General features: G+C 51.0%; 60 protein-coding genes and 1 tRNA gene (2 of these 61 cut by a window edge). 27 read left to right on the top strand and 34 right to left on the bottom strand.

What is annotated here, in order from left to right:
- Window positions 1-302: the 5' end (the start) of an amino acid ABC transporter permease gene (locus ACP15Y_RS14890; RefSeq protein ID WP_424983901.1), read on the bottom strand. It extends 526 nt beyond the left edge of the window; the window shows 302 of its 828 coding nt (coding positions 1-302); its start codon is at window positions 300-302; its stop codon lies beyond the left edge, outside the window.
- 50 nt (window positions 303-352) lie between these two features.
- Window positions 353-1,150 (bottom strand): transporter substrate-binding domain-containing protein, encoded by a 798-nt coding sequence (locus ACP15Y_RS14895; RefSeq protein ID WP_424983902.1) that lies wholly within the window; start codon window positions 1,148-1,150, stop codon window positions 353-355.
- A 289-nt stretch (window positions 1,151-1,439) separates the two neighbouring features.
- Between ACP15Y_RS14895 and speA the strand changes: the two genes are divergently transcribed.
- The 7 genes from speA to ACP15Y_RS14930 all read left to right on the top strand — a co-directional run bounded on the left by speA (window position 1,440) and on the right by ACP15Y_RS14930 (window position 8,671).
- Entirely contained in the window at window positions 1,440-3,326 is a 1,887-nt protein-coding gene (gene speA, locus ACP15Y_RS14900; RefSeq protein WP_424983903.1) for a biosynthetic arginine decarboxylase, read from the top strand.
- Window positions 3,327-3,358: 32 nt separating this feature from the next.
- A complete protein-coding gene (locus ACP15Y_RS14905; protein WP_424983904.1) occupies window positions 3,359-4,570 on the top strand; it encodes a saccharopine dehydrogenase family protein in 1,212 nt (403 codons plus the stop codon).
- Window positions 4,571-4,618: 48 nt separating this feature from the next.
- Entirely contained in the window at window positions 4,619-5,788 is a 1,170-nt protein-coding gene (gene nspC / locus ACP15Y_RS14910) for a carboxynorspermidine decarboxylase (RefSeq protein ID WP_424983905.1), read from the top strand.
- Between the two features lie 6 nt (window positions 5,789-5,794).
- The gene (speB, locus tag ACP15Y_RS14915; RefSeq protein ID WP_424983906.1) at window positions 5,795-6,643 is read left to right on the top strand and encodes an agmatinase; all 849 of its coding nucleotides are present in this window, start codon (window positions 5,795-5,797) and stop codon (window positions 6,641-6,643) included.
- 457 nt (window positions 6,644-7,100) lie between these two features.
- Window positions 7,101-7,511 carry an MbcA/ParS/Xre antitoxin family protein gene (locus tag ACP15Y_RS14920; RefSeq protein WP_424983907.1) on the top strand — a complete coding sequence of 137 codons (411 nt, stop codon included), beginning with the start codon at window positions 7,101-7,103 and terminating at the stop codon, window positions 7,509-7,511.
- A 2-nt stretch (window positions 7,512-7,513) separates the two neighbouring features.
- Complete coding sequence (locus ACP15Y_RS14925) at window positions 7,514-8,203, top strand: RES family NAD+ phosphorylase (protein WP_424984024.1); 690 nt, start codon at window positions 7,514-7,516, stop codon at window positions 8,201-8,203.
- A 27-nt stretch (window positions 8,204-8,230) separates the two neighbouring features.
- Window positions 8,231-8,671 (top strand): DUF2267 domain-containing protein, encoded by a 441-nt coding sequence (locus tag ACP15Y_RS14930; RefSeq protein WP_424983908.1) that lies wholly within the window; start codon window positions 8,231-8,233, stop codon window positions 8,669-8,671.
- Here ACP15Y_RS14930 and ACP15Y_RS14935 read toward each other — a convergent pair.
- Together ACP15Y_RS14935 and lepA are read right to left on the bottom strand one after the other, a co-directional pair.
- Window positions 8,655-8,855: a hypothetical protein gene (locus ACP15Y_RS14935; RefSeq protein WP_424983909.1), complete on the bottom strand. Its 201-nt coding sequence runs from the start codon at window positions 8,853-8,855 to the stop codon at window positions 8,655-8,657. The two genes, ACP15Y_RS14930 and ACP15Y_RS14935, sit on opposite strands and share 17 nt — an antisense overlap.
- Window positions 8,855-10,657, bottom strand: coding sequence for a translation elongation factor 4 (lepA, locus tag ACP15Y_RS14940; RefSeq protein ID WP_424983910.1), 1,803 nt, complete (start codon window positions 10,655-10,657; stop codon window positions 8,855-8,857). The genes ACP15Y_RS14935 and lepA overlap by 1 nt, the downstream gene beginning before the upstream one ends.
- Window positions 10,658-10,994: 337 nt before the next feature.
- On the opposite strand from lepA, the gene ACP15Y_RS14945 reads away from it, so the two are divergent.
- The 5 genes from ACP15Y_RS14945 (at window position 10,995) to ACP15Y_RS14965 (ending at window position 15,428) form a co-directional block, all read left to right on the top strand.
- The gene (locus ACP15Y_RS14945; protein ID WP_424983911.1) at window positions 10,995-11,399 is read left to right on the top strand and encodes a cytochrome c; all 405 of its coding nucleotides are present in this window, start codon (window positions 10,995-10,997) and stop codon (window positions 11,397-11,399) included.
- A 38-nt stretch (window positions 11,400-11,437) separates the two neighbouring features.
- The gene (locus tag ACP15Y_RS14950; protein WP_424983912.1) at window positions 11,438-12,124 is read left to right on the top strand and encodes an extensin family protein; all 687 of its coding nucleotides are present in this window, start codon (window positions 11,438-11,440) and stop codon (window positions 12,122-12,124) included.
- A 97-nt stretch (window positions 12,125-12,221) separates the two neighbouring features.
- The gene (gene mbfA, locus ACP15Y_RS14955) at window positions 12,222-13,205 is read left to right on the top strand and encodes an iron exporter MbfA (protein ID WP_424983913.1); all 984 of its coding nucleotides are present in this window, start codon (window positions 12,222-12,224) and stop codon (window positions 13,203-13,205) included.
- Between the two features lie 33 nt (window positions 13,206-13,238).
- Complete coding sequence (locus tag ACP15Y_RS14960) at window positions 13,239-14,066, top strand: alpha/beta fold hydrolase (protein ID WP_424983914.1); 828 nt, start codon at window positions 13,239-13,241, stop codon at window positions 14,064-14,066.
- 129 nt (window positions 14,067-14,195) lie between these two features.
- A complete protein-coding gene (locus ACP15Y_RS14965) occupies window positions 14,196-15,428 on the top strand; it encodes a glycerophosphodiester phosphodiesterase family protein (RefSeq protein ID WP_424984026.1) in 1,233 nt (410 codons plus the stop codon).
- A gap of 34 nt (window positions 15,429-15,462) precedes the next feature.
- On the opposite strand, the gene ACP15Y_RS14970 is transcribed toward ACP15Y_RS14965, so the two are convergent.
- On the bottom strand, window positions 15,463-15,864 hold the full coding sequence (locus ACP15Y_RS14970; protein WP_424983915.1) for a hypothetical protein: 402 nt from the start codon (window positions 15,862-15,864) through the stop codon (window positions 15,463-15,465).
- Window positions 15,865-15,986: 122 nt separating this feature from the next.
- Here ACP15Y_RS14970 and ACP15Y_RS14975 point away from each other — a divergent pair, with 122 nt between their 5' ends.
- Entirely contained in the window at window positions 15,987-16,583 is a 597-nt protein-coding gene (locus ACP15Y_RS14975) for a TetR/AcrR family transcriptional regulator (protein ID WP_424983916.1), read from the top strand.
- On the opposite strand, the gene ACP15Y_RS14980 is transcribed toward ACP15Y_RS14975, so the two are convergent.
- A complete protein-coding gene (locus ACP15Y_RS14980; RefSeq protein ID WP_424983917.1) occupies window positions 16,584-17,081 on the bottom strand; it encodes a DUF2306 domain-containing protein in 498 nt (165 codons plus the stop codon). It lies immediately after the preceding gene.
- A 119-nt stretch (window positions 17,082-17,200) separates the two neighbouring features.
- Here ACP15Y_RS14980 and ACP15Y_RS14985 point away from each other — a divergent pair, with 119 nt between their 5' ends.
- A complete protein-coding gene (locus ACP15Y_RS14985; protein WP_424983918.1) occupies window positions 17,201-17,995 on the top strand; it encodes a LytTR family DNA-binding domain-containing protein in 795 nt (264 codons plus the stop codon).
- Between the two features lie 2 nt (window positions 17,996-17,997).
- On the opposite strand, the gene ACP15Y_RS14990 is transcribed toward ACP15Y_RS14985, so the two are convergent.
- Complete coding sequence (locus tag ACP15Y_RS14990) at window positions 17,998-19,014, bottom strand: rhodanese-related sulfurtransferase (RefSeq protein ID WP_424983919.1); 1,017 nt, start codon at window positions 19,012-19,014, stop codon at window positions 17,998-18,000.
- A 187-nt stretch (window positions 19,015-19,201) separates the two neighbouring features.
- Between ACP15Y_RS14990 and ACP15Y_RS14995 the strand changes: the two genes are divergently transcribed.
- Both ACP15Y_RS14995 and ACP15Y_RS15000 read left to right on the top strand, forming a co-directional pair.
- Window positions 19,202-20,239, top strand: coding sequence for an aldo/keto reductase (locus ACP15Y_RS14995; RefSeq protein WP_424983920.1), 1,038 nt, complete (start codon window positions 19,202-19,204; stop codon window positions 20,237-20,239).
- Between the two features lie 96 nt (window positions 20,240-20,335).
- Window positions 20,336-21,286, top strand: coding sequence for a hypothetical protein (locus ACP15Y_RS15000; protein ID WP_424983921.1), 951 nt, complete (start codon window positions 20,336-20,338; stop codon window positions 21,284-21,286).
- Here ACP15Y_RS15000 and ACP15Y_RS15005 read toward each other — a convergent pair.
- The 14 genes from ACP15Y_RS15005 to infC all read right to left on the bottom strand — a co-directional run bounded on the left by ACP15Y_RS15005 (window position 21,276) and on the right by infC (window position 34,441).
- Window positions 21,276-21,752, bottom strand: a complete 477-nt coding sequence (locus tag ACP15Y_RS15005; RefSeq protein WP_424983922.1) for a GNAT family N-acetyltransferase — start codon at window positions 21,750-21,752, stop codon at window positions 21,276-21,278. The two genes, ACP15Y_RS15000 and ACP15Y_RS15005, sit on opposite strands and share 11 nt — an antisense overlap.
- Complete coding sequence (locus ACP15Y_RS15010) at window positions 21,752-23,275, bottom strand: fumarate hydratase (protein WP_424983923.1); 1,524 nt, start codon at window positions 23,273-23,275, stop codon at window positions 21,752-21,754. Before ACP15Y_RS15010 ends, ACP15Y_RS15005 begins: the two co-directional genes overlap by 1 nt.
- Before the next feature lie 93 nt (window positions 23,276-23,368).
- The gene (locus ACP15Y_RS15015) at window positions 23,369-24,532 is read right to left on the bottom strand and encodes a hypothetical protein (RefSeq protein WP_424983924.1); all 1,164 of its coding nucleotides are present in this window, start codon (window positions 24,530-24,532) and stop codon (window positions 23,369-23,371) included.
- A 1-nt stretch (window position 24,533) separates the two neighbouring features.
- The gene (locus ACP15Y_RS15020) at window positions 24,534-25,730 is read right to left on the bottom strand and encodes a hypothetical protein (protein WP_424983925.1); all 1,197 of its coding nucleotides are present in this window, start codon (window positions 25,728-25,730) and stop codon (window positions 24,534-24,536) included.
- Window positions 25,730-26,941 carry a hypothetical protein gene (locus ACP15Y_RS15025; protein WP_424983927.1) on the bottom strand — a complete coding sequence of 404 codons (1,212 nt, stop codon included), beginning with the start codon at window positions 26,939-26,941 and terminating at the stop codon, window positions 25,730-25,732. Before ACP15Y_RS15025 ends, ACP15Y_RS15020 begins: the two co-directional genes overlap by 1 nt.
- Before the next feature lie 4 nt (window positions 26,942-26,945).
- Window positions 26,946-29,372 (bottom strand): phenylalanine--tRNA ligase subunit beta, encoded by a 2,427-nt coding sequence (gene pheT, locus ACP15Y_RS15030; RefSeq protein ID WP_424983928.1) that lies wholly within the window; start codon window positions 29,370-29,372, stop codon window positions 26,946-26,948.
- Between the two features lie 5 nt (window positions 29,373-29,377).
- Window positions 29,378-30,388 (bottom strand): ASCH domain-containing protein, encoded by a 1,011-nt coding sequence (locus ACP15Y_RS15035; protein WP_424984027.1) that lies wholly within the window; start codon window positions 30,386-30,388, stop codon window positions 29,378-29,380.
- 2 nt (window positions 30,389-30,390) lie between these two features.
- Window positions 30,391-31,494 carry a phenylalanine--tRNA ligase subunit alpha gene (gene pheS / locus ACP15Y_RS15040; protein WP_424983929.1) on the bottom strand — a complete coding sequence of 368 codons (1,104 nt, stop codon included), beginning with the start codon at window positions 31,492-31,494 and terminating at the stop codon, window positions 30,391-30,393.
- Between the two features lie 148 nt (window positions 31,495-31,642).
- A complete protein-coding gene (gene rplT, locus ACP15Y_RS15045) occupies window positions 31,643-32,044 on the bottom strand; it encodes a 50S ribosomal protein L20 (RefSeq protein WP_424983930.1) in 402 nt (133 codons plus the stop codon).
- A gap of 26 nt (window positions 32,045-32,070) precedes the next feature.
- Complete coding sequence (rpmI, locus tag ACP15Y_RS15050; protein ID WP_236112880.1) at window positions 32,071-32,268, bottom strand: 50S ribosomal protein L35; 198 nt, start codon at window positions 32,266-32,268, stop codon at window positions 32,071-32,073.
- Window positions 32,269-32,436: 168 nt separating this feature from the next.
- Window positions 32,437-32,772 (bottom strand): VOC family protein, encoded by a 336-nt coding sequence (locus ACP15Y_RS15055; RefSeq protein WP_424983932.1) that lies wholly within the window; start codon window positions 32,770-32,772, stop codon window positions 32,437-32,439.
- Window position 32,773: 1 nt separating this feature from the next.
- Complete coding sequence (locus ACP15Y_RS15060) at window positions 32,774-33,316, bottom strand: DUF4199 domain-containing protein (protein WP_424983933.1); 543 nt, start codon at window positions 33,314-33,316, stop codon at window positions 32,774-32,776.
- Window positions 33,317-33,400: 84 nt separating this feature from the next.
- Window positions 33,401-33,826: a response regulator transcription factor gene (locus tag ACP15Y_RS15065; protein ID WP_424983934.1), complete on the bottom strand. Its 426-nt coding sequence runs from the start codon at window positions 33,824-33,826 to the stop codon at window positions 33,401-33,403.
- 69 nt (window positions 33,827-33,895) lie between these two features.
- Entirely contained in the window at window positions 33,896-34,441 is a 546-nt protein-coding gene (infC, locus tag ACP15Y_RS15070) for a translation initiation factor IF-3 (RefSeq protein ID WP_424984028.1), read from the bottom strand.
- A 139-nt stretch (window positions 34,442-34,580) separates the two neighbouring features.
- Here infC and ACP15Y_RS15075 point away from each other — a divergent pair, with 139 nt between their 5' ends.
- Complete coding sequence (locus ACP15Y_RS15075) at window positions 34,581-35,354, top strand: alpha/beta hydrolase (protein WP_424983935.1); 774 nt, start codon at window positions 34,581-34,583, stop codon at window positions 35,352-35,354.
- Here ACP15Y_RS15075 and ACP15Y_RS15080 read toward each other — a convergent pair.
- Genes ACP15Y_RS15080 through ACP15Y_RS15090 form a run of 3 tightly spaced genes read right to left on the bottom strand, consistent with a single transcriptional unit; the run spans window position 35,329 to window position 37,994 of the window.
- Window positions 35,329-36,183, bottom strand: coding sequence for an SDR family oxidoreductase (locus ACP15Y_RS15080; RefSeq protein WP_424983936.1), 855 nt, complete (start codon window positions 36,181-36,183; stop codon window positions 35,329-35,331). The genes ACP15Y_RS15075 and ACP15Y_RS15080 overlap by 26 nt on opposite strands.
- Window positions 36,180-37,313, bottom strand: a complete 1,134-nt coding sequence (queG, locus tag ACP15Y_RS15085) for a tRNA epoxyqueuosine(34) reductase QueG (protein ID WP_424983937.1) — start codon at window positions 37,311-37,313, stop codon at window positions 36,180-36,182. The genes ACP15Y_RS15080 and queG overlap by 4 nt, the downstream gene beginning before the upstream one ends.
- A 3-nt stretch (window positions 37,314-37,316) precedes the next feature.
- Window positions 37,317-37,994: a glutathione S-transferase family protein gene (locus ACP15Y_RS15090; RefSeq protein ID WP_424983938.1), complete on the bottom strand. Its 678-nt coding sequence runs from the start codon at window positions 37,992-37,994 to the stop codon at window positions 37,317-37,319.
- A gap of 138 nt (window positions 37,995-38,132) precedes the next feature.
- Here ACP15Y_RS15090 and ACP15Y_RS15095 point away from each other — a divergent pair, with 138 nt between their 5' ends.
- Entirely contained in the window at window positions 38,133-38,942 is an 810-nt protein-coding gene (locus ACP15Y_RS15095) for an undecaprenyl-diphosphate phosphatase (RefSeq protein ID WP_424983939.1), read from the top strand.
- A gap of 42 nt (window positions 38,943-38,984) precedes the next feature.
- Here the strand turns inward: ACP15Y_RS15095 and ACP15Y_RS15100 are convergent, their stop codons facing one another.
- A complete protein-coding gene (locus ACP15Y_RS15100) occupies window positions 38,985-39,641 on the bottom strand; it encodes a glutathione S-transferase family protein (RefSeq protein ID WP_424983940.1) in 657 nt (218 codons plus the stop codon).
- Between the two features lie 96 nt (window positions 39,642-39,737).
- Between ACP15Y_RS15100 and ACP15Y_RS15105 the strand changes: the two genes are divergently transcribed.
- The gene (locus tag ACP15Y_RS15105; RefSeq protein ID WP_424983941.1) at window positions 39,738-40,166 is read left to right on the top strand and encodes a MarR family winged helix-turn-helix transcriptional regulator; all 429 of its coding nucleotides are present in this window, start codon (window positions 39,738-39,740) and stop codon (window positions 40,164-40,166) included.
- 3 nt (window positions 40,167-40,169) lie between these two features.
- On the opposite strand, the gene ACP15Y_RS15110 is transcribed toward ACP15Y_RS15105, so the two are convergent.
- A complete protein-coding gene (locus ACP15Y_RS15110) occupies window positions 40,170-41,150 on the bottom strand; it encodes a complex I NDUFA9 subunit family protein (protein ID WP_424983942.1) in 981 nt (326 codons plus the stop codon).
- Window positions 41,151-41,334: 184 nt separating this feature from the next.
- On the opposite strand from ACP15Y_RS15110, the gene ACP15Y_RS15115 reads away from it, so the two are divergent.
- From ACP15Y_RS15115 to ACP15Y_RS15130, 4 genes are all read left to right on the top strand, one after another.
- Window positions 41,335-41,421, top strand: a tRNA-Leu gene (locus tag ACP15Y_RS15115).
- 115 nt (window positions 41,422-41,536) lie between these two features.
- Entirely contained in the window at window positions 41,537-42,511 is a 975-nt protein-coding gene (locus ACP15Y_RS15120; protein WP_424983943.1) for a tripartite tricarboxylate transporter substrate binding protein, read from the top strand.
- Between the two features lie 123 nt (window positions 42,512-42,634).
- Window positions 42,635-43,093 (top strand): tripartite tricarboxylate transporter TctB family protein, encoded by a 459-nt coding sequence (locus ACP15Y_RS15125; RefSeq protein ID WP_424983944.1) that lies wholly within the window; start codon window positions 42,635-42,637, stop codon window positions 43,091-43,093.
- 4 nt (window positions 43,094-43,097) lie between these two features.
- A complete protein-coding gene (locus tag ACP15Y_RS15130) occupies window positions 43,098-44,636 on the top strand; it encodes a tripartite tricarboxylate transporter permease (protein WP_424983945.1) in 1,539 nt (512 codons plus the stop codon).
- 94 nt (window positions 44,637-44,730) lie between these two features.
- On the opposite strand, the gene ACP15Y_RS15135 is transcribed toward ACP15Y_RS15130, so the two are convergent.
- From ACP15Y_RS15135 to eutB, 7 genes are all read right to left on the bottom strand, one after another.
- Window positions 44,731-46,104 (bottom strand): aspartate aminotransferase family protein, encoded by a 1,374-nt coding sequence (locus tag ACP15Y_RS15135; protein ID WP_424983946.1) that lies wholly within the window; start codon window positions 46,102-46,104, stop codon window positions 44,731-44,733.
- Between the two features lie 17 nt (window positions 46,105-46,121).
- Complete coding sequence (locus tag ACP15Y_RS15140; protein WP_424983947.1) at window positions 46,122-46,856, bottom strand: NAD(P)H-dependent oxidoreductase; 735 nt, start codon at window positions 46,854-46,856, stop codon at window positions 46,122-46,124.
- A gap of 12 nt (window positions 46,857-46,868) precedes the next feature.
- Entirely contained in the window at window positions 46,869-48,365 is a 1,497-nt protein-coding gene (locus ACP15Y_RS15145; RefSeq protein ID WP_424983948.1) for an NAD-dependent succinate-semialdehyde dehydrogenase, read from the bottom strand.
- A 126-nt stretch (window positions 48,366-48,491) separates the two neighbouring features.
- Window positions 48,492-48,968: an Lrp/AsnC family transcriptional regulator gene (locus ACP15Y_RS15150; RefSeq protein WP_424983949.1), complete on the bottom strand. Its 477-nt coding sequence runs from the start codon at window positions 48,966-48,968 to the stop codon at window positions 48,492-48,494.
- Between the two features lie 20 nt (window positions 48,969-48,988).
- Entirely contained in the window at window positions 48,989-49,987 is a 999-nt protein-coding gene (locus ACP15Y_RS15155) for a cyclodeaminase (protein WP_424983950.1), read from the bottom strand.
- 10 nt (window positions 49,988-49,997) lie between these two features.
- Window positions 49,998-50,564, bottom strand: a complete 567-nt coding sequence (locus tag ACP15Y_RS15160) for a flavodoxin family protein (RefSeq protein ID WP_424983951.1) — start codon at window positions 50,562-50,564, stop codon at window positions 49,998-50,000.
- Window positions 50,551-51,555, bottom strand: a complete 1,005-nt coding sequence (eutB, locus tag ACP15Y_RS15165; protein WP_424983952.1) for a hydroxyectoine utilization dehydratase EutB — start codon at window positions 51,553-51,555, stop codon at window positions 50,551-50,553. The genes ACP15Y_RS15160 and eutB overlap by 14 nt, the downstream gene beginning before the upstream one ends.
- Window positions 51,556-51,729: 174 nt before the next feature.
- Here eutB and ACP15Y_RS15170 point away from each other — a divergent pair, with 174 nt between their 5' ends.
- From ACP15Y_RS15170 to ACP15Y_RS15185, 4 genes are all read left to right on the top strand, one after another.
- On the top strand, window positions 51,730-52,914 hold the full coding sequence (locus ACP15Y_RS15170) for a M24 family metallopeptidase (protein ID WP_424983953.1): 1,185 nt from the start codon (window positions 51,730-51,732) through the stop codon (window positions 52,912-52,914).
- A complete protein-coding gene (gene argE / locus ACP15Y_RS15175) occupies window positions 52,914-54,071 on the top strand; it encodes an acetylornithine deacetylase (protein WP_424983954.1) in 1,158 nt (385 codons plus the stop codon). Before ACP15Y_RS15170 ends, argE begins: the two co-directional genes overlap by 1 nt.
- 9 nt (window positions 54,072-54,080) lie before the next feature.
- Window positions 54,081-54,788, top strand: a complete 708-nt coding sequence (locus ACP15Y_RS15180; protein ID WP_424983955.1) for a GntR family transcriptional regulator — start codon at window positions 54,081-54,083, stop codon at window positions 54,786-54,788.
- A 197-nt stretch (window positions 54,789-54,985) separates the two neighbouring features.
- Entirely contained in the window at window positions 54,986-56,023 is a 1,038-nt protein-coding gene (locus ACP15Y_RS15185; RefSeq protein ID WP_424983956.1) for a Leu/Phe/Val dehydrogenase, read from the top strand.
- A gap of 48 nt (window positions 56,024-56,071) precedes the next feature.
- On the opposite strand, the gene mscL is transcribed toward ACP15Y_RS15185, so the two are convergent.
- Window positions 56,072-56,186, bottom strand: partial view of a large conductance mechanosensitive channel protein MscL gene (mscL, locus tag ACP15Y_RS15190; RefSeq protein ID WP_424983957.1) — the end only. 311 nt of this gene lie beyond the right edge of the window; only the last 115 of its 426 coding nucleotides appear in the window; its start codon lies off the right edge, out of view; it ends in the stop codon at window positions 56,072-56,074.

The following is a 56,186-nucleotide window of genomic DNA, read 5'->3' on the forward strand; positions in this document are numbered from 1 at the left end:
AACAACACCAGCATGGGGATGCCGCGCACAATTTCGATGTAGAAGGTCGCACATTCGCGCACCAATCGGATTGGCGACAGGCGCAAAATCGCCATCAACAGACCCAGCGCCACCGCCAAAGTGAACGCAATCACCGTGACATATATAGTGGTGGTGACCCCACGCATCAGTGCCCAGAAAATGGTTTGATAGCCCTGATCAGCAACAATGTTCCACATGACCAGCACAGCCAGCAAAATGGCGGCCAACAGCCAATAAGGTATTTGGAAGCCGCGTTGTGCGCGACGGTGCGGGGCGTGCATATATCAGGTCCGGGACAGGAAACGGGCGGGAAAGACCCGCCCGAATTGGTTTATTGATTTGCTTTATATTCGTAGAACCACTTCTGGTTCAACTTTTCTAACGTGCCATCTGCTTCCATGGATTGCAGCGCGGCGTTGACAGGTTCAACAAGATCGGAGCCTGGGGTGAAGATAAAGCCAAATTGCTCAGTGCCGAGCGCATCGCCCACCACTTTGAACGCCCCCGGATTGGCGCCGATATAGCCTTGGGCAGATGTGTTATCCATCAACACCGAATCCACGTCACCGCTTTTCAGCGCTTGAACGCTTGCACCAAAAGTTTCAAACAATTTCACGCGTGGGTTGGCTTCGTCACCGTCCAACACATCATAGATTGCCACGTAAAAGTTGGTGGTTCCGGCTTGAGCGCCAAACAATAAGTTTTCGTTCGAAGCAAACTCTGCTGAGTTGGCAAATCTGTCTTCATCAGCGCGCACCAACATGAATTGCTCGGATGTCATGTAAGGTTGAGAAAAATCAACTTGGGTCGCGCGTTCTTCGGTGATGGTGATGCCATCCATGCCGACATCAAATTGGCCGTCGCGCACGGCTTGGATCATGGTGTCCCAGCTTGAAAGCTGCCAATCCACTTTCGCATTCAACCGTTTTGCAATTTCATTAAACGCATCATATTCCCAGCCAATGCCTTGGCCCGTTTTGGGATCTACAAAGTTTAGCGGCGTATATGCATTTTCCGTCACCGCCACGATGGTCCGGCCCTGCAAATCTGGCAAATCTTCAGCCATTGCTGGCGCGATAGCTGCAACGCTGGCCACAACAAGGCCCAAAAGGGTAGATTTGATCGACATTTTAAAGCGCCTCCCGCATTCTATGTCTAATTTATAATTATAGTAGAACAGCTTATGCGGGTTCTGGTGAGTTGAAAAGAGGGGTCTTGAGTTAATGCCCCAAACTGTGTTGGGATAGCAGCTGACACGATATTGTCTTTTTCCGACAATAGGATGCACGTGAAAAAGCTATGTTGAGGCCAAAAATGAATTGACATTCTTGGGCCTGAGCCGCAAAGGGTTTTTTCGCCAAAAATTAGGCGAAGACCAAACACCTTCCATCCTTTCATTCAATTTGGAGTTATTTGAATTGGAAAAAAATCTGGGTGCCGAGATTTACGGCATAGATCGCTGGGGACATGAGATTTTAAGCGTTTTGCCAAATGGCGATGCTGGTCTCATTGATGTTTTGAACCGAGATGCCACACCGGTGAGTATCCCCTCGATTATCCAGGATTTGAGTGAACGGGGCATCACAGCGCCGGTTTTGCTGCGGGTAAACTCATTTTTGCAATCCAGCCTAATTGAATTGAATGAAGGGTTCCGCGCCGCTATCAATGATTATGAATATGAAGGCAATTATCGAGGTGTGTTCCCAGTTAAGGTAAACCAACAGGCCGAAGTTGTGCGCCGCATTGTGGAAACTGGACGGCAATATAATTATGGCCTGGAAGTTGGTTCCAAGCCCGAATTGCTGATCGCGTTGGCACAGAACCTGTCCAAAGAAGCTTTGCTGATTTGTAATGGCGTGAAGGATGAAGAGTTCATCCGCTTAGCCATTATGTCTCGCAAAATGGGCTTTAACACCATCATTGTATTGGAAAGCCCGAAAGAACTGGACCTTGTGTTCAATGTGGCGCGAGATCTTGGCGAAAAGCCTGCATTGGGCGTGCGCATTAAATTGACGCACCAGATCAAGGGCTATTGGGCCACCTCCTCCGGCGACCGTTCGAGCTTCGGCATCACCGTTGATAATGTGATTGACGTGGTGGACCGTTTGAAAGCCGAGGGCATGGAAGATTGCTTGGTGCTGCAACACTCGCACCTTGGTTCGCAAATTCCAGACATTATTGATGTGCGCCGCATCGTGAACGAAGCCTGCCGCTTCTATACCGAGTTAAAATCTCTCGGCTTGCCGCTGCGATATCTCGATTTGGGCGGCGGCCTGGGCATCGATTATACGGGCGAAAAGCAAGCCAATGAAAACTCGATCAATTATGGCCTTAAAGAATATTGCGAGGCGATTGTTGAAACGGTGAAATATGCCATGGATGACGCGAAGATCGAGCATCCGAGCATTGTGACCGAAAGCGGCCGCGGCGTGGTAGCGCTGTCCTCCATGCTGTTATTCGATATTTTGGACGTAACCCTTTATGACAGTAAAACGGCTCCAGAGATCAGCGATGATGACCATCATCTGATTAAAGATCTGATGGGGGTGACCGAATATCTGTCAGCCGAACGGCTGCAAGAAGCGGTAAACGATGCGATCTATTATCGCGACGAAATTCGCGCCTATTTCCGCCGCGGCACATTGGACATTCGCGCCATGGCGCGGGCGGAAAGCGTATTCCGTTATCTCGTGTCAAAGTTCAAGCAATTGGCCATCGACATTGATATCCCGCCACAGCTGGAAGAGCAGTTGGACGGGTTCGCGGATATTTATCATGGCAACTTCTCGCTGTTCCAAAGCTTGCCGGATGTGTGGGCAATTGATCAATTGCACCCCATCATGCCCGTTCAGCGATTAAATGAAGTGCCGGAGCGTCGCGCTGTTCTGTCAGACATCACGTGCGATTCTGACGGCAAGGTGGATCGCTTTGTGTTGGCTGATGGTGTGTCGAAAACCCTGCCCGTGCACGAAATCACCGATGAAGAGAATTACTATATCGGCGTGTTTTTCGTGGGCGCGTATCAGGAAACATTGGGCGATTTGCACAATTTGTTTGGTGACACCAATGTGGTGACGATTTCGCTGAAAGATAATGGCGATTTTGATTTGCTGCACGAAGTTGAAGGGGACACCATTGCCGAAGTGCTCAACTATGTAGAATATGACGCAACAGCGTGTCTTGCTGCGTTCCGCCAACGGGCGGACGAAGCGGTGAGCGAAAAAGAACTGACCATTTCTGAACGTCGCGAACTGATCGCGGCCTATAAAGACAGCCTTTCAGGCTACACATATTTCGAATCCTAAGATTGGCGTTTGAACAAAGAAGGACAAAATTGATGGGTAAAGTACTTGTCATCGGCGCCGGTGGCGTTGGCTCAGTTGCCGTGCACAAAATGGCGATGAACAGCGATATTTTTTCTGAAATCACTTTGGCCAGCCGCCGCAAATTCAAATGCGACGATATTGCCAAATCCATAAAAGAGCGTACGGGCGTTGATATTAAAACCGCTGAAGTGGACGCTATGGATGTGGACGCAACTGCGGCGTTGATCAAAGAAACTGGCGTAGAGTTGGTGGTGAATTTGGCCCTGCCTTATCAGGATCTGGCGATTATGGATGCGTGCTTGAAAGCAGGCGTCAATTATCTCGACACGGCCAATTATGAGCCAGAAGACGAAGCCAAGTTCGAATATAAATGGCAGTGGGCTTACCAAGAAAAATTCAAGCAGGCTGGTTTGACCGCCATTTTGGGTTCAGGCTTTGACCCCGGCGTGACTTCTGTTTACGCCACTTGGTTGAAAAAGCATAAGCTCAACACAATCGAATATATTGATATTCTTGATTGCAATGGCGGCGACAATGGCAAGCCTTTCGCCACCAACTTCAACCCTGAGATCAATATCCGAGAAGTGACTGCACCTGCGCGGCATTGGGAAAATGGAGATTGGGTGGAAAGCCCTGCCATGACCACCAAATATACGTTTGATTTCCCCGGCGTGGGCGAAAAGAACATGTATTTGATGTATCATGAAGAGTTGGAAAGCCTTAAGACGCACTTCCCTGAGATCAAGCGCGCCCGCTTCTGGATGACCTTTGGCGATGCCTATATCAACCATGTGACGGTGTTGCAAAATGTGGGGATGACCAGCATTGAGCCCGTGATGCACGAAGGCAAAGAAATCATTCCTTTGCAGTTTTTGAAAACCGTGCTGCCCGATCCAAGCGATCTTGGCGAATTGACCAAGGGCAAAACCTGCATCGGCGACATTGCTACGGGTGACGCAAAAGATGGGTCAGGTCAAAAGACCTTCTACATCTACAATATTTGCGATCATGAGGAATGTTACGCTGAAGTTGGCTCACAGGCCGTGGCCTACACGACAGGCGTGCCCGCCATGATCGGCGCGGCGCAAGTGTTGAAAGGCAATTGGGTTGAGCCAGGTGTTTGGAACATGGAACAGCTCAATCCAGATGATTTTATGGACATGCTGAACGCCCATGGCCTACCTTGGGAAGTGCATGAATTGGACGCGCCTGCCAAGTTCTAATTTTTCAGGGGCGGGCAACCGCCCCTTTTGCTTTGGAGTTTTCGCCTTATGGCCGAGATGATGCAAACCCAAGCTGGGGATGCGGGAGCTTTCACCTCTTTTGATTTGAGCCGCGTGCCTACCCCTTGCTTTGTGGTGGATGCGCACGCGATTGAACGCAATCTCAAAATTCTTGCTGATGTAAAAGCCCGCTCTGGCGCGCATGTACTCTCAGCGCTCAAAGCCTTCTCTATGTTCGAGGTGGCGCCCCTAGTGTCGCGCTATTTGGATGGCGTGTGTGCATCCGGGCTTTATGAAGCCAAGTTGGGGCGTGAGGAATATGAAGGGGAAGTGGCCACGTTCTGTGCAGGCTATAAAGACAGTGAGATTGATCAGATCATCGCCCTTTCTGACCATATGATTTTTAACAGCCCCAGCCAGAAGGTCCGCTTTTTGGCCAAATGCCAAGCCGCGGATGTGAGCGTTGGATTGCGCATCAATCCTTTGCACTCCGAAGGTGAAATTCCGAAATATGACCCTTGCGCGCCCTGCTCCCGTTTGGGCACGCCGATCAATCAGTTGGATGATGAGGTTTTGGATGGCATGGACGGGCTGCACATGCACACATTGTGCGAGCAAGGCTTTGAGCCTTTGGCACGCACATGGGCGGCAATCGAACCCAAACTCGCCCCCTATTTGCCCAATTTGAAATGGCTCAATTTTGGCGGCGGGCACCATATCACCCGCGCTGATTATGACCGCGAAGGTCTGATCGACTTTATCAAAACCATTCGCGAGAAATATCAGGTGGATGTGTATTTGGAACCCGGTGAAGCCGTTGCACTGGATGCTGGCATTTTGGTGGGTGAAATTTTGGATTTGCCTCATAATGTGATGGATTTGGCGATCACTGACATTTCTGCCACATGCCATATGCCAGATGTGATTGAAGCGCCCTATCGCCCTGCCCTGATGGGCGAAGCGACCCACGGCCACACCTATCGGCTTGGCGGCCCGTCATGCCTCGCGGGTGACGTAATCGGCGATTATACTTGGGATACGCCGTTGCAAGTGGGCGACAGGTTCGCCTTTCTGGATCAGGCGCATTATTCCATGGTCAAAACCAACACTTTTAATGGCGTGCCCTTGCCCGCCATCGCCCTGTGGAACAGCGAGACCGACGCGCTGACAATGGTGCGCGAATTTTCCTATGATGATTTTAAAAACCGATTGAGCTGAGGCGTTATGAGCATTTTTCTGGATAGTGAATTAAACGAGCAGGAGCGTCAGCGGGAAGCGGCCAAGTTTGTGGTGATCCCCATGCCACTGGAGCGCACGGTTTCTTATGGTGCCGGCACCGAGGCAGGCCCGGAAGCCATTATCGAAGCGTCCAACGAATTAGAGCGTATCTGCATTGGCCGCGAGCCTGCCCTTGATGGCATTTTTACTGAAGATGCTGTTGCATGTGATGGGCCATTACCTGATGTGATGGAGCGCTTGGCTCAGTGCACTGCACTGGCCGTGGAAGAGGGCAAAATTCCTGTGACGCTAGGCGGCGAACATTCGCTCACCTATGGCGCCGTGTCAGGCGTCTCACGCGCATTGGGCAAGAAGGTTGGTATTTTGCAAATCGATGCCCATGCCGATCTACGCATTGCCTATCAAGGCGAAAAGCACTCCCATGCCTCCGTGATGCACCTTTTGTGTGATGATGGGCACCATCTCGCCCAATATGGTGTGCGTGCTTTGTGTCAGCAGGAGATAGACTCGCGCGAGAAATACGGTGTGACATTTATCGATGCTGAAGAATTGGTGATGGAAAACATCACCAGCGCAGTGCTGCCAAACGATTTCCCTGAAGAGCTTTATATCAGCTTTGATGTGGATGGGTTGGACCCGTCCATTATGCCTGCCACTGGCACGCCTGTGCCAGGCGGGTTGGGCTATTATCAATCCCTGTCCATCATCGCATCCTTGCTGCGTGGCCGCAACATTGTCGGCATGGATATTGTGGAATTGGCCCCTGACGATAAAAGCCAGGCTTGGGATTTCACTGCCGCGCAGATTGCCTATCGGTTGATGGCGCTGGTTTAGGAGCTGGGTTCATCGCTGCACCAATGTGCAGCGGTGGTTTGGAAATATCGCCTCACACACTCCGTCCACCCCGGACTTGATCCGGGGTCCAAGCAGTTTTGATGGTGTTTCGGGAATTGTCGCTGCTTTGTGCATCACACATTCGCTACATGGATTACCGGGTCAAGCCCGGTAATGACGATGGGTAGTGGGGTCCAGCGCTGTGTACTATCACACTTTTATCATATCGCCGCCGTTGTTCGCTGCACCCGCTCTGTCTGCGCTCTCCCCGCTAGGCTGGCCCGGCATGCCATCACCTTCATGCGGCGCCGTCGTTCGCGGTGCTCACTATCCCGGCGCCCCCGGCTCTTTCTCGCCGCCGTCGCTCACTTCGTTCGCTACGCTCTCTACCCCAACACCCCCGCCAGACTTGCCAAATGGCATATTTTACACTATATATGCCAAAAGGAGATAAATCATGCTGAATGAAGTGCGGCGCACACCGGCGCAACCGGACGATAAAGAGATAAGCCAAGACGAAGCTGCGGCGATGGCGCGGGCTACGGTGAATTTGTTTCGTCGGTGGGAGCTGAATGATGCGCAAGCACGCGAACTTTTAGGCGGCATGGCGCCGCGCACATGGGCGCGGTGGAAGAAGGGTGATATGGGACGCATTGACCGAGATTTGGCCATGCGCATGTCGATCCTGATGGGCGTTCATAAAGGGCTGCGCTATTTATTTTCCGATCCCCATCGCGGCTATCAATGGGTGAAAAAGCCAAGCACAGCTTTTGCCGGACAGTCAGCGTTGGACGTGATGTTGGGCGGGTCTATTTTTGATCTTGCCCGCGTGCGGAACTATTTGGATGCGGAGCGCGGTGGCGCGTGAATATTCACACAATTCCGACGCGGCAGGTCACATGGGCCCGTACATTTCGCATCATCCGATCAATTTTCCCGCCCATCGATTTATTTGAAGATATTGCTGACCCGGCAGATTGGGATGCGCTTGCCTCGGCGGAAGCCAAGAGTAATCCACGCATCGTAGACCAGATCGGCACGCTTGCCTTGGTGCCGCCAGAACGTCGCGTGGGTGGCATTGGGGCCAGCTATGTTATGGCGCCGTTTACTCATGTTTCGAAAGATCGACCAGGTCGCTTCACCGACGGAAGCTATGGCGTCTATAGCGCTGGTGACCGCGAAGAAGTGGCCATTTATGAAGTTGCGTATCATCATGGGCGCTTTATGGCTGCCACAAATGAAGATCCCGGCTGGACTGCGCAATTCCGCTTGCTGATCGGCTCCATAGATCAACTTCTGCATGATCTAGACAGCATGGCAGAAATGCTGTTGCCCCATGATTGGACGCAAAGCCAAAAGACAGGCGCTGCGCTGCGCGCCGCTGGCAGCAATGGCATCATTTATCCAAGCGTGCGCGCACCGGAAGGCAAATGTATTGGGATTTTCTGGCCAGACCTGCTGCCGATACCGCATCAGGCAGATCACTTTGATTTTCATTGGAACGGTGCTGAGGTGGACAAAGTGCGCAATTGCAATAGCGGGAAAATTTTTGCACTTTAAGGCATACTTAAAACATGGAGATTTTTCATGCCAATGCCACAGGAATATCAACGAGCTCATATTATTTTTGATCAAATTTTGACTGATCTGTGCGACGAGTTGCACCTAGCAACCCGCAATCAAACCTATACTTTGCTGCAATCCGTGCTTCTTACTTTTCGTCGACGCCTTACCGCGCCACAAGTACTAAAATTTGCTTCGCTTTTGCCACCAGTTGCGCGCGCTATTTTTGTTAAAAATTGGGATGAGCGTGAATATACGCCGAAATTTAGCAGCGAGAACGATCTTGTTGAAGAAGTCAAAGATTTGCGACGTGACCACAATTTTGCCGATCGTCACGCCATTAAAGGTGTAACGCACATATTGCGCCGCTATATGGATGAGGCAAAGCTCGATGCGGCCTTAGCAGAAATTTCGGAAGACGCAGTTGCCTATTGGCAGTATGACAAAGCTAGTCTTTGCGCTTAAACGCCAGATATTCGCGCAGCCCGGTCACCAAATAGAACAAGGCGACGGCAAAGCCGCCCAGCACTGAATAAAAAATCAGTGACCCGACCGGCGCTGCATCTGGCCCGATTACAAACGTCAATGCGATGAGCGCGACCAAGATCGCGCCCACAATTTTGCCCATGCCTGGATCGTTCAAATTCATCAATTGTCGCCCATTTTAAGCGCTTTGATGAAGGCTTCTTGCGGAATTTCGACCTTGCCGAACTGTCGCATTTTCTTCTTACCCGCTTTTTGCTTGTCCAACAGCTTACGCTTACGGCTAGCGTCACCACCATAACATTTCGCGGTTACGTCTTTGCGCAAGGCAGAAATGGTCTCACGAGCAATCACCTTGCCGCCAATCGCTGCTTGAATTGGAATTTTAAACAGGTGCTGCGGGATCAGCTCTTTGAGTTTTTCGCACATTACGCGACCACGCGCCTCAGCGGCAGAGCGGTGCACCAACATGGACAGCGCATCCACAGGTTCGCCATTGACCATGATGGCCATTTTCACCAAATCGCCAGCGCGATATTCCGAGATTTGATAGTCGAAACTCGCATAGCCTTTGGAGATCGATTTCAACCGATCGTAGAAGTCGAACACAACTTCGTTGAGCGGCAAATCATATTGCACCATGGCGCGGCTACCCACATAGGACAGATCAACCTGAATGCCCCGGCGGTCCTGACACAATTTCAGAATTGCACCCAAATATTCGTCAGGTGTGAGGATATTGGCTCGGATCCACGGTTCGCGGATCTCTTCAATTTTCATCACATCCGGCATATCTGCTGGGTTGTGCAATTGCGTATCGGTGCCGTCGCGCATGCCAAGTTCATAAACAACGCTTGGCGCGGTGGCGATCAAATCAAGGTCAAACTCACGGCTCAACCGTTCCTGAATAATCTCGAGGTGCAACAGCCCCAAAAAGCCACAACGGAAACCGAAGCCGAGCGCTGCCGATGTTTCCATTTCATAAGAGAAGCTGGCATCGTTCAACCGCAATTTGCCCATTGCGGCGCGCAAATCTTCAAAGTCGTTTGCATCAACGGGGAACAAGCCACAGAACACAACTGGCTGTGCCGGGCGGAAACCTTCCAGCGCTTTGTCGCAAGGCTTTTTCGCGTCAGTGATCGTGTCACCCACATTGGTGTCGGCTACTTCTTTGATCGAAGCGGTGATAAAGCCAATTTCGCCTGGGCCCAATTCGCCTGTTTCGATGAGCTTGGGTGTAAACACACCTACCCGGTCAAGATCATAGATCGCGCCGGTATTCATCATTTTGACCTTTTGGCCTTTTTTGATTTTGCCATCGATCACGCGGATCAACACTACAACGCCCAAATAGGCATCGTACCAGCTGTCGACCAACATCGCCTTCAATGGCGCATCTACATTGCCTTCTGGTGAAGGCAACCGTTCAACAATTGCATCGAGAACGGTTTCAACGCCGATCCCGGTTTTAGCTGAGATCTCTAATGCGTCAGAGGCATCGAGGCCAATCACGTCTTCGATTTGCTGCTTCACGCGATCAACATCAGCGGCGGGCAAATCAACTTTGTTGAGCACAGGCACAATCTCATGATCAACTTCGATGGCTTGATAAACGTTTGCCAAGGTTTGGGCTTCCACCCCTTGAGACGCATCAACCACCAGCAATGAGCCTTCACAAGCTGCGAGCGAACGGTTCACTTCATAGGCAAAGTCCACGTGTCCCGGTGTGTCAATCAAGTTGAGCACATAGGTCTCACCATCCTTGGCTTCATATTTCAGCCGCACGGTTTGCGCTTTGATGGTGATGCCACGCTCGCGCTCAATATCCATGTTGTCGAGCACTTGTTGCTGCATTTCACGCTCGGTCAACCCGCCTGTGAGTTGAATCAAGCGGTCAGCCAAGGTGGATTTACCGTGGTCGATATGGGCTACGATGGAGAAATTGCGAATATTTTTAAGCTCTGTCATGGGCAGGTGATTACCAGCTTTCTATGCACAAGAAAAGAGAAATTGGTAACCATCTGTGAAAAGGCGCAATCCCCTGCAAAACGGCGAGCCGCGCCCTTATGGCTGCCCCGCAAATTGCGCTCGAATTAACCTTGTTTCAATTCACAATTTCTTGTTGATCCGCTGCCTTGTTCACCGCGATCGCTGCCGTTAAGTTTAGCGCAACTTGTCTTGCTCCATCATCGGGTGATCGACCAAGGCAGATGAACGAGAAATGAGCGCGTTTGCAAATTGGGAGGTCAATAGATTGCATCACAAAAAACCTAGTCGAATGAAAACCTTTTTAATCGCGGCAAGTATGATTGCTTTGCCGGGATTGGTGTTTGCGCATGGGGGCGCCATGGGCCCCACCAAGGTGCGCATGGATGCAATGGTCTCCACGAAAGATAGTTTAAGCCGATTGCAAAAAGCGACGACCGGCACTGAGATTAATCGCGCCGCCGCAGAACAATCTTTGGCGGAATTGCAAACATTTGCTGCAGCGCTTCCGACCTTGTTTGAAGAAAAACATTTGCCTGCGATGAGCGAAGCTCTGCCCAGCATTTGGGAAAATGCGGAACAATTTGACACCGAAATTCGTTTCTTTGCAGAGCAAGTGGATTTGGCACAAGCCCAACTGGACGACAATCCAAGCCAAGTGCTGCGCACAGTTGCAGCGGGGTGTGCGTCATGCCACGATAAGTTTAGAGAGAAAAAACAGTAAATGCCGTGAGGAGGGCAAATCCAATTCGATTTACGTTTTTGCCCCTCGCTTCCTTGGCCTTTTTGGCACCCACATTCGGCGTGGGTGCTGCGCCTGTGCCGCCGCCTCGTCCTGCCCAATTGGCGGAAGTGGAAGATCCTACCACCAGCAAACCGGAACCTAAACAGCCTGTTTACCAGGCTGCATGCCCTGCATTGATGAGCGACGATGTGGATGCCAAGATCATACCGCCCACCGAACATGATGGCTGCGGCACCCAGTCACCATACCAGCTAAACTCGATCAAAGTTTCAGGGCGCGACATCAAGCTGGCGACGCCGGCCACAGTGAATTGTGCCATGGCCACGGCTTTTATCGATTGGGTGAAGCGGGTCGACCAGCTAAGCCGCATCACACATGATGCGGGGATCAAATCCATCAGCACGGGCACAAGCTATATGTGCCGCCGCCGCAACAATGCAAAAACTGGCAAGATTTCTGAGCATGGTTTTGCCAATGCGATTGATTTGACGGGATTTGTTTTGACCAATGGCGAACAGGTGCAGCTGCCTGAAGCCTGGCAAGCGGGCCGCGAGGACCAGAAACTGATCCGACAAAGCCATAAATTGGGATGTGAAATCTTCACGACAGTGCTCGGACCAGAGGCCAATGCATTGCACAAAGACCATTTGCATCTCGATATGGGGTGCCACGGCAAAAGCTGCACCTACAAAATCTGCGATTGATTGCCCCACATCGCAAATAAATTTGATTGCGAGTTGTTCTTGTAAAAAATCAGGATTAGATTGAACTAAACATGCTGATTTTTTTGGGAAATAATCCATGCTCAATCGCGTACTTGGTGGCCAGCGCCGCCGATTTGATGACCTTTCTGAAGCTGAAATCTTAGCTCTTGCCATTTCGGCTGAGGAAGATGATGCGCGCATTTATGCGGCCTATGCCGAAATGTTGCGCGACGAATTTCCTGCTTCGGCCAAAGTTTTCGACGGTATGAAAGAGGAAGAAAATGAGCATCGCGGCATGCTCATTGATATGTTCAAGAAAAAGTTTGGCGACAATATTCCCCTTGTTCGCCGCGAGCACGTGAAAGGCTTTTTGGAGCGTAAGCCATTTTGGCTGATGAAAAATTTGCCGCTTGAAACCATTCGCCAGCAAGCTTGGGAAATGGAAGAAGCAGCGCAAAACTTCTATCTTGAGGCGTTGAAGCGCACCAAAGATGCCAATATCCGTAAGCTATTGGGTGATTTGGCGCTGGCAGAACAACACCACAAAAATGCAGCTGATGATTTAAGCGATGAGCATTTGGGTGAAGATGCCCTTGAGGAGGAGGACAAGCAAAAGCACCGCAAATTTGTGCTGACCTATGTGCAGCCGGGTTTGGCGGGTTTGATGGATGGTTCCGTTTCCACCCTTGCGCCAATCTTTGCTGCGGCATTCGCCACGCACTCTACTTGGGAAACTTTCTTGGTTGGCCTTGCCGCATCCATTGGCGCTGGTATTTCCATGGGCTTCACCGAAGCCGCCTCAGATGATGGCAAGCTTACGGGGCGCGGGTCGCCAATCAAGCGCGGCTTCGCTTCTGGCATCATGACCACGATCGGTGGTTTGGGCCACGCCCTGCCCTATTTGATTGCAGATTTTTGGACCGCAACGATCACCGCAATTATTGTCGTGTTTATCGAATTGTGGGTGATTGCCTATATACAAAACAAATATATGGACACGCCATTTTGGCGCGCGGTTATGCAAGTGGTCTTTGGTGGCTCGCTGGTGTTTGCGGCAGGTATATTGATCGGTAATGCATAGTCGCTGCTCATGGTGGCAGCAAAGAGTAGTTTAATGAATTTTACGCCCGAATTTTTGGACGCCAATTATGTTGAGCGCGACAGGGTGCGCATTGCATTTGGTGACACTGGCCCCAAAGATGGGCCGGTGGTGTTTTTGGTGCACGGACTTGCCGCATCCGGCATGCAATTTACCGCAGACGCGCATTTTTTTGCCAAGCTAGGTTACCGCGTGATTGTGCCTGACTTGCGCGGCCATGGTCGATCCGGCAAGCCCACACAAAAGAGTACAGATGCTTTTTCCATTCCGGAATTGTCAAAAGACATGCTGGCCATTGCCGACCATATTGACGTGGAGCAATTCCATTATGTCGGCAATTCACTGGGTGGCATCATCGCGCTTTGGGCGCTTGAGGACCATCGCGAACGGTTTAGAAGCTTTGCCAGTTTCGGCACTACCTATTCGCTTAAAACCCCCAAGGCGGGTGTTGGGGTGTTGAAGTGGATTTACAAAATTATGGGGCCAAATCTGATCGGCAAGCTTGGTGCGGTTGGCACCACTAAAAACAAACAAGCGCGCCCACTCGTGCGCGCCATGCTTAGCGCGATTGATATTGATGTAGTCACCAGCATTGTTGGCCATGTTGGCAATTATGACCTGATTGATCGCGCAATTGCGTATAACGGGCCGATCATGATGTTGCGTTGCGGTCTTGATAAGTCTGTTAACGCCGCCCTTGGTCCAACCTTGTCGGCGATGGTGCCGCTTGACAATTTCATGCTGATTGAAGTGCCCAAAGGTGGCCATTGTGCCAATCTGGATGCAACAGATCGCGTGCGCCAATATTTGCTCGAATTTTGGCAACGGGTTGAGCAAAATTAAAAAGACAAGATAACGCTTGAGTCATAAATCTTTTTTGCAACTGTCATTTTTCTGATCATCAATCGTCATGATCCAACGCCATTTTCTCGCCGATCCGGTTCGAGATCTTTTGCTTTGGAGAGAAAAATGATGAAATTTAGCCCGGCCCTTTTTGGCCTAGCGCTTTTGGCGCAGCCTATGGCTGCCCTTGCTGATAATCATAGTGAAGCTGCCGTTCATTTGGGTGTGCGTCCGCTTTACTTGGTTGACCAAATGGAAGCGAGCGACTTGAAAGACAAATTGGCGTCTTGTGCCAATGGCCCATTCGAAAAGAGCGACTTTTCAATCGGTCACCGCGGTGCCGCTTTGCAGTTCCCTGAACACACAAAAGAGAGTTACACAGCTGCTGCCCGCCAAGGCGCAGGCATCATTGAATGTGATGTGGCTTTCACTGCCGACAAAGAGTTAGTTTGTCGCCACTCACAAAGTGATTTGCACACCACAACAGACATTTTGCTGCGCCCTGAATTGGCCGCTAAATGTTCAGTGCCATTCTCACCTGCCGATCCAGCGACAGGCAAAAAAGCTGAAGCAAAATGTTCAACTTCAGACATCACTTTGGCTGAATATATGACATTGAACGGCAAGATGGATGGCGCCAATGCAAACGCCACCACTGTTGAAGAATATGTGATGGGCACCGCAGGTTTCCGCACGGACCTTTATGCCACAACAGGCACATTGGTGACACACAAGCAAAGCATTGAGTTGATCAAATCATTGGGTGGCAAGTTCACGCCAGAACTGAAAACACCAACCGTTGATATGCCTTATGAAGGCGATTTCAGCCAAGCAGATTATGCGCAAAAAATGATCGACGAGTATAAAGCGGCTGGCATTGACCCTAAAGATGTTTGGGCACAGTCTTTCTTGCTTGATGATGTGTTGTACTGGATTGAAAATGAGCCTGAGTTCGGCGCGCAAGCGGTTTATCTTGATGGCCGTTATGACAATGAAGGCTTTGATCACCTCAACCCATCAACATATGGCAAAAGCATGCAAGAGCTTGCCGATGCTGGCGTAAAATATATCGCACCACCGCTTTGGGTTTTGGTGACCACGGAAGACGGTAAAATCGTGCCATCTGTTTACGCCAAAGAAGCAAAAGCTGCTGGCTTGAACATCATCACATGGACTTTGGAACGTTCTGGCCCGCTCAATAACGGTGGCGGCTGGTATTTCCAGTCTATCACAGACGTTACCAACAATGATGGTGTGGCGTTCGAATTGCTCGACGTTTTGGCCAAAGAAGTTGGCGTTGTTGGAGTGTTCTCTGACTGGCCTGCAACCACAACTTACTATGCAAACTGCATGGGTCTTTAATCTTACTCCCTAGACCGTCATGCGAGGCCGGGTGCTAATGCACTCGGCCTTTTTGTTTGTGCCAGCCAATTTGCGCCACAAGGGCAATCAGGCCAAACAAAATCCATTGTGGCATCGGCCACAGGGACTGGAGATAGAACAAGCCAGCGATCATGAAAATGATCGCAATGCCCACATAGATCACATTGATGAACAGCACCATATCCATGGATAGCGCCCCCCGCTTGGCGGCAAACAACAATGCAAGTCCCACAATGATGAGCAGCAGGCTGACTTGGTTCCACATCACGTCCATGATCGCGAAGATCACCGTTGGCATTTCAATCTTTGCCAATGGCACCATGATTTCCGGCGTGCCAGCAAAAATGTGAATTGCAGCGACCAATAATGACATAACGCCAGCCACACCCCACCAGAGATTAAGTTTATCTTTCATAAGCATCCCCTTTCCATACGCTACCGTATGTATTGCATTTAAGCACAAAGCACCATACGGATACGTATGTTTGAGCGCATTTGTCGCAGACCAATAGAAGGCGCGCCGTGTAAGGATGAGTTATGGCAAAATCGAATGATGCAAAGCGAAATCAATTATCCGCCCAAGATTGGCTGCTGGCCGCGATTGCGGCCATGGCCAAAGGCGGCGTTGAAAATGTGAAGGTCGAGCGGCTGGCCAAAAGCCTTGGAACCAGCAAAGGCTCTTTCTATTGGCATTTCAAAGACCGCAACGATCTGCTTGATCAATTGATCCGCTATTGGATGACCCAAGGCACTGAACAAGTGATGGCTGCCAATCAGAGTGCGAAAACCACTGCGCGCGAAAGGTTGCTTGCCCTGTTCAATGTCGCCCTAAAAGAACCAGTGGGCACGCTCAGTTCAGCACAGGGTGAAATGGCCATTCGAAGTTGGGCGGCGGTTGACCCAAATATCGCCAAAACCGTTTCAACGACAGACGAGCAACGCATCGCTTATGTGACTGCGCTATTTGCAGAATTCGGTCACCCAAAAGAGGTGGCCGCTGCAAATGCCCAACAACTCTATTTGATGTTGCTCGGTTATTATGCACGGGCCACCTATGCGCCAAACGAAGCAAAAGTGGCGCAAGAACGTGTTTTGGCAGCACTCAACACCATGTTGCAGACCAACTTAGACTAGTTAGCGGTGCAGGTAGTTTTTGATCTCCCGCTCCCAGCGGAGGTAGGAGCCGACGCTCGTCAGCACGATGGCAAATATGATGGTGGGCAGCAATGTTTCGCTGTCGCCAAACAAAAGCATATGCAGTCGGCGGCCCGGCAACAGCGCCAACGCAAATGGAATGCCCAATGCCCCCCAATACATGGACAACATCGCCTCGCGATGAGCACGCACATTCTTTGCTCGTGCATCGCGTACTCCTGTCCATAAACCCGCAATGGCAAAAGGGATAATCAGATGGATGGGGCTGAAGGGTCCAATCCATTCAAATCCATGGATGAACAAGGCACTGGTGACCGCAATCGCCATGCCGATCACCCATGCCCATCCCATAATCCTGTGTGCGCGTGTTCCTTTTTTACCATAAAGCATATAGCCACCCAACATGATGCAGAACAGTGCTGCGATGAGATGAATGATGACCGGCAATGGTGCAGTTGCCAAAATTTCTATGTTCATAAAGCCCTCAGATTTTCACTTGTCGCCACGCGGCCAATTGCGCCGCCGCCCTTGTGTGCGATAAAGGAAAACCTTAAGTTCAGGCACAATGCGGGTTTCGCAAAAACGGGGAGTGCTTCGTGAAAGAAGGGCCATTGCAATTGACGCTTCGCGAAATGCGCGAGATGTTTAGCTCTGCGCGGGTATGGGCAGGCATCATCACAGTGGCCGTGATGATCGGGATTATTGGCCCGTTTCAAACCTTTTCTTATTTCCCAACAGGTCCACGCATTGTTTATTGGCTTATCACCGTGGTGATCACCTATTTGGGCGGCGTGTTTGCTGGCAGCTTGGTGGTCAATGCGTTTGAACATTATTTCAGAGCAAATAACCCAGTTTTGCATATCTTAGTGGCAGGCACGGCCGCAGGCACCGCGGTTTCTGTGCTCATCACGCTCATCAATGGTATTGCGCTCGGCGATTGGGAGATCCCCGGTTTCCACTCGATTATGCCATGGGTATATTGTGTGGCCATTTCCATTTGTATCTCGGCCCTGCACTTCATTTTTCAACGCCCCCAAAGCGAAGTGATCAACCCGCCAAAACAAGTGCCGCTTATGGCGCGGTTGAACGTCAAAAATCGCGGGCAGCTATTCTATTTGTCGATGCAAGATCACTATGTGAACATTGTCACCAGCAAAGGGGCGGAGTTGGTTTTGCTGCGGCTTGCCGACGCCATTAAAGAAACCGATGGTGTGGTCGGCGTGAAAATTCACCGCTCCCATTGGGTAGCACTTGATGCGGTTGCGGAAACCCGCAAAAAAGGCAGTGGCATGGTTGCCGTGATGAAAGATGGTGCGGAGCTGCCCATCAGTCGCGGACAAATGGATGAAGTGCGGTTGGCAGGCCTACTGCCCGCCGCGCCACAAAGCTAAATCTATTTGGCTTTCGCTGCCATTTTTTCGTTCAGCGCCCGTTGCTCTTCACGCAACTGCTTCATGCGCTCTTTGTTTTTCCGGGCAAACTCTTCGGCTTTATCGCCAATATGCTCCTGTCCCCGTTCAGCAGCCAAGCGGATTTGCTTTTCGCGCTCTGCAGCGCGGGCGCGGCTGCGTTCAGAAATTTTATCAGCGCAATGGTGACATTGCTGCCCTTCAATAAATTGCGGGTGCTGTTTATCTTCTTCGCTCAGCGGATAACGGCACGCCCGACAAAGGGTCAGATTGCCTTCCTCTAGGCCATGGCCAACAGATACGCGCTCGTCAAAAACAAAGCATTCGCCCTGCCACTTGCTTTCTTCTTTCGGCATATTTTCGAGATATTTCAAAATGCCGCCTTTAAGGTGGTACACCTCTTCAAAGCCCTGAGCGAGCATATAGGCAGAGGCCTTTTCGCAGCGGATGCCCCCAGTGCAGAACATGGCGACTTTCTTGTTCTTTTTAGGATCAAGATTTTGCGCCACATAATCCTTAAACTCGGTGAAGTTTTCGGTTTTAGGGTCGAGCGCATTTTCAAATGTGCCGATGGCTACTTCATAATCGTTACGCGTATCCAGAACCACCATCTCTTCGTCCGAAATGATGTCGTTCCACTCTTCCGGCTCAACATAAGTGCCAACAATTTTTGTAGGATCCGCTTCAGGCGCGCGCAGGGTCACAATCTCTTTTTTCAGCTTCACCTTCATGCGCAAGAATGGCATATCGGCCGCGCTAGAAAACTTGATTTCGCTGTTTTTGAACCGGCCCTTAAACTGGTTGCCGCGTTCAAGATAGTCCACCAGCTCATCAATGGCCGTGGGCGTGCCCGCCACCGTGCCGTTGATGCCTTCTTCGGCCAAGAGCAGCGAGCCTTTAATGCCGCGCTCTTTACAAAAATGGAGAATGAGCTCTTGCAGCTCTTTATAGTCTGGCAGGGACACAAATTTATAAAGCGCAACGACCTTAAATTCGCTCATTTTCAGCTTCCTCAGGTGATCAATTGCCTCTTTAGGTGAGGCAGCAAATTTCAATGGGGCGGTTTAGCAAAAAAGCGCCGCGCCGCCAAGCATTGATGTTTCATAGCCAAGTCATTGCCAATTCCCATTGATCTATGTCATCCTAATTGTCCTGCCGTGACAAATTACATACATAAATGAGGTCCCTATGCCCTTTAGCGCATCAGCTTCTCGCTATGACAAAATGGAATATCGCCGTTCTGGCCGTTCCGGACTAAAGCTTCCCGCCATCAGCCTTGGCCTTTGGCAAAATTTTGGCGGCACGCGCGATTATCCAACCGCCCTTGAGATTTTGGCTTATGCCTTTGATCAAGGTGTCACCCATTTCGACCTGGCCAACAATTACGGCCCGCCTCCTGGCTCTTCTGAAGAGTTGTTTGGTCAAATGATGCTGCATGACTTTAAGCCCTATCGTGATGAGATGATCATCTCTTCCAAAGCGGGCTACGAAATGTGGCCTGGCCCTTATGGCGAATTTGGGTCGCGCAAATATCTCATCGCCAGCTGTGACCAAAGCCTGAAGCGTTGCAATGTCGATTATTTCGACATTTTCTATTCGCACCGCTTTGATCCAGAAACACCATTGGAAGAAACAATGGGCGCCCTCGCCTCGCTTTATCATCAAGGCAAGGCCCTTTATGTCGGCGTTTCTTCTTATCCGCGTGAGCAAACCATTGAAGCTCACCGCATTTTGAAAGAAATGGGTGTGCCCCTCACCATTCACCAACCGTCCTATTCCATCCTCAATCGTTGGATAGAAGATGATGGCACCTTGGACGCATTGGGCGAATTGGGCGTGGGCTGCATTGCCTTCTCGCCTTTGGCGCAAGGCGTGTTGAGCGGCAAATATTCAAAAGGCAAAGGCGAAAACACCCGCGCCTCTGAAAAATCATCCTCCGTTGCCGCTTCCCATCTTGAAATGGGCGTGATCGACGCAGCAGATCGCCTCAACGAAATCGCGAAATCACGCGGCCAAACTTTGGTGCAATTGGCCTTGGCGTGGGCCTTGCGTCGCACAGAAATGACATCCGCATTGATCGGCGTGCGTACGCTCGAGCAGCTCAAAGATAATCTGGGCGCACTCGACAATCTGGACCTAAGCGACGACGAAATCACCGCCATCGACAAGGCCTCAGAAGGTGGATTGATGAACCTGCACCCGCAGCCAGAAGGCTGGTTGCGTTAAGGCTTTATTAAGCTAGTCAATACGTGAAGAATTCACGTCACATTTGAACCAAACTTTGGCGTCAGCGTGATCCCTATATTTTTTAAGGATTGCCTGATGCCAAAATTTTTTATCGCCGCAATTGCGGTCTATTTTGCCTTTTCAACAACAAGTTATGCACTCGATTGCACCGAAGAACTTCGGGAGAAGATTTGCTTTGGCAATACGGCCTATTGCACGGCGCCAGCCTCTCCAAAAACTCAAAACATGATTGTTGAGATTGCTGAAGAAAGCTCGCCGCTGGCGCAAAAGCTATTTTGCGATATTTATCACATTAGAATTGTAAAGAATATTCGAGGAACCCAGATAGGGGACTATAAAAATATTGGCGAGCTTGGGGTCGTGAGAATTGTTGCCGATCACTACTCGCGCTATTTCGAGGACCTATCATCAAAGTTTGGAAAGTACTCCATTGGCGATGGTCAACTCACTATCATCGATGCAAGCGGCGCCCCTCGCCGCCTTGACGATAAATCAACTGAGAAAGCACTTCTCAGAAACTTACTTCTCCACGAATTGGCCCACCATTTCGAATTTAAATTTCTGGGCGATCACGCCTATCAATGCTCCAAGGCGAACTACATCGTTCCACCGAAAAGGGTGAGAAAGCTCATTGATCAAATCCGCCATAAAGTTGAATGGACTGATTGGATAGAAGAGGATTTCCGCGCCTTTTACGCCTATCTTTTGCAAACAGACAAGCCAACGCTTTATGGAACCACCAATTTAGCCGAGGATTTTGCAGAGCTATTCGAGTATTTCCACTTCATCCATTATTATGGCGAGAACGAAATTCTCAGACATAAAGATGGATCACTTGCCGTTGATTTTGCTGAACGTTTTAAGGCACCCATTATGCAAAACAAAGTGCGCTTGATGGAAGTCCTCATGGCGCACCCGGATTTTGATAGTGAGGATGCGAAGCAATGGCGGCGAGACTTTGAGAGATGCGAGGGCGTTTTCAGTGCGGAGAATCTCTCGCCACAGAACGTGGCGTCTAATCGTTGATTTTCATCATCTCGCTGGTTTGATCCCACCCAAGGCTTTCATAAATCGGCTCGGCCTTTTGTGAGGCGTGGAGCACCATGGTGGAGACGCCCCGTGCTTTAAACTCTTGCTCTGCGCAGCTCACCAGAAATTTGGCGATGCCCTTGCCACGGTGATTGGGGTCGACATAGACATTGGCGATATAGCCGCGATGCGCTTCTTCCTCATGATGGAAGTGCGGCGCCCAATCGATAAGCCATTGGCCGATGCCGGCAACAGCTTCACCATCGCGTTCAACAATAAAGCCGAAATAGCGGCCATCGCCCAACCGCTCCTGCAGCCAAGGGCGGAAATAGGCCGTCATTTTCTCAAGGCTTTTGCGGGTGCGCGTGCCAGCGTCCGAAAACATCAATTCGCGCTGTGCGCAAATCAGATCAAGATCGCTTTCACGCACCGCGCGCAGTCGGTAGCCTTTGGGCAGGTCCATTATGCAGGCTCTGGCAATTTGCCAATCTTTTTGCGCCAAATCGCCGGTGCGATTTCGTGCACGCTTTGCCCGGTGGAATCCACGGCCACCGTCACGGGCATATTTTCCACCTCAAATTCATAAATGGCTTCCATGCCCAATTCTTCAAAAGCCACAACGCGTGAAGAGCGAATGGCTTTGGAAATAAGATACGCTGCACCACCAGTGGCCATCAAATAGGCGGCCTTATGCTTGGCAATGGCATCACGCGCCACGGGGCCGCGCTCGGCTTTGCCGATCATTGCGATCAGACCGGTTTTTTCCAGCATCATTTCAGTGAATTTGTCCATGCGGGTGGCGGTTGTTGGACCTGCAGGGCCAACAGCTTCGCCGGAAACCGGATCAACTGGCCCCACATAATAGATGGCACGGTTGGTGAAATCGACGCCTTCTGGCAAGCCTTCGCCGCTTTCATAGAGCGACTGAATGCGTTTGTGCGCCGCGTCGCGCCCCGTCAAGATTTTGCCATTGAGCAACAGGCGGTCGCCCTGTTTCCATGTGGCCACTTCTTCTGGCGTAAGCGTATCCAAATCTACACGTTTTGCGCCCGTAGATGGTTTCCAACCAATATCTGGCCATGCGCTGAGCGGTGGTGGTGTCAGGTCAGCCGGGCCTGTGCCGTCCAGTTCAAAATGTACGTGTCGGTTTGCGGCGCAGTTTGGTGCCATGCCCACAGGCTTTGAGGCGGCATGAGTTGGCATGTCCAACACTTTCACGTCGACCACTGTCGTCAGGCCGCCAAGGCCTTGTGCGCCAATGCCGAGGGCATTGACCTTTTCATAAAGTTCAAGCCGCAATTCTTCTGCTGTAGAGTTTGGACCACGGGCAATCAAATCTTGAATATCGACTGGCGCCATCAATGACTTTTTAGCCAGATACATTGCCTTTTCCGGCGTGCCGCCAATGCCAATGCCCAACACGCCTGGGGGGCACCAGCCCGCGCCGAGGGTTGGTACAGTTTTCAAAACCCATTCCACAATATCATCGCTTGGGTTCAACATGGCCAGCTTGGCCTTGTTTTCAGAGCCGCCACCTTTGGCCGCCACGGTCACGTCCACCTTGTCACCGGCCACCATTTCATAGTGGATTACCGCTGGGGTATTGTCGCCAGAGTTTTTCCGAGCGCCTGCGGGGTCAAGCAATAGTGACGCGCGCAGCAAGTTGCTGTCTGTTTCCGCGTAAGCTTGGCGCACGCCTTGGTTGACCATATCCTCAACCGACATGTCGCTATCCCAACGCACATCCATACCGATTTTCAGAAACACAACTGCAATGCCTGTATCCTGACAGATGGGGCGATGTCCTTCGGCGCACATGCGTGAATTGGTCAAAATCTGCGCAATAGCATCTTTGGCCGCAGGATTTTCTTCCTTCTCATATGCCTTAGCCACCGCTTCGACATAATCGAGCGGATGATAATAAGAGATAAACTGAAACGCGTCGGTGATCGACTGGATGAAATCTTCTTTTTTGATGGCAGGCATAAGTCCCTCGCGACAAAGGTTAAACGACTGAAAGTCTTCTCCCATGAGTTGGTCGATTTTGCAACTAGACCAAGGGTTAAAACGCACATCGCGCTAAAAGACTATATCTCGCTTTTCGTGAATTTCAGGGTCAAATTCCATCGGTTTTGCCCGATTGAGCTTCCAATTGGTGTTGATGCCCTTGAAGTGCCAGAAATGCACGCCCTCCACATAACGCCGTCCCAATTGCGCGCGGTTCTCAATCCAGTGCATATAAGGGAACACCTTCAGCTTCTTGAACCATTTTCGCTTCGGGTCGATTGCCCATTTCCCTGCATAGCAATAGTTGCGCTTTTCATCTTTCGCGACTGAAGTGAAATCCCGATGATCCCCCAAATTTCCCTCGGCTATCGGCTCGACCCAAATGCCTTTCATGGCCAAAATGCCAAGGCTCGATCGTTCTGCGAGCGTGAACACATCGGCGGCACCGTTGCTGTTGGCAAGTTCGTCAACATCAAGATTGAGGATGGATTTGGCTTTCATGCCAAATCGGCGCAGCACAATTGTCATCAACGCGATCTGCAAGAAGTGCGCCCAATAGGGGTTTACCTTGAGAATTTCATCTTTCGCGCAATATGGATATGGCATGCTCACCACCAGCACCTTTTGCAGCCCTTTGACGGATTGCAACGTCTCAACCAAATCGCCGATTTCATATTGATCTGAGCCATTGTCGAACAGGATAATGCTGGTCACTTTTTGATGCCGCACATGATAGTCCGCCCAAAACTTAATCCAGTTCAGATCATTATTTTTCGACAAGGTGAACATTAAATTTTCACCTTCGAGTTGCGCACAGCTATTAGCCTGGACGTTCATTGAATACACTTCACCGGCGAGTTGCATCTCAATTTCAACAGTGTCCTCCGGCACGTCTTTTAGCTGTGTGGTCATCACCGTCAGCGAAAAGAAATGTTTTGCTTTTACAATTTTGCCCGAGGGCAACGCCTTGTATGTCGCCTTCTTGTAGTGCGCTTTTAGATTTGTTGGGGTGGGACCGACGCACAAAACATTACGCACTGCTTCATCCCAAAAACAGTCATAATAAAGCGTTGTGAAATCAAAGCTTTCTAAGAACTTTTGTGGCCGCTCTCGCTTTGGATTTTTCGGCAAACGTTGAACAGAACGATCAGCACCCAATCGAATTGTTGAAAAGCACACTTCTTCCTGTGTCTTCTTCTCAATTTCCACCAGAAACCCACATGACGGCCTATTCATATTATTGTCCAAATATCTCGTTCAGCTTCTTGGCCAAAAACTCATCCTTCACGTGCTTCTTCGGGTCATAGGGCTCTGTAATATGCCGCTTATGCTGCCACTCCGCTCGCTCACCTTTCTGTGTTTTCGCCCGCCAGCCAGTGTTTATGCCAGCGAAATGATAACATTTAAAATCTCGTGCTACGGGATAAGGGTTCCACACCCCCTCTATCCAGTGTGTGTTTGGCAAAGCAATTTTGTTCTTGGGGCGAACTTTTCTTGGCGCCATAGCCCACTTTTTCATATGATCCTGTGCGCCTAGCTTATGCATATTGCGAAAGGCAAAATCGTTGAAGTTTATCTGATCCTTCTCATTCACATTAGGAAGAAGAACGTTTTCGACTAGAAACCGTTGAAATTTTGAACAACCGAAAAACCGTTTTTTCGTCACTTCAAAAATTGAGCGCCCTTTTGATGATAGGACTAACTCGTCGACGTCAACGTTCAACATAGAATGTGCGAGTGAGGCCAATCTTAGATATAGAGACATATACATGACAGGCTGAGCGAAACGCACATAACCGCTCTCGCCATGATCTTGTCCCACCTTATCCATTACGCCAAAATGGAAGGGCCAATCGACAACAGCCGTCTGTTCAATGCCAGCGACATTTTGCAAAATATTCGAAATATCTTGATGTGAATAAGAATTTGATTTGTTATCATATACAACAACAGCATTGGCACCGTGTTCAACGTGGTAAAACTTCGCCCAATTGGCAATCCACTCTAGATTGTTGTTATTGTTAATACAAAAAACAACCTTTTTATCCTCAAATTTGTTGCTTAGATTAGATCCAATTTGGGTCGTAATACTTTGATCCGCAATCTGTAGCGTCAGGAATTTGTCAACTTCCGGCAGTTCTACATATGCAACACAAGCTGTCCGAGATTTCACAAAACTCAATTTGGATTTGATGCCTGACTGCTCTCCCACAATATAGGCTTGCTCTAAACTACTAGCCAAGTTTTGCTGTTGTGGCCCCACGAACCAAACAGTCTTGCCGCAAACATCTCTAAAAACATCATAGAATAGACCAAATTGATCGAAACCCTGCCAAAATGCTTTCGGGCGTTGAAGTTTAGGTTGCAGCGGTTGTCTTTCTAAAGAACCACGCGCATCTAGAAAAACTGAATTGGGAGTTATGATGTTCGCCATCAGCTCACCTTGACCTCTTTCTTGTCGACAAGAAACACATCACGAAGAACTCTTTCCAAAAAGACATCTTTCACATGCAAGTTGTTGTCAAAAATTACTCGATTGTTTCGCTCGTGTTGCCACTCCCGTGTGATGGCCATGTCGTCATTTTTACGCCAATCGCATGTGATACCGGCAAAGTGGTAACATTTGAATTCCTTTGCAACTGGATAGGGATTTATCACTCCGTAAATTCGATGTGTCCATAAGATTGGCGCCTTGCTTATCCGCCTGAGCTTTGAAGGTGCTATAATCCATTTCTTGTATTGGTCTTGCCGAGACAAATGATTCTTGTTTCTGAAATAAAATTCGCGGAAGGATGGTAGATCATTTGTTATTTGGGGTTCGCGCACATTTTCAACCAAATAACGTTCGAACTTTAGGCATCCAAAAAAACGCCTTTCAACAACTTCAAAAATTGAATTTCGTTCTGTTGAGACAACCAGTTCGTCGATATCAACATTCAGAATGGAATTTGCGAACATCCCGTATCTCAGGAAGAGTTCCATGTGCGCGACGCGCTGTGCAAATAGGATTTGACATCGCTGATGTTGACTTTGTGCAACTGGATCAAGAACGCCAAACTTGAACGGCCAATTGATCGCAATAGCGCGCTTAACGCCTGGCACCTCGTTTAATGCAGATTCGATGTCTTGTGTTGTATATGCAGTGGAATTGTTGTCGAAAATGACAAAAGTATCAGCGGCGTGCTCTTTGACATAAAAGTGGGCCCAATCCGCGATCCACTTCAAATCATTGTCTTTGCTAATGCAATAAACAATTCGGCTGCCGCTATTTGCTTCGCTGAAATTTTCACCGATCCCCACATTTAGCGTGTGACCAGCAATTTCCACTTTTGCTTCATCATCAGTTTCCGGCAGATTGGCGTAGCCAACAATCGCATGATTATTTTTGATGAATCGGAGCTTTTTTCTTCTTCCCGATCGATTGCCTTCAACCCAGATAGGCAACACTTCAGCTTTTAGATTCATCAACTCTGGCCCAAGAAACCAGACCCGTTTGCCAGAGATGTCGCGGAAGACGCTATAGAATATCCCGCGCTGATCGAATTCAGCCATGAACTGATCAGAGCGCGGGATTTCGGGTGAAATGGGTTGGCGAAGAATTTTGCTATCTTCTGGCAAGAAGACTGAATTTAAATCGCCAACCATGTTCCTAACCCCGCAATTCGGCCTTGGTGGCCTTTTGCACGGCGGCCACCACTTTTTGGCTGATCGCGTCGATCTCTTCGTCGGTGAGGGTTTTGTCTTTGGGTTGAATGGTAACTTCAATGGCCAAAGATTTTTTCCCTTCGCCCAAATTGCCGCCTTCAAACACGTCGAATAGGCTGACATTGGAGATCAGTTTTTTGTCGGCAGAGCCGGCAGCTTTTAGCAGTTTTCCTGCTTCCACATTGCTGTCTGCAACAAATGCGAAGTCACGCTTAACGGTTTGCAGATCAAACAAGGTTAGCGGTGGCTTGGTTTTGGTTGCTTTTGTCCGCGGCTGTGGAATGGCATCCAAATTTAGCTCAAACGCTGCGATGGATTTTGGCAAATCCAATTCCTTGATCAATTTTGGATGCAGTTCACCGAACCAGCCAATGATGTTTTTAGGCCCCAATTGCACACGACCACCGCGCCCTGGGTGAGACCAGTCAGCAGGTTCTGCAACGATTTGCAAATTGTTTGGATCCACGCCCAATTGCGCCAATGTCTCGAACAAATCAGCTTTTGCTTCAAAAACGTCGGGCTTTTGCGCCTTGCCTTGCCAGTCGCGACCCACCTGACCATGGGTATCCAAGCCTGCGCGCACGCCAGCAGCGAAACTGGATTGGCCATCGGGTGCCGCGGATTTAAACACCTGCCCAACTTCAAACAAAGACAGGTCCGCTGTGCCGCGATTGGTGTTGCGGTTTACTGCCGCCAGCAAGCCCGGCAGCAATGATGGGCGCATATCGCTCAATTCGGCGCTAATCGGGTTTTCAAGCTTCAGCTCATCTTGACCACCGCCAAACGCGACCGCTTCCTTTTCAGAAATGAAGGACCATGTCACCGCTTCATTATAACCGCGTGCGGCCAAGGCACGACGGGCAATGCGGCGACGGTTTTGGATAGTGGTGAGCATTTTTGGTGCGACGCTGGTCAGGCGTGGCAATGGATCCACCGGCACATTGTCGACGCCGACAATGCGCATCACTTCTTCCACCAAATCGGCTTTGCCTTCAATGTCCGGGCGGTAAGAGGGCACAGCCACCTTCACCACATCGCCAGAACCAGCAACCCAGAAGCCCAAACGGGTCAACACGGCTTTGACTTCAGCAAAAGGCACTTTGAGGCCGGTCAAGCGTGTGATCTCGGCCAGCGGGAAATCAATCACTTTTTCTTCTGGCTGCACGTCGCCTGTCACGGTGATTTCATGCACTTCGCCGCCGCAAATCTCTTGAATAAGTTTTGTGGCCAACTCCAACCCAGGCAAAGTCAATTCTGGATCAACATGACGCTCCAAGCGGTAGCGCGCATCTGAGTTGATGCCAGTTTTGCGGCCCGTTTGGGCGATTTCGATTGGCTCCCACCATGCGCTTTCGAGAAACAGGCTGGTGGTCTCTTCCGTACAGCCGCTTTCTTCGCCGCCCATAATGCCGCCAATACAAAGCGGGCCATTATCGTCGGCCAAGATGCACATGGTTTCATCAAGCGCATAGGTTTTTCCATCAAGAGCCAGAATTTCTTCGCCCTTTTTGGCATTCCGCGCGTGGAATTGCCCGTTGACCTTGTCCGCATCATAGGCATGCAGCGGACGGCCGCGATCATAGGACACATAGTTAGTGATGTCGGCCAAGGCGTTAATCGGACGTAGGCCAATGGCGATCAAGCGCTGTTGCAGCCATTCTGGTGACGGGCCATTTTTCACATTTTTGAACAAGCGCCCGGCAAATTGCTTACAAGCTTGCGGTTCGCCTTCGCCAAAGCGGAACTCAACCGAAATGTCGCCTTTGCCGTCCAGCGTGGCGGGCACTGGCTGCACGGTGCCGTCTTTCAGCTCTCCAATGCCAGCGGCGGCCAAGTCGCGAGCCACGCCATAAATGCCGGTGCAATCGCCCCGGTTTGGGGTGATGGCGATATCGACGACCACATCGTTCAGCTTGGCATAATCCACATAGCGCTCACCGACAGGTGCATCAGCGGGCAAATCGATAATGCCGTCATGATCGTCAGAAAGCAGCAATTCGCGCTCGGAGCACAACATGCCGTTGCTTTCCTCGCCGCGGATCACGCCTTTGCTGAGCACAAAATCTGTGCCCGGAATGTAAGTGCCGGACGAGGCGAAAACGCCTTTCATGCCGGTGCGGGCGTTTGGGGCACCGCACACAACTTTGACAGGCTCGCCTTTGCCCGTATTGACCATGCATACGCGCAGCTTATCGGCATTAGGGTGCTTTTCAGCTGAAATCACTTCGCAAACCGTAAAATCCGCAAGGGTCTTTGCCTGATCTTCAACCTCTTCCACCTCAAGCCCGATCTGGGTGAGGGTTTCAATGATCTCATCATTCGACGCCGTGGTCTCCAGATGATCTTTTAGCCAGTCAATTGTGAATTTCATCGGTTTTACTCTTTTGTCGTCGTTTGATCTGCCAACACCTCAATCAGTTTGAAGCGTTCGCAAACAAGTTTCATTTCAGGCGCAAACCCGCCATTGCGGGTGAAATAGTCTTTGTGGCCATCATGCCAATATTGATAGCTCAGATCGCCCTCGCCTTCAGCGCGGGCAAAATCTTCATCCACCTCGTCAAAGCGTTTCACCTCAACAGATGTGGTTTCAATGATGCATTGGGGCACCCCGTCCCAATTGGGCACGATATAGCGCTGCCCCACTTGCGGCAAAGGTTCACCGTCGGCTTCATAGTGAGCCAACGCACCGCAGGTCGCGGTCTTTTTGCCCTCTACGATTAGGCCCACCAGCTCATTGCACAGCGCTTCGCTGTCGCCAAATTCGGAAATTTCCAATTGGCGCAAATGCTGCGGCAGGCTGGAAACGATGAAAAAGCGCTTGAGCATATGCGCATAACCGCGTGCATCATCAATCGCGTAGTGGCTGTGAGGCTGAAAACCGATCCAACTGTCCGGCACCCGGCGGGTAGTCCAATCAGCGTGATGTTCGCCCGACAAAATTCCTGCCATGGTATAGATGTCGGCGCAGCCGCCGCTGAAAATTACCTGGCTGTGGGTCGGGCCGGAAAAAACCCGCGAGCGTGTATATAGATCAAGATAATGATCGACAAATATGCCATCAAAGATGAGCGGCGCAGCGGCGAAAACTTTGCGACCTTCAAAGCCCTTCACCCAAGCCGCATATTCCTTCATCACCTTCTCAGGTGATTGGGCATTTTCCGTCGCGGCCTTGTAGGCTTCAGGTTCGCTTTTCCACCATTCCATGGTTTTGGGATCGGGCACCCGGTCTTTGCGCGGCTCAAGCACAGCTTGAAACTCGCCCAAAAATTGGCCGCGTCGATTCATCGCCACACTGGCAAAGCTCATCATAGAGTTGCGCAGCGGGCTGGGGCCATCGCTTTCAATGTCGGTCACGATATAGATTTCATCCATATCGCTGACGGGCATGGTCACGAAGACAATCCTCCAAACAGGGTCGGCAGATCCAGTGGACGGAATCCATAATGGTCAAGCCAGCGTTGATCCGCGCCGAAGAAATCGCGCAGGTCAGGCATGCCATATTTCAGCATGGCAATCCGGTCGATGCCCATTCCCCAGGCAAAGCCTTGATAGACATCTGGGTCGAGGCCGCAATTGCGGATCACATTGGGGTGCACCATGCCGCAGCCCAGAATTTCCATCCAGTCACTGCCCTCACCAATTTTCACTTCGTTGCCAGAGCGGTCGCACTGCACATCCACTTCCATGGACGGTTCCGTGAACGGGAAGAAAGACGGGCGGAAGCGGGTTTTGACGTGATCAACTTCAAAGAAGGCGGTCAAAAACTCTTCCAGCACCCAGCGCAACTGGCCGATATGAGATGATTTATCGATCACCAAGCCTTCCAACTGGTGGAACATGGGCGTGTGGGTTTGGTCGCTGTCGCAACGATAGGTGCGCCCCGGAATCACGATGCGGATTGGCGGCTCTTGGGTTTCCATGGTGCGGATTTGCACTGGCGACGTGTGCGTGCGCAGCACCATCTTGCCCTGATTGCTGCCTTCGCCTTCGTCCTGCTTCATGAAAAAGGTGTCGTGCATTTCCCGCGCTGGGTGACCTTCGGGGAAGTTCAGCGCGGTGAAGTTGTAATAATCGCTTTCAATGTCCGGCCCTTCGGCAATGGCAAAACCCATGTCGGAAAAGATGGCAGTGATTTCATCAATGGTCTGGCTGATTGGGTGGATCGAGCCGCGTTGCATTGGGCCCTTTTGCAGAGGCAAAGTGATGTCCACTTTCTCTGAGGCCAGTTTGGCTTCCAAAGCGGCATTTTCCAAATCTTCGGCTTTCGCATCAATTTGCGCTGCCACTTCGGTTTTCAATCCGTTGAGCGCGGGGCCTGCCACTTGCCGCTCTTCGGGGGTCATTTTGCCCAAGCCTTTTAGCTGTTCAGAAATGGAACCCTTTTTGCCCAAAGCGCCCACGCGCACCGCGTCCAGCTCTTTCAGGTCAGCCGCATTTTCAACAGCGGTCAGGATTTCAGATTTGAGCGCATCCAGCGCCTTGGTATCAACCATTTTATCGGACCCCTTGTCCCGTTTATTCTTTTTTATCCAGCAAAAGTTTTGCGCACCATACAAACGCAGAAAGCCTTGCACCAGCCCCAAAATGGAGGGTGGCGCAAGGCTTTAATTTCGGCCTCAGAAAAGATAAGGCGAGGAATGCTTAGCTGGCAACCCGAGCGTGGGTTGTTGCGTCAACATCCTTAAGGTAACCGAGCGCGTTTTTGGCAGTTTCAACCAGCGCTTTGAAGCTTTCTGGCTCACGTACAGCCAAGTCAGCCAATACTTTACGGTCAACCGCAACCTCAGCTTTGCTGAGGCCGTCGATAAATCGACCATATGTCAAGCCGTGTTCACGAACAGCAGCGTTAATCCGCTGGATCCACAAAGCACGGAAATTACGTTTTTTCGCCTTACGGTCGCGATATGCGTACTGACCCGCTTTTTCAACCGCCTGCTTAGCAACGCGGATGGTATTTTTGCGACGGCCATAATAACCTTTGGCTGATTTGAGCACTTTTTTATGACGGGCGTGGCTCGTTGCGCCTCTTTTTACACGTGACATGGATTTAGTCCTTAAAAGTCAGAATATTAGGCGTAAGGCAGGAATTTTTTGATCGTACGCGCATCTTGATCACACATTGCGCTCGTGCCACGGTTTTGACGGATATATTTACCGTTGTGGCTGATCAAACGGTGGCGTTTGCCTGCTGCTGCTGCCATGACTTTGCCAGTGCCAGTCACTTTGAAGCGCTTTTTAGCGCCAGACTTTGTCTTAAGCTTGGGCATTTTGCTTTTCCTTCTTGTTGCCTCCTCCCCGGTGGGATTTGGCGGTTTTAAGCATTTTGGATCGACACGGCATACCCTTGTCAGGCCGGACGATCCGCTTGAACTCGTGGGTTATAAGAGCACAAAGGCAAAATTGCAAGTCTTTGTTGGCTTATCTTTCAATGGTTTTTAGGTGTCGTGTTGGTCGATTAGAATATCGTTGCCATCCGGATCTTTGAACATGGCCATTTTGGGATAATCTTCGCCGCCCATTTGGCGTGAATAGTCGACGCCCAATTCGTCCAGTTTTTTGTGGATGGGGCCAATATCTGTGGGATTAAACGTCATGATGTTTTGATCGAACATGCCTTGAAACAAGCCGATTTTGGCGTCGCCATTTTGCAGCACCAGCCAGTTTTGCGCCTGGTCACCGGCCACAATTTCAAAGCCGAGATTTTGATAAAACTGCTTTGAGACCTCAATGTCCTTCACGGTCAAGCTTACGGAAAAACGTCCTAGGTTCATTTTACCCTCCCACGGGTTGGTTGTTGTGTTTTGATTTTGTCCAGAAATAATGCCCCAGCCCGCCCAGCACAGAGACGACCAAGCCGATCATCCACACGGTAGCGGCCATCACCAAAAAGACCATGACGGGCTGAGCAAACATTTCGCGCTGCGCCATGGCTTCGTCCACCATGCGCTCATATTCTGGCCCCTCCTGCACAGGCAGGGTGCTGATGTAATATTGGAAATAGGCATCCATAAAGCCGGGATTGATCATAAAGGTATAGACCACATCGCAAAGGGCGAAGATCACGCCTGCGGTGAAGGCAATGCCAATGCCAAAAATTATGCGTTGCCACAGGCTCGGCCTATCCGCCCGCTCTTTAAAGTGCTGGTGCATGGCAAAAAGAATGATCGCCAATGCGGCGATCATGCCCACATAGCCTGCCACTTCGGCCATGCCCATATTCTGCGCCTGATTGCCCGCGACCATAATGTACGATCCGAGCATAAACAGCGTCATCACTGCGCCGACAATGGCACCCCATTTGATGATTGATTGCATATTGTCCCCCAACCTGCTTATTGATCTCATCATCTTGACCGAAACAGGTGTAATTGTCCTCCCCCAAAAGGAGGAAGCGGGCATTTATTCAATCAATCCAAGGGCACGCGCTTCGCTTGCCGCCTCGGTGCGGTTGGCGACATCCAGCTTGAGGAAGATGTTTTTTACGTGGGTTTTGATGGTGGATGGCGCCACCTTTAGCTGCGCTGCAATTTGCTTGTTGGTGTAGCCATGCACCAGAAAAATCAGCACGTCAGTCTCGCGTTCTGTCAGGCCAATTTCGGCTATGCGCTGCTCGTCACGCACCGGGACCTCGGGTGCGGGTGTGCCGAATTTGGGTCGCGCCCAAAACCACACACCAAGTGCACCCAGCACCAAAAAGATTAATGCGATCAGGCTAGGATAAAGCGCACTTGGCCAAAAATAGGCGTATGATGTGCGGCGCAAAAATTCCAATAAGATGAGGAACAGCGCCAGCAATCCACCATATCTTAAAATCGTTCCGCGCATCGCTTGGTCCATTAAAAAGAAAAGGGCCCCTCAAAAGGCGCCCTTCAAACACGATTATATCGTCAAAGCCTATTTGGTTGCTGTCGGGGCCAAGATCATGATCATCTGGCGACCTTCAGTTTTTGGCTTGGCTTCGACTTTTGAAATCTCTTGAACGCGCTCGCGAACTTGATTCAAAAGCTGCAGTCCCAATTCCTGGTGCGCCATTTCACGTCCACGGAAGCGCATGGTGACCTTAACCTTATCACCGCCTTCCAAAAACTTGACGATGTTGCGCATCTTGACCTCAAAGTCATGCGTGTCCGTATTCGGACGCATTTTGATTTCTTTGACGTCGATAACTTTTTGCTTTTTGCGTGCTTCGGCTGCTTTCTTTTGTGCTTGGTATTTATATTTACCCAAGTCCAAAATCTTACAAACAGGCGGTTTCGCGTTAGGCGAAATTTCAACCAGATCCAGGCCCGCGTCTTGCGCCATGGTCATGGCATCGCGCGTGTTCACCACACCGCGGTTTTCACCTTCGGCATCAATGAGCTGAACTTCTGGAACATTAATTTCCCGATTTGAACGGGGACCATCTTTTTGGGGTTGTACAGGTCTTTGTGGACGACGAATGGTGTCAATTCCTTCTTTTGACAAAAGATATTAGTTGCGAGGCATAAAATCTGGTCAAATGCGCTCAAAGTCAACACCTTGACCAAAAGATTCGCTACGAAACGAAAAAATAGTGCGCTCGGTTCCAAAAGAAAAGCAAATGCAGCAACCAACCCATTGGATTGAACATCAAAATCACCGCTCTAGCCACAAATTGGCGGTCATCCACAAGCCGGGCGACGAACCGGGGCTCTTCTGGTTAGGTGGGTTTATGTCCAATATGTGCGGCGGCAAGGCCGAGGCTATGGAAGCGCTGGGACAAGAATTGAGTCTTTCCACCACGCGATTTGATTATGCCGCCCATGGTCAATCCAGCGGCGACTTTCGTGATCAAACCATTTCCAGTTGGCTTTCAGATGCCATCGCGGTTTACGAGAAATTCGCGGAAGGGCCGCAAATACTGGTCGGTTCGTCTATGGGCGCATGGATTGCCTTGTTGCTCAATCGATATCTGCTTGAGCAGGGCCAGCCACCCGCCAAAGCGTTGGTGTTGATCGCACCGGGTGTGGACTTTACTAAGCGCCTATTGCCACACCGGTTTGCGCCGGAAGATTTTACCAAATTGGAAACGGAGGGCGAGTTGCTGCGCGAAAGCCGCTATGGCGACGGGCCGTATATTTACACCAAAGATTTGGTTGAAGATGGCAACGCGCATTCTTTGTTGGATCAACCGCTGAAAACAGGCGCACCAGTGCACATTATTCATGGTGGGGAAGACCCGGATGTCCCACTCGCCCATGCGCAAGAAATCTATCGCCATTTTCTGCATGATGATGCACGCTTTACGCTGGTGCCGGATGGCGACCATCGACTGAGCCGCCCCGAGGATTTGGCCCTCATGCAAAAGATTATCCGCTCATTTGCGTCAGAATAGCTTCCAAGCCTTCGCGATAAGTCGGGAATTTCAGCTTAATGCCAAGCTCTTTTGAAAGCCGCGCATTGCCGCAACGCTTATTGTCGCCATAGAAGGACCGCGCCATTGGCGTCATTTCGGCGGTTTCAAACGGCTCTTCTGGTGGCAGAGGCAAACTGGCCAGTTGTGCAGCATGTTCGATCACAATTTGCGGCGGTGCAGGCTCATCGTCTGCCCCATTAAACACGCCCGTCGCCTGCTTGAGTGCAGCAGCATTTAAGATCTGGGCAATATCCACCACATGGATGCGGTTAAACACTTGGCCCGGCTTGAAGATGCGGCGCGATTTGCCCTGCTTCAATTTTTCAAAGGTTGAACGACCGGGGCCATAAATGCCCGCCAAGCGGAAAATGGCGAAGTCGATTCTGGCGGCACGACATGCTTCCGCCCAAGCCTGTTCTGCCGTCACCCTCCACTGGCCGCGCTTGGACACGGGGGCAGGCTGCGTCGCTTCAGAAATCCAAGCGCCATCAAAGTCGCCATAAACACCAACAGTGGACAGATAGCCGACCCATTTCAAATTGGGGCAGCTCTTTTTTAGATCACCCAGCGCAGGCAAAACGGGGTCACCCTTTTCCGATGGGCTAGCAGAAATCACCAGATGGGTGGTGGTTGCCAAGTGAGCCGCTACGGCGTCGGTCATTTTCCCATCGAACAGTTCAACAGTGAAGCCTTCCGCTTCCAGCGCGTCTTTCTTTTCGGCTGAACGCGTGGTGCCCACCACGTCGCCGTCAAAGCCTTTGGCGATATATTGCCCGGAATAGCCCAAGCCAAAAATAAACATTTTCATTGTGCGGTCCGGTCCCATTCTGCGCGTACAATTTGCTCTTGCTCAGCGGCATAATGCGCTTGGCGCAGTTGGTCAAACGCTGTTTGTTCACAATGTTGATCCATGGCCCAAACCGCAGAGGCGCGCACCAACGGACTTTGATCAGTCAGCAACGCCTCAATTGCAGCCACAATATCAGGTTTGTTGGGTGCATTGCCCAAGGCAATCAACACATTGCGGATAAAGGCATCGCGCCCCAAGCGCTTAATGGGTGAGCCCTTGAAGAAGGCGCGGAACGCCGCATCATCAAAGGTAGCCAGTTCCACCAACTCTGGTGAGCGCAATTCATCGCGGCTGTGCAGTTTTTCATCTCGCGCGACGGAGGCAAATTTATTCCACGGGCACACCGCCAAGCAATCATCGCAGCCATAGATGCGATTGCCGATGGGTTTGCGAAACTCCACTGGAATAACGCCCTTATATTCATTGGTGAGATAGGCAATGCAGCGTCGTGCATCCAATTGATAAGGTGCAGGAAATGCGTTGGTGGGGCACACCTCTAAACAGCGGCGGCAATTGCCGCACCGGTCTTTGCCCGGCTGGTCCGGCTCAAAAGCATAATCAGTGAGGATTGTGCCTAGAAACAACCAGCACCCATGGTCGCGGCTCACCAAAACCGTGTGTTTGCCTTGCCAGCCAATGCCCGCTTGCTCCCCAAGCGGCTTTTCCATCAGCGGTGCCGTGTCAACAAACACTTTCACTTCGCAATCGCCTTGCCGTGCCAAGAGGCCTGCAATTTCTTTCAGCTTGCCTTTGATGATGTCGTGATAATCGCGATGGCGGGCATAAACGGAGATGAGGCCGTTTTCCATGTCGTCCAATTGCTCCAGCGGATTTTGATCCGGCCCGTAATTGTAGCCCAACACAATCGCTGATTTGGCCTCTGGCCACATATGTTTTGGTGTGGCGCGACGATCGATTGTATCTTTCAGCCAATGCATGTCGCCGTGAAAATCTTGCGCCAAAGCTTCGCTCAGCCTCTCCGGTGCATCTGGGTGGCCAGTTGCATCGCCAATGCCAAAAGCCACAAAGCCCAAATCGCAGGCACGGGCTTCTATGGTTTGGCGCAATTTATCTGGCGACAGGGACACGGCTTAAAAGTCTAAATCCGCATAGGATTTGGACGCAGGCATCCCCAAAACGCGGTCCGTCAGCAAGGTGCGGAAGGCCGGGCGGGATTTGAGGCGTTGATACCATTCTTTGACTTCAGGGAAATCATCCCATGGCATTTCTGAAAGGTAATCTAGGCTAGAAATCTGTGCGGCCAATGCAAAATCGGCCAAAGTCAGCTCCTCACCCGCCAACCATTTGCGGGTGGATAACAGATAGTCAAAATAGCTCAAATGTTCTGCCCGATTAAGGCGCGCCACGCGCAGCACATTTGTGTCTGGCGTTTGGCCCTTCATATCGTTTTTGACAAACTTCTCTTCAACAATGTAGCGCGACACATCATCGGAAAATTTGAACAAGGCCCAATCAAGCAAGCGACGTGTTTCTGCGCGATCAACCAGATTGTTTGGCAAAAGCGGCAGGCCGGTTTCTGTGTTTTCTTCGATAAACATCATCACCGCCGAAATGCCGACGATGGATAACTTGCCCTCGGCTTGTAAAACGGGTGTTTCAGCAGCTGGGTTGATGGCTAAGAATTCTTCTTCGCGTCGCCAGGGTTTGACATCTTTCAATTCCACATCAAAACCATATTCCGCGCACATTAAGCGAATGAGCCTCGAATATGGGTCCAAAACATAATGCAGCAATGTTGGTGCAGACACGAACAACCTCTTCATATTAGCGCAGGGCCAAATCTGCGCCGATTTTATGCGATTGGCCAAAGAAAAGAAATGCGTTAAGGCAAGATAAGGACAAGAAGCTTAATTTGTTCCCCAAAAAGCATCGCAGTAGGAGATTTCATGAACCCCGATCAAGGCATTTTTGTGCCCCTTATCCTAGGCATTGTTGAAGGGCTAACCGAATTTTTGCCCGTTTCATCCACAGCCCACATTTTGTTGCTGGGGGAATGGCTGGGTTTCACCAATCCGGGCCGTACATTCGAAGTCTTGATCCAGCTCGGCGCGATCTTGGCGATCATCACCATCTATTTCGCCAAATTGCTGCAATTGGTGCGCGATTTCTTCAAAGGCGAAAAATATGCGCTGCGATTCGCGGCTGGCGTGTTGCTTGCCTCCGTGCCTGCCGCATTGGCCGGGGTGTTGCTACACGGCTATATCAAGTCGGTACTCTATAATGCGCCATTGATTATCTGCATCATGTTGATCACAGGTGGCATCATTTTGATCGTCGTGGATCGTCTAAAGCTCGAGCCGAAATATGATGATATTTATGAATATCCGCTCAAGCTTTGTTTCGGCATTGGCATTTTTCAAATGTTGGCTTTGGTGCCCGGCGTTTCCCGCTCAGGTGCGACCATTGTTGGCTCTATGCTCATGGGGACAGACAAGCGATCCGCTGCGGAATTCACCTTCTTTATTGCCCTCCCGATCATGACGGGGGCGTTCGCATATGATCTTTATAAGAACATTGATGTGATCACCTTTGATGCGGGCTTGAATATCGCTGTTGGTTTCGCCGCCGCCTTTATTGTGGGGGCCATTGTGGTGCGCTATTTGCTCGATTTTGTCTCCAAATTCGGCTTCTCTGTGTTTGGCTGGTGGCGCATTATTGCCGGGATATTGGGTTTGATTTTTGTGGTGCAGTTCTAAATCCAATCGAATGAAAAGCGGCGGCTTCACCGCCGCTTCTACTCAGTGGATTTTGGTTGAGATATAACTCTCACGCTTCTTCAAAAAGCTCCGCAGTTGCGTCGGATATTCTGGCGCCACAGCGTTCATCACTGAGGGACGTTCTGTTAGCGCTGCGCGCCACGCTGATATTTTTGGCAATCCGGTAAAAAAACCGAAATCTTCAATGACATCAAAAACATCAAAATAGCGGAAAATGGGCCCGAATGCGGCATCCACAACGCTGAACTTATCGCCCGCAAAAAATGGTCCCCCATTCAATATCGGCTCCAACCGCGCAAACTTATCTTTGATCTTTGTGACGTGCAGATCAAAGCTCGCTTTATCCTTTGCGCTATATAGCCCGGCGATATCGTTGAGAATGGATGATCCATACTCCACCCACGCGCGATGTTGGGCACGCTCCAGCGCGTCGCGCGGATGCAATGGGTTTTGCTGGGTATCCTCCAAATATTCAACAATCACTGCGGACTCAAAAATTGCGGCATCATCTGCCAGCAAGAGTGGCGTTTTGCCGAGCGGCGACTTTTTCACGAACCAGTCGGGCTTATTGCCAAGGTCGATATATTCCCTTTCAAACGGCACCTGCTTTTCGCTGAGGGCGATGATGGCGCGCTGCACATAGGGACAAAGATAATGACTGACCAGTTTCAAAGACATGGCTGTTCCTTTCGAATTAAATGCAAATGCATCTAAATCGAAATATGGCAGCGAGTCAAGATTGATGCATTTGCATATATATGCTAGATCACCATCATGAGCATCGAAACCGAGACCACAAAGGCGTGGCAGAATCTACATATCGTTAGCCGCACCTTGCTGGAGCAGGTGGAAGCGGCGTTCAAGAAAGCCGGCCTGCCTAGCCTGAGCTGGTATGACGTGTTGTGGGAGGTCGAAAAAGCAGGTGTAGAGGGCATTCGCCCCAATGCGCTGATCCCGCAATTATTGCTGCCGCAATATCAAACGTCGCGCTTGCTCGACCGACTGGTGAATGCGGGCCTGATTAACCGTGTCGTATGCGATGAGGATCGGCGGGGGTGCCGCGCGGTGATCACCGAAGAGGGAAAAGACATGCGCGCGCGCATGTGGGAAATCTATAAAACTTGCCTTGATGATTTAATGCAAAAAAAATTGGACAAGGATGATCGCGTCACCCTTGCCCAATTGCTTCAAAAACTGAAATAAAGCCTAGTCGCGCTGCAACGGCTCTGCGCGACGATCAAACTGGCCGTGCTTCATAAAGCGCCACAAATAGGTCGGCAAAATCGCAGCCATTGTTGTTGGCTCAATGCCAAATGCCTTCAAGGTGCGCTTCTGCTTCTTTGCTTCTTCGCTCACCACATTGTCGTGTTGCAGCAATTTTACTTGATCCACGGTCAACATTGGGTTTGGCAAAATTTGCATCACCCAACCAATAGCTTTTGCAATAGGCGTTGGAATGGGCAGCAACAAATTGTTGCGCTCTGTTTCTTTCAGCAAACGTTGCAAAAGCTCTTTCATGCTTTCAACAGCGGGGCCGCCAATCTCGTAGATTTTGCCGCCCTTCACGCCGCCTTCTGCGGCAACGTCAAATGCTTCGGCCACGTCGCCCACATAGATAGGCTGCATTTTGCTGTCGCCACCCACCAAAGGCAGCACAGGTGACAAGCGCGCCAAAGCGCCAAACATATTGAAGAAACCATCTTCCGAACCAAAAATGATGGACGGGCGAATGATCACTGCGTTTGGAAAGGCTTTCAAAACTTCTTGTTCGCCAAGCGCTTTAGAGCGAGCATAAGCACTTTCGCTTTGAGCATCTGCGCCTAGGGCAGACATGTGCACCAATTGTGAAGCGCCAGCCGCTTTTGCTGCTTCCGCCACATATTTTGCACCAACGGTTTGCACCGCTTGAAAACGCTGCTTGCCGCTTTCGAACAGAATGCCTGTTAGATTGATTACCACATCGGCACCAGCCACAGCGCGTTCAACTGATGGTTTGTTGCGCACATTTGCCTGCACAGGATGAATTTGCCCCACGGCGCCAAGAGGCCGCACATCGCCAGCCAAGTCCGGTCGGCGTACCGCCACACGAATGCGATAGCCCTTTTTGGCCAAGTGCTGAACCAATTGCCGTCCAACAAATCCTGACCCGCCGAAAATCGTGACCAATTTTGGTGCGTTTTTGCCCATGTCTTCAAAACCTCGGTGCTGGCGCCCTTTAAATGCGGCGCGATAACGATCTTGGCCCCTTCATTAACCCGCACATCGCGGATTGTCGAGACCGAATGCCCTGACCATTCATAGGAAAAATTATATATGCTCAACAAGGCAATTGACAAACGTGTAAGTGCCTTTTAGTTCTCATCGCTGTCGTGCCCTGGTGGCGGAATTGGTAGACGCGCTAGCTTCAGGTGCTAGTTTCTGTATGGAAGTGGAAGTTCGAGTCTTCTCCAGGGCACCAATCCCCAAAAATCAATAAATTTGTCTGCACCCGACCTATGTCAGGTTCGTGTCAGTGCGCTTTGCTATTGGCTCTTCTTGTATCAGTTCGTTTTGAACTTTTCGGGAGGAAATAGATGTTCAAACAATTTAAAGCTGCTTTGGCAGCAACCGCATTGACCTTTGGTGCCGCTGGGGCGGCGATGGCCGATGACCATATGATGGTTGAAGATATTCACTTTCTGATTCCTGGTGGCGCTGGTGGCGGCTGGGATGGCACAGCCCGTGGCACGGGCGAAGCCCTCACCAAATCTGGCATTGTGGGCCAAGCGACATATGAAAATATGTCTGGCGGCGGTGGCGGCAAGGCCATTGCGCATTTGATCGAAACCAGCGATCCGGGCACATTGATGGTCAACTCAACACCAATCGTGATCCGGTCTTTGCAGGGCGTGTTCCCACAGTCGTTCCGCGACTTGACCCCTATTGCCGGCACGATTGGTGACTATGGTGCGATGGTGGTGCACAAAGATTCTAAATATGAAAATATGGAAGCTTTGTTGGCTGACTATGCCAATGACCCATCGTCAATCGCCATTGGTGGCGGCTCAGTTGCCGGGTCTATGGACCATTTGATTGCCGCCTTGGTGATGAAAAATGCGGGCGCAAACCCTATGGATGTGAAATACATTCCTTATGATGCGGGCGGTAAAGCCATGGCTGGCTTGCTTTCTGGCGAAATCGCGGCCCTGACCACAGGATTTGGTGAAGCCATTGAATTGGCCCGCCAAGACGAAGTGAATATTTTGTGTGTGACGGCCACCGAGCGGTTGGCAAGTGCACCAGATACACCGACTTGCGACGAAGCTGGTTCGCCTGGCACTGAGTTCATCAACTGGCGCGGTTTCTTTGCAGCTCCTGGTCTGAATGACGACACCAAAGCAAAATATATCGCTGCGCTTGAAGCTATGTATGACGCTGAAGAGTGGGCCACCGTGCGTGACCGCAATGGCTGGGTAGACATCTACAACGCCGACTCAGATTTCATTGCCTTCTTGGAAAAACAAGAAGAAGAAATCTCTGGCCTGATGAGCGAGCTTGGCTTCCTTTAAGCCAAGACATTGATCGATCGCAGCCAGAGGTGGCTGCGGTCCTTTCCAAAAATATTAAAGTGAGTGCGCCCGTTGATCGGGCGCATTTCACGCAGTCTCTCAATGAGAGATGGGAGGGGTAATATGTTTTTCACCAAACGCAGAATCGGCGCATTCCTGCTGCTGGGCTTTTGCATCACCTATGCGGTGCTGTCCCAGCGTATTCCGCTGCTGCCATTTCAAGCAAAATCTGCCTTTCACGCCCGCACCATGCCTGAGATTCTTTCGGTTCTCGGTATCGGCATTTGCGTCGCTTTGATCGCGCTGCCCTCACCGGCAGAATATGTCGAGCTGAAAGGGAAGAACTGGCTTATCGGTTTGGCCTTTTTGGTGCTGATGTCCATTTATGGCCTCACCATTCGTCCCTTCGGCTTCGTGCTGGCATCCACAATGCTTTTGGGCGTGGGCTATTGGCTTTTGGGCGAGCGCAAACTCTGGCTGTTGGCGGCCACTTCGGTGCCCGTAGCGATTGCTTTTTGGGCGCTTATGTCAATCGGACTTGGGGTATTTATTGAACCCCTGCCATGGTTTTTGAGAGGGTAGTTGGATGCTTGACGGTATTTTAATCGGGCTGACAACAGCCCTCAATCCAATCAATCTCGTCTTTGTGGTTTGCGGTTGTTTGGTCGGCACCTTTATCGGCATGTTGCCCGGTTTGGGGCCAATGTCGGCGATCGCTTTGATGATTCCAATTGCCGCCAGCCTTGATCCATCTGCTGGCATCATTCTGATGGCAGCCGTTTACTATGGTGCGATCTTTGGCGGTTCCACCTCTTCGATTTTGATCAACGCACCGGGCGTTGCCAGCACAGTGGCCACCTCTTTTGATGGTTACCCGATGGCCAAGCAAGGCAAAGCGGGCAAGGCACTTGCTGTTGCCGCTTACTCGTCTTTCTCTGGCGGGGTCATTGGCGCCATTCTACTGCTTATCGCCGCGCCATCTTTGGCAAAAATTTCCTTGTCATTTCACTCGACAGATTATTTTGCCTTGATGGTTTTGGGCCTCACCGCTGTGGCGGCCTTCTCCGGCCAAGGCAATATGCTCAAAGCCATGTTGATGACGGTGCTGGGGCTTATGCTTTCCACCGTTGGCACGGATCAAACCCAAGGCATTCAAAGATTTACCCTTGGCATGATCGATTTGCTGGACGGCATTTCATTCCTGCTACTGGTGATGGCGACCTTTGCCCTTTCAGAAGCCTTGATGGCGATTTTGCGCCCCAAGGGCAGTGATGAAGACCGGAAGAAAGAACAGGAAGCCCACAATAATCTTGGCTCCATGAAAGTGAGCAAAGAGGAAGTCAAAGAGATTGCCCCCGTTGTTGGTCGATCTTCCATTTTGGGCTTCTTGGTCGGCGTATTGCCCGGTGCCGGTGCTACCATTGCCAGCTTCTTGGCGTATGGCACAGAACAGCGTTTGGCAGGCCCGACTAAAGGCAAATTGTTCGGCAAAGGCTCTATTCGCGGCCTTTCCGCACCAGAAACAGCCAACAATGCGGCGGCAACGGGTTCATTTGTTCCACTGTTGACTTTGGGCATTCCCGGCTCAGGCACAACAGCCATTATGCTTGGCGCCTTGATTGGCTATGGCATTCAACCGGGTCCACGGCTTTACATCGATCAGCCTGCCGTTTTCTGGTCGGTGATCGTGTCCATGTGGATCGGCAACATCATCTTGCTGGTGCTGAACCTGCCATTGATCCCCTATATCGCGAAAATTCTCGCGATCCCGGCGCGCTTTTTGCTGCCGTTGATCCTGTTCTTCTCGCTGATCGGGGTTTATTTCGTCAGCTTCAACACCTTCGATATTCAGTTGATGATTATCTTTGCGGTTGCAGCCGTGACGCTGAGGCTATTGGACTTCCCGCTCGCTCCCATGATCCTTGGGTTCATTTTGGGTGGCATGATGGAAGAAAATCTACGCCGGGCGTTGCTGATCAATAATGACAGCTGGTCCTTCCTTTGGGAGCGCCAATTGACGTTGGCAATTCTCGCCATTGCTCTGTTGACCTTGGTGGTGCCGATGCTGCTGCCGCTCTATCAAAAATGGCGGCGCACGGCCGACCGTGCAGGTGAAGGCGGCTAATGCTGCCTTCCATTCTCCTTTATCTCTCCTCTAAACTTGAAAGGGCGCCATTGCGGCGCCCATTTTTTGCTCATTGGTGAGGAGAAAATGAGCTTTAAGAAAAGTCCATTGCGTTGACCACATCTGCGGTTTTCGAAACAACTTCATCCGCTTCTTGCTTGGTGAGGCAGAATGGTGGTGCAAAGCCCAAAATGTCGCCTTGTGGCATGGCCCGGCCGATCACTTTTTTCTGGCCCAAGGCTCCGGCAATTTGCGGTCCAATTTTCTGGCTCGGGTCGAAGAAGGTGCGGCTGTCTTTGTCTTTCACAAATTCGACGGCACACATCATGCCTTCGCCGCGGATATTGCCCACATGTGGGTGATCATCCAAGGCGGCGTGCATTTGTGCGTTCAGATAATTGCCGACTTCGCCTGCATTTTGCACCAGGTTCAGCTCGTCAATCAGCTTCAAATTGGCAATGCCTGCAGCTGCGCCAATCGGGTGCGCTGAATAGGTCCAGCCATGGCCGATGGGGCCATATTCGTCGGTGCCCTGTTCAAACACTTTCCACATTTTGTCGCCCACGATTGAGCCAGACAATGGCGCATAGGCTGAGGTGAGGCCCTTTGCGATGGTGATCAGGTCAGGTTCCATTTCATAATGGTCAGACCCCATCATGGTGCCCAAGCGACCAAAGCCTGTCACCACTTCATCGGCAACCAACAAGATGTCATGTTTCTTCAGCACTTTTTGGATCGCTGCCCAATAGCCTTTTGGTGGGGGCACAATGCCACCTGTGCCCAAAATCGGCTCGCCGATAAAGGCAGCGATGGTGTCCGCACCTTCGCGCTCGATCAGCTCTTCCAATTTGGCGACACAATGCTCCACAAACTGTTCTTCAGTTTGGTCGAGGTTGTCGCGACGATAATAATAAGGCGCTTCAGTGTGCAGCACTTGGGTTAGCGGCAGATCGAACTTTTTGTGGAACAGTTCAAGACCCGTCAAAGAGCCTGTCATCAAGCCAGAGCCGTGATAACCACGCCAGCGCGAAATGATTTTTTTCTTTTCTGGGCGACCAAGAATATTGTTGTAGTACCAGATCAACTTGACGTTTGTTTCGTTCGCGTCTGAACCGCCCAAGCCAAAATAGACTTTGGACATATTTTTCGGCGCACGGTCCAAAATCATTTTGGACAAAGTGATTGAAGCTTCTGTGCCGTGACCAACATAAGCGTGGTAGTAAGCAAGTTCTTTGGCTTGCGCTGCAATCGCATCCGCAATTTCAGGGCGACCATAGCCTACGTTTACGCAATAAAGACCCGCAAAAGCGTCGAGCAATTTGTTGCCATCTCGGTCTTCAATATGGGCGCCAGACCCACCGGTAACAATCCGGTTTGGGCTTTCGCCACGCGCATGTTGCGCCAAGTGCGTTGAGGGGTGGAAAAAGTTCTCCCGATCCCACTGATCGAGCTGGTCATTTTTAAGCATATTCTGGCTCCCTTTTCTTAGGCATTTGCCGATTTTGGTTGTCCGAGGTGATCCCAATCGTCCCATCCGGGATAGGCCATCGGCGTGTCAGACTGGATTGAACTCAAACGCTCAATCCAATTGTGTTTTAGTGTTGCAAATTGTTTCTCAAACGCTTCGTCGGAAACATAAGAATATCCATGGCCGGACACGCCGAAAGAGGCGTGCGGCGGCAGCACATCGAAGCCCATATAGTAGAGCGAAAACTGCATGGACCAGAGGATCTGGTCCAGCTCGCCCCCGCGTCCACCAGCGACGAATGCCTCGCTTGGCGCACCCGATGTGATGGAACATATGGCACGTTTGCCACGGAAATATCCTTTGTCGTAGCGCATTTTGCTGGTGTAGAGCCCGCCGCTGACGAACACGCGGTCGCACCATCCTTTAAGAATGGCAGGCACTGAATGCCACCAGATGGGAAATTGGAAAATCACCAAATCTGCACGTTCGAGCATATCGATCTGCTGTTTGATTTCAGGCGCTAATTTCCCTTGCTTGTAGGCGTGGCGCTGTTCAGCTAACGGGGCAAACTCCTCTTCATTTATGCGATCTGGATAGTTAGCGGCCTTTTCCACCGGATCGAAATCCAGCGCATAAAGGTCGCTCACTTCCACATGGTGGCCTTGGGCTTCAAAGTGCTCTTTGCCCGTGGCCACCAATTGAGCGTTAAAAGACGTTGGTTCCGGATGGGCCAGAACGAACAGGATATTCATAAAAACTCCGACTTATGCCCAATCGCGGCATACATATTTGATTTCAGTGTAGGCTTCCATGCCTTGACGAGCGCCTTCGCGAGCCAAACCAGATTGTTTGTAGCCACCGAAGGGAATCGGCGCGCCGGTCACCTTAGTGCGATTCACCGCCACCATGCCAAATTGCAGCGCCCGGCTCATCCGGTAGATGCGTTTTGGGTCTGCCGTGTGCAAATAGGCGATCAAACCATATTCAGTGTCGTTGGCCTTTTGGGTCACCGCGTCCTCATCGCTAAACTTTTGGACAGCCGCGACAGGGCCGAAGGTTTCTTCCTTCATGATTTTGGCGTTATCAGGCACATCCGCCAAAACGGTTGGCTGATAGAAGAGTTCCCCCATGTCATGACCTTTGCCGCCGGTCAGCACCTTTGCACCTTTTTCAATGGCGTCAGCCACATGCTCTACCTGCTTGTCGATGGCCTTTTGGTTCATCAATGGCCCGATTGCCGGATCATCCATGCCAAAGCCAACACTCAATTTTGCTGTCGCTGCCGCGAACTTTTCGCAGAACGCATCATAGATTTTTTCGTGCACATAGAAGCGGTTGGCGCCTAGGCAATCTTGCCCTGATGTGGCGAACTTCGCCTTAATCGCCTCCTCTACCACATGATCAATATCGCAATCATCGAAAGCGATGAATGGTGCATGGCCGCCCAATTCGAGCACCAATTTTTTCACCGTGTCAGCGCTCTGACGATAGAGTAAACGGCCAATTTCAGTAGACCCGGTGAAGGACAAGGCACGCACGCGGCTATCTTTGGTCCAAGGTTCAACCACTACTGACGCACGTCCGGTGATTACGTTAAACACGCCGGGTTCCAACCCTGCCCGCTCGGCCAGTTCGGCCAACGCCAAAGCTGAATATGGTGTTTCATGAGAAGGATGCGCCACCACAGTGCAACCTGCCGCGATTGCTGCAGCTGCTTTACGGGTCAACATCGCCGCAGGGAAGTTCCATGGGGTGATCATGGCAGCAACGCCAATTGGCTCGCGCCACAATTCTACTTCCGCGTCATGCAGGTGCGAGGTGACGCCTTCAATGTTGGGGCGCTTGGTTTCTTCGGCGTAAAACTCAACAAATGATGCCGCATAATCGATTTCGCCCAAAGCTTCAGACAAGGGCTTGCCCTGCTCCAGCACCATGATGCGGGCCAAATCGTCCTTATGTTCAATGATCAGGTCGAACCAGCGGCGCAGGCATGCGGCGCGATGTTGTGGCAAGCTCATGGACCAGCTTTCAAACGCCGTTTGCGCGACATTAACAGCGTCCGCGCTCTGCGCAGCGCTCAAGCTGGCGACCTCGCCCAACCATTCGCCATCGGCAGGGTTGGTCACGGCAATGGTATCGCCATTATCAGCGCCGACCCATTTGCCACCAATATAGGAAAATTGGCGCAATAGCCGACTATCATTGAGATGGGGCGTGATGCCCTTCAGGTCGTCGTGAGTTTTCAAAAGATTTGACGGCATGGATCAACCCTCCCTTTCATGTTGAGGAAAGAATGGGTTGCAATGTCCAGAAATTGTGACTGAATAAAGTGGAGTTAGAAGAGAATTTCACCATAATTATGCAAGATAAAGGTGAAATTTTTGGCGTTATTCGAGCAATTGGGCGATTGGCGGGACGCCGCCTTGTTTCACAGGCTTGGTGACAAAATATGTGAAATATCGGGCCAGGCCGATCTTTGCATCCAATAGCTCATCAATCAGTCTTTGATAGGCATCAATATCTTTGGTGACCACTTGCATGAAATAATCCAAGCCACCGCCAATGGCCCAGCAGGCAATGATTTCATCATAGTTTTTCATGGATTGTTCAAACAATTGAAAGCTCGCGGCGCGGTGGTTTTCTAACTCAACCGCCACAAAAATAGTGACGCAAGGCGCTACTTTATGCAGAGCGATATCCGCATGATAGGATTGAATAACACCCGACTTTTCAAGCCGCTTTAACCGCTCCCAACAAGGGGTGGGTGAAAGATTAATCCGCGCGGCCAAATCTGATTTAGAGATGCGCCCTTCTTGCGACAGCAACCGCAAAATCTCGATGTCGCGCGCGTCAAGTTTAATCATATATCACCCAGTTGTGGCCCTTAGCCGGTTTCGATCATCGTGCCGAATTCAAGGCTCTTCGCCAATTCGAAAGCATGGTTGGCGATAGCCGTATCTTGTGCGCCAGTGCCGGTCAAATCGCAAATTGTGATGGAAGCATCAGTGGTTCTGCTGGCGGCACTACCAACAATGATTTCGCCCAGCTCAGGCGGTGTTTTGCCTTTCGGCCAGTTGCCCGTTTCCAACGCAGTACGCAGCTCGCCCATTGTTTCGCACTGACCAACACGGTCGCAGACATATATATCCGCTTGCGCAACGATCTCCGGATCCAGCTCGTTTTTGCCCTCTTGGTCCGACCCCATGGCGGTGATGTGCAGGTTGGGGTGCAACCAGTCTGCATCAATCAAGGGCTCACGTGATGGGGTTGTTGTCGCCACCAATTGAGATTGACGCACCACTTGTTCAGCGCTGTCCGCCACAACAGCATCTACATCAATTTCCAATTCAATATCGCGCGCGCAGGCTTCGGCATGGTCGCGATTGCGGCCCCAAACCAGCACTTTTTTGAACGGGCGTTCAACGTGGGCCGCAATGATTTGCAAACGGGCTTGAACCCCTGTGCCAATCACGCCAGCAATGTCGACTTGTTTTGGGGCCAGATGCCGAGCAGCGACGCCGCCAGCTGCGGCGGTGCGTAAATCAGTGAGATAGCCATTGTCCAAAAACACGGCGCTGGCCAATCCGGTTTTGGCACTCAACAGCATCATCAGCCCGTTCAGGCTGGGCAAGCCAAGTTTTGGATTATCAAAAAAGCCCGGCGAAACTTTGATAGCGAAATGATCGAAGCCGGGAATAACTGCGGTTTTCACGTCAACTTCCGCATTGGCCTGCGGTAGGTCCATCGACATGATGGGCGGCATGATTACTTCGCCAGACGCTAGCGCCGCAAAAGCCTTTTCCACCAGATCATTCATTGTTCGGCCCAAAGTTAGATCCCGCTTCAACTCACTTTCTGTAACAATCAAAATCTCGTGCGACATCGCCGCCTCCTTATGATGCAGTTAAGCGTTTGGCCAATGCTTCAACGTTCTGCAGCGCAGTTGGGTGCACTTGAATATCGCCCGGCTCACGCACGCCACATGCACGCACCAAATGACGTTCGTTCAAGCCCAACTTGTCCAAGCCCGGGCCGTATTGTTCGAGCAAGGCATCATAGCGCTCTTCGCCCTCGCCTTGGGTTTGCAGCAACACCAAATGCTTGCCTTTTGGCAATATGGATGGTTCCGGATTGGTGAGATAATCGCTTTTCAAAAAACCGAAAAACCGATCCAGTGCCCCTTTGAGCAGACCGGACATGTTGCAGAAATAGATCGGCGTGGTCAGCACAATAATATCGGCCTGAACAATATCATTTAGCGCCGGAGACAATTGGTCTTGATGATCGTCTGCCACCTCACCGAAAGGCGAAAACTCAAGATCACGCAACGCATAATCATGCAGCTCAGCATGGGCCTCAATTGCGGTTTCGCAAAAGCGATCTGCCAATTGGTCGCTGTTTCCGCTTGCACGCGGGCTGCCGCGCAACACCACGATTGAACATGGCTTATGTCCGGACATAAGAAGTTCCCTCAATCAGATAATCGCCTAGTTGTACATTTTGGCCCGAAATGATCTGCGTAAACAAATTCATATCCAAATTTCGACCTGTAATGACAGTGGCCAATGGCCCCCTTGGCGTAAATTTGCCCGCCAACATGGCAGCGATACCCACGACGCAAGCGCCTTCCGCGACAATGCGATCTTCGTAATAAAGGCATTGCATCGCGCGATATATTTCTTCTTCAGTGACCAGAATGGTTTCGTCCAACAAATCCCGGCACAGTGCAAATGAAAGCTCATTATCCATGCCAATGCCACCGCCCAAACTGTCGGCCAGGCTTGGCACTTCAACCACATCCACAGGATGGCCTGCCTTGATGGATTCGTGCATTGCCGCCCCCCGATCCATGGAAATGCCAACCAAACGAATACTGGGCTTAATGGCTTTGGCCGCCAAGGCAATTCCGCCTGCAAGCCCGCCACCTGAAAGGGGCACCAACAATGTTTCAATGTCTGGCCGTGCCGCCAAGATTTCTAGCCCGATTGTTCCTTGGCCTGCGATCACATGCGCATCGTCAAAAGGAGAGATTTCAACCAGCCCCTCTTCGGCGCAAAGCCGCCGACTTTCGGCCATGGCATCGTCCTGACTGCGACCCTTAACCCACACTTCGCCACCGATTTGCTGAATGCCTTCAACCTTGGTTTTCGGCACCAGCTCGGACATACAAATCACAGCGCGCAGACCTTTTAGCCGCGCCGCATAGGCGACGCCGCGGCCATGATTGCCTGTTGAACAGCAGGTCACCCCCTTGATGCCCTCGGGCAGGTTCATCACGGCGTTGATGGCCCCACGCAATTTGAACGCCCCAATTGGCTGCATGTTTTCCAGTTTCAGCCAAATGTCGTGACCAAACTTATCTGACAAAAAAGGTGACGGCACCAAAGGGGTATGATCCGCATGACCTTTGATCAGGTTCTGCGCTGAAAAAATGTCAGCTAAATCAAGCATGAGGCCTCCCCATTTTGCCGGATGTAATAACCATCCATTTGTTTGTTGTGTACATCATGCGCAACAATAGCGACCTGTCAACGTAAGCGGCCTGATAAATCTTGGATTTTTTTGTTGACGAAACATCAATTTTGAACTGATGTATACATCTTCGCGATTTGAGGGGCGCTATATATGACGAACAAAAACCTACCCTTTTCTCAACAGGAATATGAACGTCGGCTAGAGAAGGTTCGCCGTTCAATGGAAAACTTTGAGATTGACGTGCTGTTTATTGAAGACCCATCCAATATGGGATGGTTGACCGGCTATGATGGCTGGTCGTTTTATGTGCACCAAGGCGTTTTGGTTTTTATGGATGAAGATCCTATTTGGTGGGGACGTTTTCAGGATACCAATGGCGCGCTGCGCACCGTGTGGATGGATGATGATCGCATCACCTATTATCCCGACCATTATGTTCAATCGACGCTTTGCCACCCTATGGAAATGTTGGCTGCTATGATCCGCGACCGCGGCTTGGGCAATCAACGCATTGGGGTGGAGTTGGAGAACTATTACTTCTCCGCCAAAGCCTATTTGACGCTTACCCACGAATTGCCAGACGCCGTTTTTGTGGATGCAACCAGCCTCGTGAACTGGCAGCGTTTGGTGAAAAGCGATGATGAAATCGCCTATATGCGCAAGGCCGCCCGCATTTCAGAAAAAATTATTGATGGCATTGTGGAACGCGTGGAACCCGGCGTCCGCAAAAGTGATATTGTGGGCCAAATTTATGCTGATGCCATTTCAGGCATTGACGATGATTGGGGGGATTATCCTGCCATCGTGCCAATGTTGCCCAGCGGCTCTGACGCAGCAGCCCCCCACCTCACATGGGATGGGCGCATTTTTGATGCGGATACGCCGACTTTCTTTGAAATCTCGGGTTGCTTCCGTCGTTATCATGCCCCGCTTTGCCGCACCGTGCATTTGGGCAAGCCGCCACAATATTTACTGGATGCCGAAAAAGCGCTAGTGGAAGGCTTAGAGGCGGGTCTCGAAGCCGCTGTACCCGGCGCGCGCGCGAAAGACATTGCCCGCGCTTTGGCCATTCCGCTTGAACGTGCCGGGATTTACCGCGCGTCGCGAGCGGGCTATCCCATCGGCATTTCCTATCCGCCAGACTGGGGCGAGCGCACAGTTTCTATTCGCCTTGAAGATCGTACAATTCTGCAACCAGGCATGACGTTCCACTTCATGCCGGGCATTTGGGAAAATGATTGGGGCTTGGAAATTACCGAGAGCATCTTGATTAAGGACAAAGGCCCAGCGGAAACGTTGTGCAATCGCCCACGCAAACTCTATGTGAAGGACTAATGCTGGAGCGTACTGAAGATATTTTGCGCCAATTGATTGCCTATCCGACCATTTCGGCGGATAGCAATTTGGAGCTGATCCAATATGCAGCGAATTTGCTGGAAGATGTTGGCGCAAAAATTGAATTGCACCACGATGCCGATCGGAACAAGGCCAATATATTTGCAACCATAGGGCCAGACATTGGCGGCGGCATTTTGCTTTCCGGCCATAGTGATGTTGTGCCCGTGGCCGACCAAACATGGCGCACTGATCCTTTCACTTTAGAAAAGGATGATGGCAAGCTTTATGGTCGGGGCACTTGCGACATGAAGGGTTTTATTGCGGCCACGCTGGCCATGGCGCCAACATTTGCCGCCAAGGAATTAAAGCGGCCCGTGCATTTTGTGTTCACCTATGACGAAGAAGTGGGCTGTTTGGGCGCACGTGACCTGGTCGAGATTTTAAAGCATCGCCCACACTTGCCTGCGGCTGCGATTGTAGGCGAACCCACTGATATGAAAATCGTGGAAGGCCATAAGGGCTGCTGCGAATATAGCGTTTATTTTGAAGGCCGTGCGGGGCATGGTTCTCTGCCTGACGCAGGGGTGAATGCCGCTGAATATGCCACGCGTTATGTCAGCAAATTGCTCGAGCTGCGCGAGGCATTGAAAAAACGCGCGCCCAAGAACAGTCCGTTTGATCCGCCTTGGACCACCATCAATGTGGGCCGCATTGAGGGCGGCACGGCCCATAATGTGATTTGCAACCACACAGAAGTGGATTGGGAAATGCGACCCATTGCGCAAGATGATGCCGATTGGGTCAATGGCATTTTGGACACGTTTTGCAACGAGGATTTGCTGCCCGACATGCGACGCGTTTGGCCAGACTCCAACATCACAACGCGCACCATTGGTGAAGTGATCGGGCTCACACCGATGCAATCCAACGAGGCGCGGGAAATTGTTGCGGCACTAACGGGGCAAAATGATAGCCATTTTGTTTCTTTCGGTACAGAAGCCGGGCTGTTTCAGGATTTGGGCATTGCCACCATTGTGTGCGGCCCCGGCTCCATCGATCAAGCCCATAAGGCGGATGAATTTGTTGAGATTGGCCAATTGCAGAATTGCTTGACCATGCTTGAAAAGCTCGCCCACTCCATGCAAGCACGCTAGGGCCACATCATGGATCACGACATCAGCCTTTTGCATGCCAGTGAACCAGAAAGCAACGAAAGTGCAGCTGGGCGGCGCTTTCGCGAATTGCATGATCAAATTCGTTCGCGCATCTCGCTGCTCGACTATCCGCCCGGCATGCGCTTGAGCGAGGGCGAGTTGGCCGATGAATTTGGCGTAAGCCGCACACCCTTGCGACGCGTGCTGTGGCAGTTGCAAGCCGAAGGGCTTTTGAAATCTGTGCAGGGGGTTGGCACCCTTGTGACTGATATTGATATTGGAGAGCTTTATCAGGTTTATCAATTGCGGATGGAGCTTTCGCCACTGCTCTCACGCTTATCGCCTCGCCCCGTGACTGCGGATGACATTGAGCGCTTTGAACTTCTTTACAACAACTGCATTGCCCTTGTGGATGAGCCAAGCGCACGCGGTTATTCGATCATCAATATTGCCACCTTCCACGCCCTTGCGGACATGACCACCAATGAACCGCTGCGCGACACCATGGAACGGCTGTTTTATCAAACAGCCCGCATTTGGCTGAAGTCTTTAACCGACCAAGATGTGCGGCGGGAGTGCAAAAGTCTTAGCCGCGAGATTCGCGACTACCGCGATGCGGTGCGGTTAGGCGATCTGGATGCATTGGGACATATTTGGCGGGCGCACACATCGTCCAGCATGACGCGCCTCAGGCTAAAGCAGCCCGAAGGCGGCTGAGCCACGGCCATTCGCCGATTTTCGCCCCTGATTGAACACTGTGCATTTTTGAGTTTGCGGACAGTTAATTATTGGGCATTTTTGCAATGACCGCTGGGAGAAAAGCAGCGCCAAGCATTGACCTTTTGCCAAAGAACGGGCCAAAACAGCTAAAAACAAAAAAATACCATAACAATAAACATCTCTGGGATAGATCAATGAAACTCACACCCCTTGACGCGCCGGGTTATGAAAAGGTCGTTTATGCGGAGGACGAGGCCAGCGGCCTGAAATCCATCATCGCTGTGCACAGCACAAAATTAGGCCCTGCGGCGGGCGGTTGTCGTATGTTTGCCTACCCCGACCTCGATGCAGCAAAAACGGATGCACTGCGCCTTGCGCGAGGCATGACCTATAAGAACGCCGCGGCATCACTGCCACTTGGCGGCGGCAAATCGGTGATTATTGCTGATCCGCATAAAGACAAAACGCCTGAACTGATGCAGGCATTTGGTCGTTTCGTGGAAAGCTTTGAGGGGATGTACACCACTGCAGAAGATGTGGGCATCAGCGTTGAAGATATTGAGGAAGCGGCGAAGTTCACAAGCCACGCAGCGGGCCTGACCAAGGGCGAATATGCCTCTGGCGACCCCTCGCCGGTGACCGCGCGTGGCGTCTATCTGTCGTGCATGGCTGCGCTCAAGCACGCCTTTGGCAACGACCGCATTGAAGGCAAAACTGTCGCCTTGCAGGGCCTTGGCCATGTGGGCATGTATCTCGCTGAGCATTTGCACGAAGCCGGGGCAAGCCTGGTGGTGACGGACATTGACGCCCATGCAGTGGCGCAAGCGCGGCAAAAATTCAGTGCGCGGTCTGTGGCGCCAAATGATATTTACGATGTGGATGCGGATATTTTTGCCCCCTGTGCGATGGGGGCGATTTTGAATGCAGACACCATTGACCGGCTGAAAGTCAAACTGGTTTGCGGCGCGGCCAACAATCAATTGGCTGACGATGCAGCGGGCGATGCACTTTTGGCAAAAGGCATCGTTTATGCGCCGGACTATGTGGTCAATGGCGGTGGCATCATCAATGTTTCAGCCGAAATATTGAAAATCACGGATCAGAAATGGGTGGATCAAAAGGTGGAATTGTTGGCGGTAACCACCGACAAGATTTTGACCAAAGCCAAAGCGCTCAACGCCTCGCCCCATAAAGTGGCAGATCAATTTGTCGATGAGATTTTGGCGCAATAGCCAATAAAAAGGGAGCCTTTGAGCTCCCTTTTCTTTTTGTGATACGGCCTATTTTTTGGCCAGCAAATCGCGAATTTCGGTCAACAAAGTTTCTTCTTTTGTTGGTGAAGGCGGCGCAGAAGGCTTTTCTTCTTCCTTCCGGCGCATCGAATTGATGCCTTTC

It is taken from the genome of Maritalea sp. S77, from assembly GCF_049801075.1.
GTDB lineage: Bacteria > Pseudomonadota > Alphaproteobacteria > Rhizobiales > Devosiaceae > Maritalea.

Bases quoted from the DNA above. Each gene is read 5' to 3' on its own strand.
- ACP15Y_RS15075 (WP_424983935.1), top strand. From the start codon at position 34,581: ATGCAGCAACCAACCCATTGGATTGAACATCAAAATCACCGCTCTAGC.
- ACP15Y_RS15015 (WP_424983924.1), bottom strand. From the start codon at position 24,532: ATGAATAGGCCGTCATGTGGGTTTCTGGTGGAAATTGAGAAGAAGACA.
- argE (WP_424983954.1), top strand. From the start codon at position 52,914: ATGCTGGAGCGTACTGAAGATATTTTGCGCCAATTGATTGCCTATCCG.
- ACP15Y_RS14905 (WP_424983904.1), top strand. From the start codon at position 3,359: ATGGGTAAAGTACTTGTCATCGGCGCCGGTGGCGTTGGCTCAGTTGCC.
- ACP15Y_RS15155 (WP_424983950.1), bottom strand. From the start codon at position 49,987: ATGTCGCACGAGATTTTGATTGTTACAGAAAGTGAGTTGAAGCGGGAT.
- ACP15Y_RS15105 (WP_424983941.1), top strand. From the start codon at position 39,738: ATGAGCATCGAAACCGAGACCACAAAGGCGTGGCAGAATCTACATATC.
- ACP15Y_RS15150 (WP_424983949.1), bottom strand. From the start codon at position 48,968: ATGATTAAACTTGACGCGCGCGACATCGAGATTTTGCGGTTGCTGTCG.
- pheT (WP_424983928.1), bottom strand. From the start codon at position 29,372: ATGAAATTCACAATTGACTGGCTAAAAGATCATCTGGAGACCACGGCG.
- eutB (WP_424983952.1), bottom strand. From the start codon at position 51,555: ATGCTTGATTTAGCTGACATTTTTTCAGCGCAGAACCTGATCAAAGGT.
- ACP15Y_RS15020 (WP_424983925.1), bottom strand. From the start codon at position 25,730: ATGGCGAACATCATAACTCCCAATTCAGTTTTTCTAGATGCGCGTGGT.
- ACP15Y_RS14995 (WP_424983920.1), top strand. From the start codon at position 19,202: ATGCCCTTTAGCGCATCAGCTTCTCGCTATGACAAAATGGAATATCGC.
- ACP15Y_RS14920 (WP_424983907.1), top strand. From the start codon at position 7,101: ATGCTGAATGAAGTGCGGCGCACACCGGCGCAACCGGACGATAAAGAG.
- ACP15Y_RS15120 (WP_424983943.1), top strand. From the start codon at position 41,537: ATGTTCAAACAATTTAAAGCTGCTTTGGCAGCAACCGCATTGACCTTT.
- pheS (WP_424983929.1), bottom strand. From the start codon at position 31,494: ATGGTTGATACCAAGGCGCTGGATGCGCTCAAATCTGAAATCCTGACC.
- speB (WP_424983906.1), top strand. From the start codon at position 5,795: ATGAGCATTTTTCTGGATAGTGAATTAAACGAGCAGGAGCGTCAGCGG.
- ACP15Y_RS14945 (WP_424983911.1), top strand. From the start codon at position 10,995: ATGATTGCTTTGCCGGGATTGGTGTTTGCGCATGGGGGCGCCATGGGC.
- ACP15Y_RS15080 (WP_424983936.1), bottom strand. From the start codon at position 36,183: ATGAAAATGTTTATTTTTGGCTTGGGCTATTCCGGGCAATATATCGCC.
- ACP15Y_RS15055 (WP_424983932.1), bottom strand. From the start codon at position 32,772: ATGAACCTAGGACGTTTTTCCGTAAGCTTGACCGTGAAGGACATTGAG.
- ACP15Y_RS14895 (WP_424983902.1), bottom strand. From the start codon at position 1,150: ATGTCGATCAAATCTACCCTTTTGGGCCTTGTTGTGGCCAGCGTTGCA.
- ACP15Y_RS15010 (WP_424983923.1), bottom strand. From the start codon at position 23,275: ATGCCTGCCATCAAAAAAGAAGATTTCATCCAGTCGATCACCGACGCG.
- ACP15Y_RS15130 (WP_424983945.1), top strand. From the start codon at position 43,098: ATGCTTGACGGTATTTTAATCGGGCTGACAACAGCCCTCAATCCAATC.
- ACP15Y_RS15180 (WP_424983955.1), top strand. From the start codon at position 54,081: ATGGATCACGACATCAGCCTTTTGCATGCCAGTGAACCAGAAAGCAAC.
- rpmI (WP_236112880.1), bottom strand. From the start codon at position 32,268: ATGCCCAAGCTTAAGACAAAGTCTGGCGCTAAAAAGCGCTTCAAAGTG.
- nspC (WP_424983905.1), top strand. From the start codon at position 4,619: ATGGCCGAGATGATGCAAACCCAAGCTGGGGATGCGGGAGCTTTCACC.
- lepA (WP_424983910.1), bottom strand. From the start codon at position 10,657: ATGACAGAGCTTAAAAATATTCGCAATTTCTCCATCGTAGCCCATATC.
- ACP15Y_RS15025 (WP_424983927.1), bottom strand. From the start codon at position 26,941: ATGGTTGGCGATTTAAATTCAGTCTTCTTGCCAGAAGATAGCAAAATT.
- ACP15Y_RS15135 (WP_424983946.1), bottom strand. From the start codon at position 46,104: ATGCTTAAAAATGACCAGCTCGATCAGTGGGATCGGGAGAACTTTTTC.
- ACP15Y_RS14935 (WP_424983909.1), bottom strand. From the start codon at position 8,855: ATGAATTTGAACGATCCAGGCATGGGCAAAATTGTGGGCGCGATCTTG.
- ACP15Y_RS15100 (WP_424983940.1), bottom strand. From the start codon at position 39,641: ATGTCTTTGAAACTGGTCAGTCATTATCTTTGTCCCTATGTGCAGCGC.
- ACP15Y_RS14965 (WP_424984026.1), top strand. From the start codon at position 14,196: ATGAAATTTAGCCCGGCCCTTTTTGGCCTAGCGCTTTTGGCGCAGCCT.
- ACP15Y_RS15060 (WP_424983933.1), bottom strand. From the start codon at position 33,316: ATGCAATCAATCATCAAATGGGGTGCCATTGTCGGCGCAGTGATGACG.
- ACP15Y_RS15125 (WP_424983944.1), top strand. From the start codon at position 42,635: ATGTTTTTCACCAAACGCAGAATCGGCGCATTCCTGCTGCTGGGCTTT.
- rplT (WP_424983930.1), bottom strand. From the start codon at position 32,044: ATGTCACGTGTAAAAAGAGGCGCAACGAGCCACGCCCGTCATAAAAAA.
- mbfA (WP_424983913.1), top strand. From the start codon at position 12,222: ATGCTCAATCGCGTACTTGGTGGCCAGCGCCGCCGATTTGATGACCTT.
- ACP15Y_RS15145 (WP_424983948.1), bottom strand. From the start codon at position 48,365: ATGCCGTCAAATCTTTTGAAAACTCACGACGACCTGAAGGGCATCACG.
- ACP15Y_RS14990 (WP_424983919.1), bottom strand. From the start codon at position 19,014: ATGAGCGAATTTAAGGTCGTTGCGCTTTATAAATTTGTGTCCCTGCCA.
- ACP15Y_RS15005 (WP_424983922.1), bottom strand. From the start codon at position 21,752: ATGGACCTGCCCAAAGGCTACCGACTGCGCGCGGTGCGTGAAAGCGAT.
- ACP15Y_RS15035 (WP_424984027.1), bottom strand. From the start codon at position 30,388: ATGCCCGTCAGCGATATGGATGAAATCTATATCGTGACCGACATTGAA.
- ACP15Y_RS14960 (WP_424983914.1), top strand. From the start codon at position 13,239: ATGAATTTTACGCCCGAATTTTTGGACGCCAATTATGTTGAGCGCGAC.
- ACP15Y_RS14975 (WP_424983916.1), top strand. From the start codon at position 15,987: ATGGCAAAATCGAATGATGCAAAGCGAAATCAATTATCCGCCCAAGAT.
- ACP15Y_RS15160 (WP_424983951.1), bottom strand. From the start codon at position 50,564: ATGTCCGGACATAAGCCATGTTCAATCGTGGTGTTGCGCGGCAGCCCG.
- ACP15Y_RS15140 (WP_424983947.1), bottom strand. From the start codon at position 46,856: ATGAATATCCTGTTCGTTCTGGCCCATCCGGAACCAACGTCTTTTAAC.
- ACP15Y_RS14980 (WP_424983917.1), bottom strand. From the start codon at position 17,081: ATGAACATAGAAATTTTGGCAACTGCACCATTGCCGGTCATCATTCAT.
- ACP15Y_RS15065 (WP_424983934.1), bottom strand. From the start codon at position 33,826: ATGCGCGGAACGATTTTAAGATATGGTGGATTGCTGGCGCTGTTCCTC.
- ACP15Y_RS14970 (WP_424983915.1), bottom strand. From the start codon at position 15,864: ATGAAAGATAAACTTAATCTCTGGTGGGGTGTGGCTGGCGTTATGTCA.
- ACP15Y_RS15185 (WP_424983956.1), top strand. From the start codon at position 54,986: ATGAAACTCACACCCCTTGACGCGCCGGGTTATGAAAAGGTCGTTTAT.
- ACP15Y_RS15170 (WP_424983953.1), top strand. From the start codon at position 51,730: ATGACGAACAAAAACCTACCCTTTTCTCAACAGGAATATGAACGTCGG.
- ACP15Y_RS15095 (WP_424983939.1), top strand. From the start codon at position 38,133: ATGAACCCCGATCAAGGCATTTTTGTGCCCCTTATCCTAGGCATTGTT.
- ACP15Y_RS15000 (WP_424983921.1), top strand. From the start codon at position 20,336: ATGCCAAAATTTTTTATCGCCGCAATTGCGGTCTATTTTGCCTTTTCA.
- ACP15Y_RS15110 (WP_424983942.1), bottom strand. From the start codon at position 41,150: ATGGGCAAAAACGCACCAAAATTGGTCACGATTTTCGGCGGGTCAGGA.
- ACP15Y_RS14930 (WP_424983908.1), top strand. From the start codon at position 8,231: ATGCCAATGCCACAGGAATATCAACGAGCTCATATTATTTTTGATCAA.